At 47.9% G+C, this 50,642-nt stretch carries 40 protein-coding genes and 2 tRNA genes (1 of these 42 only partly in view); 33 read left to right on the top strand and 9 right to left on the bottom strand.

What is annotated here, in order from left to right:
* The first annotated feature begins 209 nt into the window (after positions 1-209).
* A complete protein-coding gene (locus tag NO559_RS04185) occupies positions 210-716 on the top strand; it encodes a hypothetical protein (RefSeq protein WP_258330532.1) in 507 nt (168 codons plus the stop codon).
* Positions 717-1,226: 510 nt separating this feature from the next.
* Here NO559_RS04185 and NO559_RS04180 read toward each other — a convergent pair.
* Positions 1,227-1,312, bottom strand: a tRNA-Ser gene (locus NO559_RS04180).
* 245 nt (positions 1,313-1,557) lie between these two features.
* Positions 1,558-4,347 carry a ribonuclease E gene (gene rne, locus NO559_RS04175; protein ID WP_258330531.1) on the bottom strand — a complete coding sequence of 930 codons (2,790 nt, stop codon included), beginning with the start codon at positions 4,345-4,347 and terminating at the stop codon, positions 1,558-1,560.
* Between the two features lie 688 nt (positions 4,348-5,035).
* Here rne and rluC point away from each other — a divergent pair.
* Both rluC and NO559_RS04165 read left to right on the top strand, forming a co-directional pair.
* A complete protein-coding gene (gene rluC, locus NO559_RS04170; RefSeq protein WP_258330530.1) occupies positions 5,036-6,001 on the top strand; it encodes a 23S rRNA pseudouridine(955/2504/2580) synthase RluC in 966 nt (321 codons plus the stop codon).
* The gene (locus NO559_RS04165; RefSeq protein ID WP_258330529.1) at positions 6,001-6,633 is read left to right on the top strand and encodes an HAD family hydrolase; all 633 of its coding nucleotides are present in this window, start codon (positions 6,001-6,003) and stop codon (positions 6,631-6,633) included. The genes rluC and NO559_RS04165 overlap by 1 nt, the downstream gene beginning before the upstream one ends.
* Before the next feature lie 33 nt (positions 6,634-6,666).
* On the opposite strand, the gene NO559_RS04160 is transcribed toward NO559_RS04165, so the two are convergent.
* A complete protein-coding gene (locus tag NO559_RS04160) occupies positions 6,667-7,245 on the bottom strand; it encodes a nucleoside triphosphate pyrophosphatase (RefSeq protein ID WP_258330528.1) in 579 nt (192 codons plus the stop codon).
* 213 nt (positions 7,246-7,458) lie between these two features.
* Here NO559_RS04160 and NO559_RS04155 point away from each other — a divergent pair, with 213 nt between their 5' ends.
* From NO559_RS04155 to NO559_RS04030, 26 genes are all read left to right on the top strand, one after another.
* Complete coding sequence (locus tag NO559_RS04155; RefSeq protein WP_258330527.1) at positions 7,459-7,896, top strand: YceD family protein; 438 nt, start codon at positions 7,459-7,461, stop codon at positions 7,894-7,896.
* Between the two features lie 39 nt (positions 7,897-7,935).
* Positions 7,936-8,118, top strand: coding sequence for a 50S ribosomal protein L32 (gene rpmF / locus NO559_RS04150; protein ID WP_258330526.1), 183 nt, complete (start codon positions 7,936-7,938; stop codon positions 8,116-8,118).
* 22 nt (positions 8,119-8,140) lie between these two features.
* On the top strand, positions 8,141-9,148 hold the full coding sequence (gene plsX, locus NO559_RS04145) for a phosphate acyltransferase PlsX (RefSeq protein ID WP_258330525.1): 1,008 nt from the start codon (positions 8,141-8,143) through the stop codon (positions 9,146-9,148).
* A gap of 24 nt (positions 9,149-9,172) precedes the next feature.
* Positions 9,173-10,111: an ACP S-malonyltransferase gene (fabD, locus tag NO559_RS04140; protein ID WP_258330524.1), complete on the top strand. Its 939-nt coding sequence runs from the start codon at positions 9,173-9,175 to the stop codon at positions 10,109-10,111.
* A gap of 22 nt (positions 10,112-10,133) precedes the next feature.
* Complete coding sequence (fabG, locus tag NO559_RS04135; RefSeq protein WP_258330523.1) at positions 10,134-10,871, top strand: 3-oxoacyl-ACP reductase FabG; 738 nt, start codon at positions 10,134-10,136, stop codon at positions 10,869-10,871.
* 221 nt (positions 10,872-11,092) lie between these two features.
* Positions 11,093-11,329: an acyl carrier protein gene (gene acpP / locus NO559_RS04130; RefSeq protein ID WP_019530303.1), complete on the top strand. Its 237-nt coding sequence runs from the start codon at positions 11,093-11,095 to the stop codon at positions 11,327-11,329.
* Positions 11,330-11,449: 120 nt separating this feature from the next.
* Positions 11,450-12,691 (top strand): beta-ketoacyl-ACP synthase II, encoded by a 1,242-nt coding sequence (gene fabF / locus NO559_RS04125; RefSeq protein WP_258330522.1) that lies wholly within the window; start codon positions 11,450-11,452, stop codon positions 12,689-12,691.
* A gap of 16 nt (positions 12,692-12,707) precedes the next feature.
* Complete coding sequence (gene pabC, locus NO559_RS04120) at positions 12,708-13,532, top strand: aminodeoxychorismate lyase (protein ID WP_258330521.1); 825 nt, start codon at positions 12,708-12,710, stop codon at positions 13,530-13,532.
* Positions 13,525-14,562, top strand: a complete 1,038-nt coding sequence (mltG, locus tag NO559_RS04115; protein WP_258330520.1) for an endolytic transglycosylase MltG — start codon at positions 13,525-13,527, stop codon at positions 14,560-14,562. Before pabC ends, mltG begins: the two co-directional genes overlap by 8 nt.
* Positions 14,563-14,620: 58 nt before the next feature.
* Positions 14,621-15,253, top strand: coding sequence for a dTMP kinase (gene tmk, locus NO559_RS04110; protein WP_258330519.1), 633 nt, complete (start codon positions 14,621-14,623; stop codon positions 15,251-15,253).
* A complete protein-coding gene (locus NO559_RS04105) occupies positions 15,250-16,230 on the top strand; it encodes a DNA polymerase III subunit delta' (protein WP_258330518.1) in 981 nt (326 codons plus the stop codon). The genes tmk and NO559_RS04105 overlap by 4 nt, the downstream gene beginning before the upstream one ends.
* A 144-nt stretch (positions 16,231-16,374) precedes the next feature.
* On the top strand, positions 16,375-16,731 hold the full coding sequence (locus NO559_RS04100; protein ID WP_258330517.1) for a PilZ domain-containing protein: 357 nt from the start codon (positions 16,375-16,377) through the stop codon (positions 16,729-16,731).
* 90 nt (positions 16,732-16,821) lie between these two features.
* Positions 16,822-17,604, top strand: a complete 783-nt coding sequence (locus NO559_RS04095; RefSeq protein ID WP_258330516.1) for a TatD family hydrolase — start codon at positions 16,822-16,824, stop codon at positions 17,602-17,604.
* 271 nt (positions 17,605-17,875) lie between these two features.
* Positions 17,876-20,386: an ATP-dependent helicase HrpB gene (gene hrpB, locus NO559_RS04090; protein ID WP_258330515.1), complete on the top strand. Its 2,511-nt coding sequence runs from the start codon at positions 17,876-17,878 to the stop codon at positions 20,384-20,386.
* Between the two features lie 110 nt (positions 20,387-20,496).
* Positions 20,497-21,540, top strand: a complete 1,044-nt coding sequence (locus NO559_RS04085; protein WP_258330514.1) for a protein O-GlcNAcase — start codon at positions 20,497-20,499, stop codon at positions 21,538-21,540.
* A 36-nt stretch (positions 21,541-21,576) separates the two neighbouring features.
* Positions 21,577-22,890 (top strand): hypothetical protein, encoded by a 1,314-nt coding sequence (locus tag NO559_RS04080; protein WP_258330513.1) that lies wholly within the window; start codon positions 21,577-21,579, stop codon positions 22,888-22,890.
* Positions 22,891-23,123: 233 nt separating this feature from the next.
* Positions 23,124-23,208: transfer RNA gene (locus NO559_RS04075), tRNA-Leu, on the top strand.
* A 105-nt stretch (positions 23,209-23,313) separates the two neighbouring features.
* On the top strand, positions 23,314-24,654 hold the full coding sequence (gene tig, locus NO559_RS04070) for a trigger factor (protein WP_258330512.1): 1,341 nt from the start codon (positions 23,314-23,316) through the stop codon (positions 24,652-24,654).
* Between the two features lie 172 nt (positions 24,655-24,826).
* Positions 24,827-25,450: an ATP-dependent Clp endopeptidase proteolytic subunit ClpP gene (gene clpP / locus NO559_RS04065; RefSeq protein WP_258330539.1), complete on the top strand. Its 624-nt coding sequence runs from the start codon at positions 24,827-24,829 to the stop codon at positions 25,448-25,450.
* 150 nt (positions 25,451-25,600) lie between these two features.
* Positions 25,601-26,893 (top strand): ATP-dependent Clp protease ATP-binding subunit ClpX, encoded by a 1,293-nt coding sequence (gene clpX, locus NO559_RS04060; protein WP_258330511.1) that lies wholly within the window; start codon positions 25,601-25,603, stop codon positions 26,891-26,893.
* Between the two features lie 210 nt (positions 26,894-27,103).
* On the top strand, positions 27,104-29,530 hold the full coding sequence (gene lon, locus NO559_RS04055) for an endopeptidase La (RefSeq protein WP_258330510.1): 2,427 nt from the start codon (positions 27,104-27,106) through the stop codon (positions 29,528-29,530).
* A gap of 126 nt (positions 29,531-29,656) precedes the next feature.
* Complete coding sequence (locus NO559_RS04050; RefSeq protein ID WP_258330509.1) at positions 29,657-29,929, top strand: HU family DNA-binding protein; 273 nt, start codon at positions 29,657-29,659, stop codon at positions 29,927-29,929.
* Positions 29,930-30,059: 130 nt separating this feature from the next.
* Positions 30,060-31,946: a SurA N-terminal domain-containing protein gene (locus NO559_RS04045; RefSeq protein ID WP_258330508.1), complete on the top strand. Its 1,887-nt coding sequence runs from the start codon at positions 30,060-30,062 to the stop codon at positions 31,944-31,946.
* A gap of 33 nt (positions 31,947-31,979) precedes the next feature.
* Positions 31,980-33,152 carry a phosphoglycerate dehydrogenase gene (locus NO559_RS04040; RefSeq protein WP_258330507.1) on the top strand — a complete coding sequence of 391 codons (1,173 nt, stop codon included), beginning with the start codon at positions 31,980-31,982 and terminating at the stop codon, positions 33,150-33,152.
* Positions 33,153-33,241: 89 nt separating this feature from the next.
* A complete protein-coding gene (locus NO559_RS04035; RefSeq protein WP_258330506.1) occupies positions 33,242-33,808 on the top strand; it encodes a hypothetical protein in 567 nt (188 codons plus the stop codon).
* A complete protein-coding gene (locus NO559_RS04030) occupies positions 33,798-34,337 on the top strand; it encodes a DUF1285 domain-containing protein (protein ID WP_258330505.1) in 540 nt (179 codons plus the stop codon). Before NO559_RS04035 ends, NO559_RS04030 begins: the two co-directional genes overlap by 11 nt.
* Before the next feature lie 87 nt (positions 34,338-34,424).
* Here NO559_RS04030 and lexA read toward each other — a convergent pair whose 3' ends face one another.
* Positions 34,425-35,027 carry a transcriptional repressor LexA gene (gene lexA, locus NO559_RS04025; protein WP_258330504.1) on the bottom strand — a complete coding sequence of 201 codons (603 nt, stop codon included), beginning with the start codon at positions 35,025-35,027 and terminating at the stop codon, positions 34,425-34,427.
* Between the two features lie 112 nt (positions 35,028-35,139).
* On the bottom strand, positions 35,140-35,460 hold the full coding sequence (locus NO559_RS04020; protein ID WP_258330503.1) for a DUF6763 family protein: 321 nt from the start codon (positions 35,458-35,460) through the stop codon (positions 35,140-35,142).
* A 291-nt stretch (positions 35,461-35,751) separates the two neighbouring features.
* Here NO559_RS04020 and NO559_RS04015 point away from each other — a divergent pair, with 291 nt between their 5' ends.
* Both NO559_RS04015 and NO559_RS04010 read left to right on the top strand, forming a co-directional pair.
* A complete protein-coding gene (locus NO559_RS04015; protein WP_258330502.1) occupies positions 35,752-36,873 on the top strand; it encodes a mechanosensitive ion channel family protein in 1,122 nt (373 codons plus the stop codon).
* Positions 36,874-36,882: 9 nt separating this feature from the next.
* On the top strand, positions 36,883-37,659 hold the full coding sequence (locus NO559_RS04010; RefSeq protein WP_258330501.1) for an S-methyl-5'-thioinosine phosphorylase: 777 nt from the start codon (positions 36,883-36,885) through the stop codon (positions 37,657-37,659).
* A 19-nt stretch (positions 37,660-37,678) separates the two neighbouring features.
* On the opposite strand, the gene NO559_RS04005 is transcribed toward NO559_RS04010, so the two are convergent.
* A complete protein-coding gene (locus NO559_RS04005) occupies positions 37,679-38,614 on the bottom strand; it encodes a peptidoglycan binding protein CsiV (protein ID WP_258330500.1) in 936 nt (311 codons plus the stop codon).
* An 87-nt stretch (positions 38,615-38,701) separates the two neighbouring features.
* Positions 38,702-42,166, bottom strand: coding sequence for a transcription-repair coupling factor (gene mfd, locus NO559_RS04000; RefSeq protein ID WP_258330499.1), 3,465 nt, complete (start codon positions 42,164-42,166; stop codon positions 38,702-38,704).
* Positions 42,167-42,379: 213 nt separating this feature from the next.
* On the opposite strand from mfd, the gene NO559_RS03995 reads away from it, so the two are divergent.
* Complete coding sequence (locus NO559_RS03995; RefSeq protein ID WP_258330498.1) at positions 42,380-43,846, top strand: glyceraldehyde-3-phosphate dehydrogenase; 1,467 nt, start codon at positions 42,380-42,382, stop codon at positions 43,844-43,846.
* A gap of 189 nt (positions 43,847-44,035) precedes the next feature.
* Here NO559_RS03995 and NO559_RS03990 read toward each other — a convergent pair whose 3' ends face one another.
* The gene (locus NO559_RS03990) at positions 44,036-44,764 is read right to left on the bottom strand and encodes a DNA/RNA non-specific endonuclease (protein WP_258330497.1); all 729 of its coding nucleotides are present in this window, start codon (positions 44,762-44,764) and stop codon (positions 44,036-44,038) included.
* 184 nt (positions 44,765-44,948) lie between these two features.
* The gene (locus NO559_RS03985; RefSeq protein WP_258330496.1) at positions 44,949-46,688 is read right to left on the bottom strand and encodes a dipeptidase; all 1,740 of its coding nucleotides are present in this window, start codon (positions 46,686-46,688) and stop codon (positions 44,949-44,951) included.
* 682 nt (positions 46,689-47,370) lie between these two features.
* On the opposite strand from NO559_RS03985, the gene NO559_RS03980 reads away from it, so the two are divergent.
* Positions 47,371-50,642, top strand: the 5' portion of a protein-coding gene (locus tag NO559_RS03980; protein WP_258330495.1) for a hypothetical protein. The gene runs 1,849 nt beyond the window's last position; the window shows 3,272 of its 5,121 coding nt (coding positions 1-3,272); it begins with the start codon at positions 47,371-47,373; its stop codon lies off the right edge, out of view.

Raw genomic sequence — 50,642 nt, 5'->3', positions numbered from 1 at the left:
GATCGTTTGTTTTCCATTTGTTATCAATTCGTTATTGCTTGCCAGCTATGCTGTTGCTCCTTTTTGCCACTTGCTTGGCCACGACTATAGGGTAACGGGGATATTGTTGGTACACTTGCTGAGTTATTGTGTGCTATACGAATCAATGCTGCATTAACAACTAATTATAATAAACAATTAATAGGAAGTGATTTATGGAAAAGCTTTTTATGGCTGCCTTGATCAGTGCTAGCCTGCTATCTACAGGATGTTCGACGGTGATTAATGGTAGTGACCAAGATGTATTTGTTAAGACTATGCATGACGACAATCCAAAAGGAACGGAATGTGTTGTTAGTACTAATCGCCAAGTACGCAGCGTTGATGCAAATCGCAGTGTTAACTTGCACCGTGACGAAGGCCTGCTTGTGGCTGAATGCGAGAACGAGGCCCAGCGCGGTGTCGCTGAAGTAGAGCCTGATTTTGGTGGGGTTATCTGGGGCAATTTAATCATAGGCGGTATCATAGGTGCAGTTATAGACGCCAATACCGATGCGCATTATACCTATCCCGATGTATTGGTTCGCATGAAAGATAAAGAAGGCGCAGAGGATGTACCCACTCCGTTAATTAAGCCATTACCAGTAGGCGAAGAAAAAGATCAAGATGTGGCTCCACTGGCTTCTGATCCTGCAGTGGAAGAGGTCATCGAAACCTCGCCGCTGGCTTCTAAGTAATAATGCAGCCGCTCTTTAGGGCGGCTTTTTATTATGTGTATTTTTAACTATTCACTATCACGGCCAGCTTTTTATCCGATGATCAATGCTGCGTACGTTTTTTAGAATAATGGCTTTGTGTGGGGGAAGATGGCAGGGATTAACAGGAATAGCTTGAGGCTATTCCTGTTAATCCCTGCGGGCGCCATGAAAAGCTGGCGTTCCAATTTCGCCGTGGGCAAAATTGGTCGAACCCTGTATCGGGTTCTCATCCCTGCTAATATTTGAGTAATAAAAAAGCCCGTAGGTGAGTCACCTTCGGGCTTTAAAATAATGGCGGGCTTGGGGAAAGCGGCAGGGATTAATAATTACAGCCTGTAGGCTGTAATTACCCCTACGGGGCTTCGTCGCTACGCGGCTCGTAGCAAAATGCTATTCGCATTTTGTCGAACCCTCTACGGGTTCTCATCCCTGCTAATAATTGAGTAATAAAAAAGCCCGTAGGTGAGTTACCTTCGGGCTTTGAAATAATGGCGGTGGGGCAGGGATTCGAACCCTGGGAACTCGCGTTCGCCGGTTTTCAAGACCGGTACTTTCGACCACTCAGTCACCCCACCGCATGTCACTGATGGGGATGATTTTGCACCCCTCGACAGCAGGCAGAATTATACATAGGTTTTGCTTGCAGACAAGCGCAATGCTGGAATTTAAATAGAAAAACTATAGTTTATTACTGTTTCTGGCTATGTTTTAAGCGTTATGATTTTTTGTGTTCATAAATCCACGACGTGTAACTGTGTGATTGCAGGGGATATAAAAAACCCGGCGCTGGGGCCGGGTTAGTGGTTAGTCGATGTAATGCTTAGCGACTAAGGCGCGGGTCATTGTGGCAGCGCTCTGCTTTAGCTCTGTCGGCAGAAGGGCTGGCTGCAGGTGCGTTGCTGTGGGTAATGTTTATCACATTACTTTCTATGCTCACCTCTAGCACAGGCTTGGGTGCCTCTCTAGGGTCGTTAGATGCGCGGCCCAGGCTAGCAACGTTTACCGTGCTAACACTAGCTTCAGTGCTTACTGCTGGCGTTTGCTTGTTGCTGGACTCGGAAGTTGCACTTGCAGGGGCTGCTTTAACAGGCTCTGCTGCTGTTTCGGCAGCCATTTCGGTTACAGGCTCAGCTGTTGATTCTGTAGTTTCAGCCTCAGCTTTTGATTCCTCGGCAATTTCAGACACGACTTCTGCGGTAACAGCTGTGATGCTGGCAGCGCTGTCGTCGGCTTGCTCTGGTGCTGCTGCAGCTTCTACGTTTGCGCTATCATCTGCCGGTTTCGCAGTTTCATCGCTAGTTGCGGTGACGGCGTTATCTGGAGTATCACTAGCGGCTTCGTTTGCCTCTTGTGGCTGTTCGCTAATATGCTCTACCTTGATTTCAGTTGCTGGGCTTAATGGCTCAGTAACATGTTCTTCAGGCTCGGCAATTGCTGCGGTGCGTGTTTCAGTAACAGCTGCTTCAGTGTTTGCTGTGTCAGTGTTAGTTTCCAAGCGCTCACCGCGGTGACGACGGCCAGTTCTACCGCGACGATTCGAGGGGCGACGCTGTGGCTTGTCGTTACTCTTAGTTTCCGTTTCGGCTTGTTCTGGGGCGGCTGTTTCGCTTTCAGTTTTTTCTACCGCATTGTTTGTGTTTTGCTCGTTTCTGTTGCGGTTTCTGTTTCTGTTGCGATTTCTGCCGCGGCCTTTGCTGCGATCATTATCGTTTTTGTTGCTTTCTGCTTCAGCAGTGGCGGTGTTATCCGCATTGTTAGTGTTTTCGTTATCACGGTCGCGGTTGCGGTTGTTATCGCGGTTACGATTGCGATTGCGGTTACGGTTACGGTTGTTGCTATCGCGGTTGCCATCACGTGGCGCGCGCTTGTTTGGGCTTGCTGGTGCAACTACCACTTCCTCTTCGCTGGCTTTGCCTAAGAAGATATTGACCAGTTTTCCTAGCAAACCTGTTTTAGCTGCAGGAGTCGCTGCCACCGGTTCTGGCGTAGCGGCGGGGGTAGGGGCAGGTTGCTGTTGCGAAACCGCTTTAATAGCAGCTTCCGGCTGGGTGATGGCCACATCGTTAACTGGGGCACCAGTATCCAGGTCTTGCTCGGTATGCATTTCATAGCTGAGCTCAACTTTTTTACCTACTTCGTCATCGCGTAAGCGCTGCACTTCAAAGTGTGGCGTATCAAGCTGCACAATAGGTACTATGACGACACGCACATTGGTGCGTCTTTCTATAGCGTGTATAGGTTCACGTTTTTCGTTAAGCAGGTAGGAGGCAACTTCTACGGGTACCAATGCACGTATTTCAGCGCTGCGCTCTTTGTTGGCCTCTTCTTCAACCAAGCGAAGAATCGATAGCGCTAGGGAGTTTGTGTCACGTATAGTGCCTTGGCCGGTACAGCGTGGGCAAACTGTGGCGCTAGTTTCACCCAGTGATGGGCGCAGGCGTTGACGCGACATTTCTAATAAACCAAAGCGTGAGATTCGACCTACTTGCACGCGGGCTCTGTCTATGGCCAGGGCGTCGCGCATACGGTTTTCTACGGCGCGTTGATTGCGAGCGGGGTTCATATCGATAAAATCGATAACCACTAGGCCGCCCATGTCACGTAGGCGTAATTGCCTGGCGATTTCATCGGCTGCTTCTAAGTTTGTTTGCAGTGCGGTTTCTTCTATATCACCGCCTTTGGTTGCGCGAGCTGAGTTGATATCTATAGAAACCAAGGCTTCGGTAGGGTCTATAACAATAGAGCCGCCAGAAGGTAGTTGCACTTCACGTTGGAAGGCCGTTTCAATTTGTGATTCGATTTGGTAGCGGTTAAACAGCGGTACTGGGTCGTTATATTCACGGATTTTGTGCTGGTAGTGGGGCATAACTTGGCTGACAAAGTCGTAAGCCTCTTTATGAGCCTCTGGGCTGTCTATTAGCACTTGATCTATATCGTCGCGCAAGTAGTCGCGTATGGCGCGAATAATCACGTTGCTCTCTTGCAGTACTAGGAAGGGAGCGGGGCGGTTAACGGTGGCATCTTTAATGGCCGCCCACAATTTAACCAAATAGTCTAAGTCCCATTGTAGCTCTTGGCCGCTGCGGCCTACGCCTGCTGTGCGTATGATAACGCCCATGCCATTAGGCATTTCCATTTCACTCATGGAGTCGCGTAACTGGCTGCGGTCATCACCTTCAATACGACGAGAGATGCCGCCAGCTCTGGGGTTGTTGGGCATTAAAACCAAGTAGCGACCCGCAAGGCTGATTAGGGTGGTTAGGGCTGCGCCTTTGTTGCCGCGCTCTTCCTTATCAACTTGCACGATAACTTCAGTGCCTTCTTTAACAACATCTTTAATTTTAAAGCGGCCATCAACGTCGTTGGGGGAGCGGTAAAAATATTCTCGGGCAATTTCTTTTAAGGGGAGGAAACCGTGGCGCTCGGCGCCGAAGTCTACAAAGGCAGCTTCAAGGCTGGGTTCTACGCGGGTGATAATGCCTTTGTAGATATTGGCTTTCTTTTGTATGCGGGTGCGATTTTCAATGTCTAAATCGTAAAGGCGTTGGCCATCTACTAGACCTACGCGCAACTCCTCAGGTTGAGTTGCGTTGATTAGCATTCTTTTCATAATTGGTACAAATCCATCAAGCGGGATTTGCCAAACAAGGTTGGAATAAATTTGATAGAAAGCGTCGTAGGATTGCTTTTAAGGGCTGATGTAAGTTGCTTACATCGCATTTTTCGGGCGTTATAGATCTATATTGTATATTACGCTCGTTTACGGACTTTGCTGTAGCAGGGCTGCTTTGGTAAATAGCCTCGTGCAATTGTTGTTTATTGTGTGCCGCTTTGTTGTGGACAGCTAACTTGTTGGTTGGCCGCTACATCACTTTTTAAAATGCAATCTTACTGATAAAAATTAGGCTGGCTAGGTGGAGGTATTTGACCACCGTTCGCTTTCGCCTTGTGCGTTTATCTGCGCTTTTGTTTTCAAATCTCTTACAACGATGCAGCAAATTGCCCACGTTGTTAATATAAAGCAGTTGTCTGTCGTGAATTGCGATAAAATATGTCGCGACCTTTTTAGGACAACTGCGTAAAATAGTTTTCTTTTTTGCCGCTGTATTTTCAGGATCAATTTGATCGACTGTTTTCATAGCTACAGGAGCAAAGTATTAGTTAGGGGTATTTCTTGCTTACTCATCACTGGGCTGTTTTGTGTTGGCCGAGGCTGAGTCTGAAACCTGCTCTAAACTAATGCCGGCTGACTATAGCAGTAAATATTAGCTACATCAAACACTTAGGCCCCATGTTTAATGAATGACCGCCCCGTTGAGAATAAGCCAAAAGTCCGTTTTGTAACGATTACCGATGCCCATGAAGGCCAGCGCATAGATAATTTTTTGCTGCGCGAGTTAAAAGGTGTCCCAAAATCAAGGATTTACCGTATCTTGCGCAAAGGTGAGGTGAGGGTGAATAAGGCTAGAGTTAAGCCTGAGTATAAATTAGCCGATGGCGACCTAGTGAGGGTGCCGCCAGTAACAGTGGCTGACCGCACTGCGCCGACCTCGGTGTCCGATGGTCTGACTGCGGTGCTGGAAAACGCCATACTCTACGAGGATGCCGCTTTACTGGTGGTCAACAAGCCCTCGGGCTTGGCTGTGCATGGCGGCAGCGGCATAAGCCTAGGCTTAATTGAAGCTTTGCGAGTGATTCGCCCGCAGGCCAAATTTTTGGAGTTGGTGCATAGGCTGGATAGAGATACGTCGGGCTGCATTATGGTGGCCAAGAAGCGCAGTATGTTGAAGTATTTGCAAAATTGCCTGCGCGAGCGCCAGGGTATTGTTAAGCGCTACAGGGCTTTGGTGTCTGGGCAGTGGCCTAAGCGCTGCAAGCTGGTGGTGGCTCCTTTATTAAAAATTAGTCTGCAGTCAGGCGAGCGCATGGTTAATGTTTCTCCCGAGGGAAAAAAATCCACCACCCAGTTTGATGTTATAAAGCGCTATACCGATGCCACTTTGGTTGAGGCCAGGCCTATTACTGGCAGGACCCATCAAATCCGAGTGCACGCCCTGCATGCAGGCTGCCCGCTGCTGGGAGATGAAAAGTACGGCCAGCCGGAAGCCAATCGTCTATTTAAGCAAAAAGGCCTAAAGCGTTTGTTTTTGCATGCCGCCAGCCTGACTTTTTGCCTGCCAGATAGCGAACAAAGTATCACCGTAGAGGCGCCACTGGAGCCCAGCCTTGACAGGCTGCTGCAAGGTTTGGAGGTGCAGGCTTAGTGTTATTGGTGTTTGATTGGGATGGCACCCTGATGGATTCTATGGCCAAGATTACTGGCTGTGTGCAATTGGCTGCGCAAGATCTAAAGCTGCCAGCACTAGAGTCAGGCACTATTAAAACCGTTATTGGCTTATCCTTGCCGCTGGCTATAAAAACCTTATATCCAATGCTGTCAGTTGCGGATCAAGAGCTTTTTCGCCAGCGCTATATCAGCCATTTTAATGAAGCTGATTATCAGCCCTGCTCACTGTATCCGGGTGTTACCACGGTATTGGCTGAATTGCGCCGCCGTGACCACAGCTTGGCAGTGGCTACCAGCAAAAGCCGCAGGGGCTTGATGCAGGTGCTGGCGAATCTGGGCTGGGAGGATTATTTTGATGCCACCCGCTGCGCCGATGAGACCTGCTCTAAGCCCGACCCATTAATGCTTAATGAGTTGCTGGCTGAGTTTTCATTGCCGCCTGAGCGGGCCTTAATGGTTGGCGATACCGAATATGACTTAAAGATGGCGGCCAATGCATCGGTGGCCAGTATAGGGGTAAGCTATGGTGCTCACCCCAAGTCACGCTTGCAGGCGCACAAGCCTTTGGCGTGCATCGATGAGTTTGCTCAGTTGCTAGACTGGGTTTAGTAGTCTGTGTAGCTTGCGAGGTTTGTCGGGAGGCTAAGGGATAGGTATCCCTTCGTTAGCTAGCATGCTAATAAGTTGTATCAGGGGTAGGCCTATTAAGCTGTTGGGGTCATCGCCCTGCAGTTTTTCAAATAAGCAAATGCCCAGCCCCTCCATCTTAAAGCTGCCCGCGCACTGATAGGGCTGCTCTTTAATAAGGTAGCGTTCAATCTGCGCTGCATTTAGTTCTCTAAAATAGACCGTGTAAGTTTCCACGCATTGCTGTGATTCAGCACTTTGGCTATTAAGCAGGTGTAAAGAGGTATAGAAGGTGGCAGCCTGGCCGCTGCATTGTTGCAGTTGTCTGCAGGCATTGGCGTGATTGCCGGGCTTACCTAAGATATTGCCGTTAAGTGTCGCCACCTGATCGGAGGCTATAATTAGGCCTTGATGGCCGCCATTGGCTATGGCCTGAGCCTTTTGTTGCGCCAGGCGTAAAACTAATTGCTGGGCATTTTCTTGCGGGTAGGGGGTTTCATCTATATCGGGGCTGATGCAGCTAAAGCTTAGTGCCAGCCGTTGCAGTAGCTGCTTGCGATAGGGGGAGCTGGAGGCGAGTATTAATGGGGGCATAGGGCTCAATTCACGGTTTTGGGGCTGATTATAGAGAGAAGTTACTGATTTCCCTACGAAATCGTCCATTATTTGTGTATTTTCTTTGACAGCTAGCCGCTACATCCCTATGATTGCGCGCTTATGTCGAACGACCCCTTGCCAAGTCAGATAGATGTCCGGAAATTGACCGTCAAAGGCGCTGAAATTAGCAGTAATTTTAGCCCAGCAGTCATGCCACGGTTAACATCGCTATTAGCAAATGATGAGGGGCTAGTCACCGCAGAGCTGCAATTTTATATCGATGAGGGCCGTAAGCGCCGCATAGATGGTAAAATTAACGCACATGTTAACGTGGTTTGTCAGCGTTGCTTAGATGCTGTAGCAATAGATGTAGTGTCAGAGTTTAATTTGGCAATCGTGTGGACTGATGATCAGGCCAAACAACTGCCCAAAACACTGGACCCGTTAATTGTTGGTGAAGAGTTAACAGATCTTGCAGAGATCGTGGAGGAGGAGCTAATACTCAGCCTGCCCATAGTGAGTTATCACGAGCTCGATAGCTGCAAGCAAGTAACACGCTCTTTTGGAGAGGCTGAAGCTGCCCCTGTAAAGGAAGAGCCTAAAGACAACCCGTTTAAAGTGTTAGAGCAATTACGTTCTGACAAGTAACAACGATTTTTAGATAGTAGTTTTCAGGAGTTAATAGCCATGGCTGTTCAGAAGAGTAAAGTAACCCGTTCACGTCGCGGTCAGCGCCGTTCTCACGATGCACTAACTGGTCCTACATTGTCTGTAGATGCCACTTCAGGTGAAACCCATCGTCGTCACCACGTTACAGCTGATGGCTTTTACCGCGGTAAAAAAGTCATTAATGTTGAAAACGACGATTAATCACTTTTAAAAAAGAATCAGCATGGCGTCATCAGTACGCATAGCAATTGATTCTATGGGCGGAGACCACGGTCTCCGCGCAACCCTCCCCGCAGCACTTCAAATACTTACCAAGCATCAGCAGTTAGAACTTGTTCTAGTTGGCGATGAAGCTCGCATCCGTGAAAACCTAGCCGGCACTAATCATGACAGGCTAAGCATAAAACACAGCTCACAAATACTGACTATGGGTGATAAGCCTAGCGCCATACTGCGGCAAAAAACCGACAGCTCTATGCGCGTTGCTATAGACCTGCTAGCCGCCAAAGAAGTAGATGCCGTAGTGAGTGCCGGTAACACCGGCGCGCTGATGACTGCCGGCTGCTTTGTGCTAAATACCTTGCCAGGTATAGAGCGCCCCGCGATATGCAAAGCCATGCCGGTAACCGAAGGCTGTGGTTATGTGCTGGATTTAGGTGCAAATGTGGATAGCAGTGCCAGCCAGTTACACCGCTTTGCACAAATGGCCAGCGCCCGTTGCCGGGTGTTGCATCAGGTGGATCAGCCGCGAGTGGCTTTGCTCAACATAGGCGCCGAAGCCATTAAAGGTAATGAGCAAGTAAAATTGGCCGCTGAGCTTATTGCTGCCGATGAGCATTTAAATTACATAGGCTTTATAGAGGCCAATGCGCTGTTTGACGGTGGCTTTGATGTGCTGGTGTGTGACGGTTTTGTGGGCAACGTCGCCCTTAAAGCTTGCGAAGGCACAGCCAAGCATATTGCCTCGTTAATCAAGCAAGAGCTAGGCCGTAACTGGCGTAGCAAATTATGGGCAGGTTTTGCCTTGCCGGTGCTAACAAGAATTTTCAAAAAACTAGATCCCAAACAATATAATGGTGCGAGTTTTTTGGGTTTAAAAGGCGTGGTTGTAAAAGGTCACGGCAATAGTAATGTGGAAGGTTTCGCCTGCGCAATTGAGCAGGCCTTATTCGAAGTTGAGGGTAATATGCTGGCTGCTATAGAGCAGCAGCTTGCGCTCTCTATCAATTAACAACAACAGTTAAAGGTTTGGAATATGTCTAACTCCTCTGTGGCTTTTGTTTTTCCTGGCCAGGGTTCACAAAAAGTAGGAATGCTGGCTGAAATGGCAGCGGCTTATCCCGTTATAACAGAAACATTTGCTGAGGCTTCGCAAGCCCTGGGTTACGATGTTTGGGATATGGTGCAAAACGGCGAGCAAGAGCAACTTAATTTAACCGAGCGTACCCAGCCTATTTTACTAACCGCCAGTGTTGCTTTATGGCGCTGCTGGCAGCAAAAAAGCGATCTTAAGCCAGCTTTGATGGCGGGCCATAGCCTAGGCGAATTTTCAGCCTTGGTTTGTGCCGGTAGCTTACAGTTCGCCGACGCCGTGACCTTGGTGCGCGATAGAGGCCAGTTTATGCAAACGGCGGTGCCTGTAGGCGAGGGCGCTATGGCGGCTGTGCTGGGTTTAAATGACGATGTTATTTTAGATATTTGTAACAGCTCATCGGCAGCTGGTGTGGTTGAGGCAGTAAACTTCAACTCCCCAGGCCAAGTTGTTATTGCCGGTAAGGTTGCCGCTGTTGAGGCTGCGATTGCAGCCTGTAAAGAAGCCGGTGCCAAGCGCGCTATGCCGCTACCAGTCAGTGCCCCTTTCCATACCTCTTTAATGAAGCCCGCAGGGGAAAAGCTGGCTGAAAAAATTGCAGGCTTAACCGTGCTGAGCCCAGAAATCCCTGTGGTGCACAATGTGCATGCACAAACCGAAAGTGACCCCGCCAAAATTAAAGAGTTGCTAGTGCAACAAATTTACAGCCCGGTTAAGTGGGTGAGCTGTGTTGAGACCATGGTTGCCGCTGGTATAGAGCAAACCGTAGAGTGTGGCCCCGGCAAGGTATTGGGTGGCTTAAATCGCCGTATTCAAAAATCATTGTCAGCATTTGCGCTGGAAGATGTCGCCGGTTTTGATAAAGCCTTGGCAGAACTGTAATTAATAAACGGAGTATATCAATATGTCAGCTAAAGTAGCTTTAGTAACAGGTGCCAGCCGCGGCATAGGCCAAGCCATTGCCAAGCAAGTAGGTGCTTTGGGTTATGTGGTTGTAGGTACCGCTACAACTGAAAGTGGCGCCGAAAAAATCAGCGCTTATTTAAAAGAGGCCGGTGTAGCGGGTGCGGGTATGTGCTTAAACGTTACCGATGCCGATTCTGTTGCCGCCGTGCTGGCTGCTGTTAATGAACAGTTTGGCGCCCCCACGGTGCTGGTCAACAACGCCGGCATTACCAAAGATAATATCTTGATGCGTATGAAGGATGAGGAGTGGTCAGATGTTATTGATACCAACCTCAATGCCATTTTCCGCCTCTCTAAGGCCTGCGTACGGGGTATGAGCAAGGCGCGCTGGGGACGTATTATTAATATCAGCTCAGTCGTGGGCTCCATGGGTAATGCTGGGCAGTCTAATTATGCGGCGACCAAAGCTGGGGTCGAGGGCTTTTCGCGCGCTTTGGCCAGAGAGTTGGGTTCGCGTAATATCACCGTTAACTCGGTTGCCCCGGGTTTTATTGACACGGATATGACTAAAGACCTAGGCGATGATCACAAAGCCAACTTGTTAACTCAGGTGTCTTTAGGGCGTTTGGGCAACCCTGACGAGATAGCCGCGGTAGTGGCATTTTTGGTAAGTGATGGCGCTGCCTATATTACCGGTGAAACCATACATGTTAATGGCGGCATGTATATGGCTTAAAATTGGTTGAAAATTAACCGTTTTCAGTCGAATAACGGTTAATTTTGCCAAACTAAGGTTACAAGTCGTAAAAATTCAGGGTAAAATGCCCGCCAATTATATCCAGTGGTCTTGTAGGCTGGCCTAGGCCAGATTGCACAGACGGATTAAATAGCTGTAGGCACCCAAACAATAAATTGCCTATAGTGATATTTTCATTAAATTAGGAGTCTATACAGACCATGAGCAGCATTGAAGAACGAGTCAAAAAAATTGTCGCAGAACAACTAGGTGTTAAAGAGGACGAAGTGCAAACATCTGCCTCTTTCGTTGAGGACTTGGGCGCTGATTCTTTGGATACAGTTGAGTTGGTAATGGCTTTAGAGGAAGAATTTGAAACTGAAATTCCTGATGAAGAAGCCGAGCAAATCACTACTGTTCAATTAGCTATAGACTACATCAACAAAAACTTGGACTAAGCTCTCGCTAAACCAAGGCAAAGCCGTTTCTATTTATTTAGGACGGCTTTTTTTATGCGCTATTTTTGCCTATTAATAACTAAAACAGTTGGTTAATACCTAACAATAAGGAGTTGTCACGTGTCAAAACGTAGAGTGGTTGTAACAGGCTTAGGGATGGTAACGCCCGTAGGTAATGATGTTAAAACCAGCTGGGACAATATTGTTAATGGCAAAAGCGGAATAGCCGCTATCGAGCACTTTGATGTTTCGGCCTATAACACTCGCTTTGGTGGCTCCATTAGGGATCTGGATGTGGCGGCTTATATGCCTGCCAAAGATGCCCGCAAAATGGATACTTTTATTCAGTACGGAATGGTGGCTGCAATACAAGCCATTACGGATTCCGGCCTAGAAGTCACCGAACAAAATGCTGACCGCATAGGCTGTGCCATAGGTTCCGGTATAGGCGGCGTGGGTTTTATAGAGAAGAATCATAATGCGCTACTGGCCAGTGGCCCGCGTAAAATATCTCCTTTTTTTGTGCCCGGCTGCATTATTAATATGATTGCCGGCAACCTGTCGATCAAATACGGCCTAAAAGGCCCTAATATTGCGATTACCACGGCCTGTACTACCGGCACTCACTCTATAGGCTCGGCCGCTAGAATGATTGCTTATGGCGATGCTGACGCCATGGTGGCGGGGGGCGCTGAAATGTCCTCAACACCTTTAGGTTTAGGGGGCTTCTCGGCGGCGCGTGCGCTGTCTACCCGCAATGACAGTCCGCAAACGGCCAGCCGCCCATGGGACAAAGATCGCGATGGCTTTGTGCTCAGTGACGGCGCGGGTGTGCTGGTGTTGGAAGAGTATGAGCACGCGAAAAAACGTGGCGCTACTATTTATGCAGAGCTAAGCGGCTTTGGCATGAGCGGTGATGCTCATCACATGACATCGCCACCACCCGATGGTGCCGGTGCGGCCGCCTCTATGCGCAACGCCATAAACGATGCTGGTATTAACGTTGAAGACCTGCACTATATCAATGCCCACGGCACCTCAACGCCCGCTGGCGATGTCGCCGAGAGTAAGGCAGTAGAGGCAGTCATGGGGGCTGCGGCCAAGCAGGTGGCGGTAAGCTCAACCAAGTCCATGATAGGCCATTTGTTAGGCGCTGCCGGTGCGGTAGAGGCCATTTTTAGTGTGTTGGCCATACGCGATCAAGTGGCGCCGCCTACAATAAATTTAGACAATCCCGATGAGGGCTGTCACTTAAACTATGTGCCTCACACCGCCCAAAGCATCAAGATAGACCATGCGCTATCTAACTCTTTTGGTTTTGGTGGCACCAACGGTAGTTTGCTGTTCTCTAAAATCCAATAAGGTTATGGCGATGCCTATGGCTAGCTTGATCAATGGTATCAGTGGTGATTTTGTCTCGATTGAGGATCGTGGCCTGGCTTATGGTGATGGCCTATTCGAAACCATTGCCATTGTTAACGGCCGTGCGCAATTATTGGATTTACACCTGCAGCGATTACAGCAATCCTGTTTGCGGCTGGCGATTAATGTTGATATGGCGGCGCTAAACCTCGATATCAACAACATCCTGCAATCCGCCCAGCCAGAAGCCTGCGAAGTATTAAAAATTATTGTTACTCGCCAATCTGGTCAGCGTGGCTATGGCTATGTGGCAGGCGGTGCCAATCGCCTATTGCAGCTTAGCGCTACCAGTGTTGATTATAAATCACTGCAGCAGCAAGGGGTGCGCCTACGGTTTTGCGATACTCAGTTGGCAATTAACCCGCTGCTGGCTGGTATGAAGCATCTTTGCCGCTTAGAAAATGTATTAGCCAGAGCAGAGTGGCACGACCAAAGCATATACGAAGGCTTGATGCTCGATACCCAGGGCTGCGTTACCGAAGGGGTGATGTCTAATATTTTTATTGTTAAAGACGGTATGCTTATTACCCCGCATCTGGATCGTTGCGGTGTGGCAGGGGTAATGCGGGAATATATTTTAAGTCAGCTAGCACCCAAGTTGCAGCTGGCCGCTAGTGTGGATAGGGTGCTGCCAGAGCACATACACAATGCTGATGAACTGTTTATTTGTAATAGTTTAATAGGCATAGTGCCTGTCACTACTGTGGCTGCTTTTAATAAAAAAATTGGAGCAACTACGCGTTTATTACAGCGTGCGCTGCACGATGAGCTTTATGTTTAAATTTATCCGGCGCAGCTTATTACTTTGTTTGTTATTTTTTATCTTGGCCGGTGTAGGGTTTTATCACTATCTGCGCCAGCCATTAAATATTCCTGCGCGGGGCTATAGTTATCATTTAAAACCCGGTAGCTCTTTTGCGGCTTTAGCCTACGATTTACAACGCCAGCAAATTTTATCTTTCCCAAAATTGTTGATTTTATATGCGCGGCTTACTGGCCTGGCAAGCCAAGTGCACGCAGGGGAGTATTTTATTCGCCCCGGTACCAGCGCCAAACAATTATGCCTACAATTGCGCAAGGGCGAGGTATTAAGCTATCCCATCACGTTTGTTGAGGGCTGGCGGTTTAGTGAGTTGCAGGCGGCCGTGGCAAAACATGCAAAAATTAATCGCGATTTCGATCTCGCTACCAACGCTTGGTGGCAACGGCAGGTGCAAGAGCGGGGCTATGGCTCTATAGAGGGTTTATTATTTCCCGACACCTATCGCTACTCTTTAGGGCTAAGCGAAACCCAGCTTTATCAAATCGCCTATCAACGTATGCAGCAAGTATTGGCGTCAGAGTGGCAGCAGCGCCAAGATGACTTGCCTTATGAAACCCCTTATCAAGCGCTAATCATGGCCTCTTTAATTGAAAAAGAGACTGGTGTGGTCAGCGAGCGTGAACAGATTGCTGGCGTATTTGTGCGTCGCCTGCAAAAAAATATGCGCCTGCAAACTGATCCTACTGTGATTTACGGCTTAGGGGCTGATTTTGATGGCAACCTCACTAGTAAGCATTTAAAAGATAGTAGCAACCCCTATAATACTTACCGTCATCATGGCTTGCCGCCTACGCCTATTGCGTTGGTGGGGCGAGAAGCGATACATGCGGCGCTGCATCCGGCTAGCGGCGACAGCTTATATTTTGTTGCCAAGGGTGATGGCAGTCATTACTTTTCTGCCAGCTTAGCCGAGCATAATAAGGCGGTGAAAAAATATCAGATGCATAGGCGCAGTAAAAACTATCGTTCCTCGCCGCCTGTGCAATAATGGCGATCCCATAACGCTTTAGCAGCCATTCAAAAAATAATCACAGTAGAGGTAGTCAGTGCAGGGTAAATTAATCACCGTAGAGGGCGTAGAAGGGGTGGGCAAGTCCACCAATATAGAGTTTATTGCTCAGCATTTACGCTCTGCCGGTATTAAGGTGATTTTAACTCGCGAGCCAGGCGGCACACCCTTGGCCGAGGATATGCGCCAGCTATTACTTACCCCGCGCGATGAAACCGTATGCGACACCGCTGAGTTGTTATTAATGTTCGCCGCTAGAGCGCAGCATCTCAACGAGGTGATTAAGCCTGCTTTACAGCGTGGCGACTGGGTACTGTGCGACCGCTTTACTGATGCCACTTACGCCTATCAAGGCGGCGGCAGAGAGATGGGCTTTGACACTATCGCTAAGCTAGAGCAATTAGTACAAGGTGATTTACGGCCGCACTGTACGGTGTTGCTAGACGCCCCGGTAGAAGTGGGCATGGCGCGGGCCAAAAAGCGCGGCGCGCTGGATAGATTTGAGCAAGAAAAGATGGATTTTTTTGAGCGCGTGCGGCAGGCCTATTTGCAATTAGCGCAACAGCACCACCAGCGTTTTTTGGTCATTGATGCAGCGCAACAGCTGCCAGCTGTGCAGGCCGATATTACTAAAGGCTTAGCAGCTTTATTGGCGCAGGTTAAGCTATGAGTGACGAGCCACAACCGCTGCAGCCACACTATGGCTGGCACGATAGCCAGTGGCAGCATATGGTAGACCTGCATGAGAAACAGCGCCTGCCCCATGCGGTGTTGTTTGCTGGCCCCGAGGGTGTGGGCAAGTTGCGTTTTGCTAAGGCCTTGGCCTACAGCTTGCTATGCGAGCAGGCTACGTTGGCTACCGCTTGCGGCAAGTGTAAATCCTGCCACCTCAATGAGAGTTCGCATCCCGATTTAAAATTGATAGAACCGGAAGAGGGCGCACGCCAAATTAAGGTTGATCAAGTACGTGGCGTAGTCGATTTTATCGCGCAAACCTCCCATGCGGGTGGTTATAAAATCACCATTATCGCGCCAGCAGAAGCCATGAATATCAATGCCGCCAATGCCATTTTGAAAAACTTGGAAGAGCCCACTGAAAATAGCTTGTTAATCTTAATCAGTGATGCCCCCGGCACCTTAATGCCCACTATACGTTCGCGTTGCCAGCAACTGTATTTCCCCGTACCGCAGCAGGAGCAGGTATTACCTTGGCTGACTTCTGCCACTGCTAATCCCGCCTTAGCGCAACAGTTATTAGACGAGGCTGGCGGCAAGCCTATTTTAGCCTTGGATTATTTGAATTCCGGTGCGCTGCAAAAATATCAAGATATGGAGCAGCAGCTGCTAGAGGCATTAAACCAACGTATGCAGCCTTTAACGCTGGCCGATAAGTGGAAAGATCACGCCCTGCTGGATATTTTACACTGGCTGCAAAACAAGCTGGCACAGCTGATACGCGCCGAGCAGGCAGGGGCGGAGCTTAGTGAGGCCTGGCAGCCTTGGCTGGTTACGCCTGCGGTAAATCTGTTTGGCTTGCTGGACGAGGTGCAGGCCTTAGCCGCTAAAGTGCAGCGCGGCGCTAACCCTAATCGCCAATTGGTGGTAGAGGATCTATTATTAAAATGTTGCGCCACCCTTAAGCGTTAAGCTTATTTAGGCTACAAGCCTAATAAGCCTTGACCCTAAAGAGGCTGGGCTGCAAAATTCAAACTTATGCGCCATGCTGTCTTTGAGTGTTTACGTAGTGGTGGCGCTGATAGATAACAATAACCTAAACAGAGAGAGTAGGTGATGAGTACTGCACCGGCCCCAGGGGCTAGAAACGGAATCCTTTCCCTAACCATCAAAGACAAGGCCGTACTTTATGCGGCCTATATGCCGTTTTTGTTGCACGGTGGCTTATTTATACCCACAAACAAACCATATCGTGTGGGTGACGAAGTGTTTATGCTGCTGAATCTAATGGATGAGCCAGAAAAAATCCCTGTTGCTGGCAAGGTGGTCTGGGTTACGCCTAGGGGCGCGCAGGGCAATCGCGCAGCGGGCATAGGCGTGCATTTTAATGGTCAGGATGATACCGCCAACAAGAAAATAGAAACCTATTTAGCCGGCTCACTAGAGTCCGACAGACCCACCCATACCATGTAAAATAACGGCACAGTGATTTGTTCAGCGGCCCATTAATGGGCCGTTTTTGATTCTATAGCTGGATTTGTTTTTTAAAAGTAGAGGTTTTTTATGTTAGTCGATTCCCACTGCCATCTCGATAGGCTGGATTTAAGCCCCTATGGCGGCGACTTGGCCAAGGTGATAGAGCAGGCCAATGACCGCGGTGTGGCGCGTATGCTCTGCGTGGGTATTGATATGGGCAATGCACCTGAAGTAATGCGTATTGCTAAGCAATATCCGGGCGTATACGCCGCAGTAGGTGTGCACCCTATGGATGTACAGGGCGAGCAGTTAACAGCCAGCCAGCAGGCGCAGCTAGCGCAATGGGCAGCTGAAGACTGTGTTATTGCCGTAGGTGAGACCGGCTTGGATTATTACTACAGCGCCGAGAGTGCTGAGTCCCAGCGCGCGAGCTTCAAGGCCCACTTAGCCTTAGCTAAGGCCGTGCAAAAGCCGGTTATAGTGCATACCCGCGATGCTCGCGAAGATACCATAGACATTATTCGTGAGCATGGCGACAGCTCGGTGGCGGGGGTATTACACTGCTTTACCGAAAGCTGGGAAATGGCCGAGCAGGCCTTGGACCTGAATTACTACATTTCTTTTTCTGGCATAGTCACCTTTAAAAACGCCGCCGAGCTAAGAGAGGTGGTTAAGCGCGTGCCATTAGAGCGCATACTGGTTGAGACCGATTCTCCCTATTTGGCACCTATCCCCTACAGGGGCAAAAAGAACGTGCCTCAGTATGTGGTGGAGGTGGCGCAGTGTGTGGCGGAGCTAAAAGGGGTGAGCTTTGAGCAGTTGTGCGAAATCACCACGGCCAATTTTCAGCAGTTATTTAAAGTAAAATAGTTGATTTTAGTTTTAAGAATGCTCTGTAAGATTTTGAAAAGCATAAAAAACCGGCGCTTAATAAAGCGCCGGAAGTACCATTTGAAGAGAGTGTATCAGTGAGGGCTTACAGGGCAGCCTCAGCACTCTAACAATCGCCAAACATAGGGGAGAGATGACGACTGTTTGTTAAGTATTGTTAAGATCCCTTATTTTTCCAGTGCAATATGGCCTGGCCTTAAACGAATTAGCGATAAGCTTTTGCAGCTATTAGCGGTAAAAATTCCTTGTAATGAATAACAGTCCCGAGTTACCTATAGATGCACTTTTTCCCGCTTTTAGCGAGGCATTAGTACAGCATCCGCAAATTATAATTCACGCTCCGCCAGGTGCAGGTAAGAGTACCCGCCTGCCATTGTGGCTGCTGAATATGGCTGAACTAGGCGGGGGCAAAATTTATCTCATCCAGCCACGGCGCTTGGCTGCGGCGAATGTGGCAGGCTTTTTGGCACGCCAGCTCAACCAGCCCTTAGGGCAGGCCATAGGTCTACGCACCCGCTATCAAACTGTCACCGGGCCCAAGGTCCGCATAGAGGTAATGACCGAAGGGGTGTTTATACGGCTATTACAAGCTGACCCAGAGCTGGCCGGGGTCAGCTGCGTGATTTTTGATGAATTTCACGAGCGCAGCCTATCGCTGGATTTGGGCTTGGCCTTATGTCTGCAATGCCAGCAGGGCTATAGGGATGACAGCCAGCCTTTAAGTCTGATTGCGATGTCTGCCACCTTGGCAGCCGACCAGCTATGTGCGGCACTGCCCGATGCCAAGTTGCTTAGCTCTGCCGGGCGATGCTATCCAGTGCAAACCCATTATCAAGCTGCCAGCCAAGAAGGCTTAATTGACGCAATCAAAGGTTTGATATTGCAGCTGCTGAAGGCTGAGCCGGCCAATATGTTGATTTTCTTACCCGGCATGCAAGAGATTAGAGCATTAGAGGCGAAGTTACTGGCCAGCTCACTTCCAGCAGCGCTGCGCGTTTACGCCCTGCACAGCGCCTTGCCCGAACAGCAGCAACGCGCAGCCATCGCCCCTGTTAAGGCGGGCGAGTACAAGCTGGTGCTGGCTACAAATGTGGCCGAAACCAGTATCACCATAGAGGGGATTACTGTTGTTATCGATTCAGGCTACGCCAAGGTGGCCAGTTTTGATAATCATAAGGGCATGTCACGCTTGCTTAGTCAGCGTATTTCTAAGGCATCGGCCGAGCAGCGCCTAGGGCGAGCGGGGCGCACCGCCCCCGGCCACTGTTATCGCATGTGGTCCAAGGATAGTCACCACAGCCTGTACGATTTTGATAGCCCTGCGATTATGCGCGAAGACCTCGCTCCTTTTTTATTAGAGCTAGCTTGCTGGGGCGAAACTGACCTAAACCAGCTACTGCTGCTGGATAAGCCTACCGACACCACCCTGCAGGCCGCCCGGCAATTATTATTTCAATTACAAGCCATTGATCATAACGGCCAAATAACGGCTATTGGCCAGGCCATGGCAGCCACAGGCCTGCATCCGCGCTTAGCAGCTATGTGCCTGCAGGCAGGGTCGCAATTGGCCGAGGCGGTAATATTGGCAACGTTATTAACCGAGCCACCGCTGGAGAAAAATCAGCGGCAAGCTGACTTTGCGGCTGCAGCCCAGCGCTTGCTGCTCAGCGCAGGGCGTAATAGTGGCTCCAAGCATTCAGCTGCTCAGCGGGTATTACGTCAGGCCCAGCGAGTGCTTAAGCGCATTAACCCTAAGGGGCAGTGGCAACCAGCAGCGCTGAGTATAGAGCCCTGTGCAGCCGATTTATTATTAACGGCCTATCCCGACAGGGTGGCCAAACAGCGGGCAGCGGGCTCGGATCGTTATTTATTAGCCAATGGTCATGAGCTCAAATTACACCCCGAAGATCATCTCAGCGGCACGCCCTGGTTGCTAGTGTTGGATTACGGCAGTAGCGCTAGGGCGGGGCAATTAGCCTATATACATTCAGCAATCGCTGTAGCAGATAGTCATATCAATACCTTAAGCCAGCAGCAGGGGCAGAAAAGCCTGGCCCTAGACTGGGATGAGTCGGTACAGGCCTTTGTCGCCAAAGAGCGTCACAACATAGGTGCAATCACCCTCTCTGAGCGGGTGGTCAGCCCCAACAAGCAACAGCTGGCCGAGGCTGTGCTAGCCTATGTGCGCAGCCAGGGCTTGGCTGTATTGGATGACAAGGCTTATAGGTCATTAGCTGCCAGGGTACAGTGGTTTAATCAGCATCATGCGCAGCCGCTACCCGATATAAGTGAGCCATATCTGTTAAAGCATATAGAGGATTGGCTGCCACCTTATGTCGCGGGTGTTAAAAGTAAGGCTGATTTTAAAAAAATCAAACTGGCGGATATTGTATTGGCTAGCTGGTCTTGGCCGCAGCAGCAATTGCTGGCGCAATATGCACCCAATAGCCTGCAACTGCCTACGGGCAATAATCATGTCATTGATTATATGCGTGGTGATAAGCCCATCTTGTCGGTGCGCATGCAGGAGTGTTTTGGTTTGGTGCAAACACCCACCATTGGGCCGGGGCTTAACTTGCTAATGGAGCTACTATCGCCTGCGCGGCGCCCGTTGCAACTCACTGATGACTTAGCTGGCTTTTGGGCGGGTAGTTATCACGAAGTTGCCAAAGAAATGCGCGGCCGCTACCCCAAGCATTTTTGGCCTGAGGATCCCGCCACTGCCAAGGCTACCGCGCGCACCAAAAAACATATGGGCTGAGCTAGTTATGCATTGCTGCTGAATTGTTGTCGCGGTTTTATAGTTCATTAAAAAAGCCTTTATGTGTAACATGCAGGCACTATTGGTGGTTAACTTAATGCGGGCGGCAAGTGACAGCTTTTTTTCAGGCAGTAATTGAAGGCTTTTATGGTCGAGCTTGGTCTTGGCCAGTACGCTGCGGCTATGCGAGTTTTTTGGCGGCTAATAATTACGATGCTTACATTTATGCTCCCAAATCCGATGCTTATTTACGCTCGCAATGGCGCAAGCCGCTTCCACCCGAGCATTATTTGCAGTTACAAAAGTTGGCGGCTTGTTACCAGCGGGCGGGAGTGAAATGGGGGCTTGGCTTATCGCCTGCCGAGTTGTTTCGCGATTACAGCGCTAACGATCAGGCTTTGTTGAAGGCCAAGCTTGACGCCATTAACGCATTGCAGCCTGACATACTTTGTATTTTATTTGATGATATGCCCGGTGATTTTCCCGATTTAGCGCAGCGGCAGTTAACTATAGTGGCAGATATCTTATCCCATAGTCATGCCGCTCATCATATTGTCTGCCCCAGCTATTATTCTTTTGACCCTGTGCTGGAAGAAATTTTTGGTGCCATGCCCAGCGACTATTTACAGCAACTGGGTGCATCGCTGCCCAGTGAAGTTGATGTGTTTTGGACGGGGGACAAGGTCATTAGCCCAAGCATTAGCCCTGCCTCGTTAGCTAAAATCCAGCACATACTTAAGCGTAAGCCGCTGGTTTGGGATAACGGTTTTGCTAATGATGGTAAAAAAACCGCGGACTATTTACCGCTAATGAAGGTGCAGGGGCGCGATAGCAGCTTATTAAGCAGTAGTGCCGGGGTGGTGATTAATCCCATGAATCAAGCGCATATTGCTAAGCTGGCCTTGCAGGCATACAGCTCGGTATTGCATGGCGGTACAGCCAGATTGCTTGATTACTGTGTAGCGCCAGATTTGCGCCTACTACTGCAGCGCGACCTGCATTTATTTTCACAACAGGGTTTAGCTGCACTTTCGTCACAGCAGATTCGGCAATTGCTAAATGACTATGAGAGAATTCAGCACCCCATAGCTGAGGACGTAACCGCCTGGTTGTCGGGCGCTTACCGTTTTGATCCTAACTGCTTAACCGGTTAATGGTTAGCCAAATTACTACAGAGTTTTTTATCTATTATGTTGTTTTCAGGTGAGCCCACAAAAATTATAGACGCGCAACTGGCCGCATTTAATGCTGGCGGCAAAGCGCTGATGCATTTTGCGGTGGCTTTTGACTTTGAGCAGTATTGGCTGCCCGCCAAGCCGATTAAACCCTTGTGGGGCTTATATCAGTTTGCAGCCACGACTAGCGGCATTGATATTAGCTTTACCGTGACTGAGCAAAATAAGCCTTGGGGCGAGCTGCTTGCCGCCATGCAGGGCTTTACAGATTTTTGCAATGAGCACGACCTGCCTTTGTTTCGGGCCGATCAAGCCTTACGCTTACAAACCGTAGCCATAGCCAAGCCCTGGGGGCAAGAAATTTGGTACACCGGAATAGAGCAGCGCGGTGTTGCCGAGTTGTTGGCCAGCAATCAGTTAGCCGCTCCCTTGCCCTGGGTGATGGCCGCCTTACCGCAGCAGCTGTGTGGTGATTTAGCTCGTTCGCTAATTTTATTAAAAATTTTAGACCCACTGCCACAGCCGGTAACCGGTGATTTGTACTTTGAGCTGCATGAAGAGAAGCGCGAAGTGTATGTGGTCACCGCCGTAGACAAAACCGCTTGGCCTAATGGCGTGGGTGCGATTCGTTTTGGTTTTAAAGCTGAGAAATTAGCCGAATATAAAGATGAGGCGGCTTTTAAGCAGGCCTTTTTGCAAGCGGTCAAAGCCTACGAGCAGGTGCGCCGAACGCTGGACGAGCAGCCGCAGGCCAGCGATGACCAAACGCTATGTGCCAAAGAGCAAGAGTTGCGTGCCGACATGGAAAGCTTCACTGAATTTTTACCGCTGCGAGTAGGTGACGTAGTGAAAGTGCCATGCCTAACCCCGCACTCATTACAGCACGGTGTGCGTACGGTGGAGTTTCAAACCCCGGTCTACGAGCGCTTGATTGTTTCTTTTGCCCAAAAGGTGCTAACCCAGGATCACTGGGACACTGACAAAGCGGTACAGCTGATGTCACTGGCGGCTGAGCCTGCAAGTGATTTTGAGTTACTGCCCCAAGGTTCGGCTGGGCTAGGGCGGGGGGTGAGAATAGAGCGCATAGTCGATTTTGATGACTTCGAGGTTAGGCGCTACTGCCTGCAACCCAGCCAGCAAACTCAATTACCGGCCAATGAGCAATACGCCTTATTGATGGCCATTAAGGGTGAGCTGCTGATAAATGATGAGATTTTATCTGCTGAACAAGCCGTATTTTTGCCTAAGGCTTGGGGTGGGGCGGTGATTGAAAATAATAGCAATGAGGAGCTCTGCTTCTTAATTGCACATCCCAAGGTGCTTTTTTAGTCATTTGGAGTGAAAAACACCCAGCATTGAAAATAATATAAGAAATCTTCGTAACTATGGTTGAACCGCATCAAAGCTTTTGTCATAATCGCAGCCCCTGTGATCGAGCACACTTCGATAAAAAGTTGATTTAGTAGTGTATTCAATCGCTTATCAACTTATGTTAAAGTTGATTAAAGGTTTAGCTGCCTAGCAGCGAGCTGGTTTTAATAGTATCATTCAGACCAGCTAGAGCGGACGTGGTGAAATTGGTAGACACGCTGGATTTAGGTTCCAGTGCCGCAAGGTGTGAGAGTTCGAGTCTCTCCGTCCGCACCATTTATTCATAGTTAATATGTGCAAATTTATCGATGCGCTGTCAGTGCTACTCAAGCATCAGTCGGCACGCATCTGAGCAGCAGCTCAATCGGCAGAGGAATTCCCATGCAAGTTTCGATTCAAACGACTTCAGGCTTAGAGCGTCGTTTAACTATTGGTGTGCCCGCAGATCGCATAGATAGCGAAGTGAACACCCGTCTACAAAAAGCAGCCGGTACTGTACGTATCGACGGTTTCCGCAAGGGCAAAGTGCCTATGCGTGTACTAAAGCAGCGCTTTGGTGCTGGCGTGCGCCAGGAAGTATTAGGCGAAGTCATGAATCAAACTTTCAGCGAAGCGGTAGTGCAGGAAAAGCTAAAGCCTGCTGGCATGCCTGAAATTGAAACTAAGACTGCCGAAGAAGGTAAAGACTTAGAGTACGTTGCCACCTTTGAAGTTTTCCCCGAAATAGAACTTAAGTCTTTTGCGAGCATAGAAGTTGAAAAACTAAATGCCAAAGTTGAAGACGCTGACGTAGAAAAAATGGTTAACACCCTACGTGAGCAGCAGGGCGAGTTCGTAGTGGTTGAGCGCGCAGCTGCCGATGGCGACAAGGTTAATATCGATTACGCTGGCACCAAAGATGGTGTGGCTTTTGAGGGCGGCAGTGCCGAAGGCTCTGATTTGACACTGGGCTCTAACCAAATGATTCCAGGCTTTGAGGCCGGTATCGTAGGCATGAAAGCCGGCGAAGAAAAAGTCTTAGCGTTAACCTTCCCAGAAGAATATCACTCAGAAGAGCTTAAAGGCGCTGCAGTAGAGTTCAAAGTTACGGTAAATACAGTAAGCGAAAAACAGCCTGCTGAGTTAAATGATGAGTTTTTTGCCAAGTTTGGCGTTAGCGAAGGCGGTGAAGAGAAGTTTTTAGCCGACGTGCGCGAAAACATGGAGCGCGAGCTGGAAAACGCTGCTAAGTCTAAAACCAAAAATCAGGTTATGGACTCGCTTTTAGAACTACACGCTGAAATTCAAGTGCCTAAAGCTTTGGCTAAAGAAGAGATCAAAGTTTTGCGTCAGCAAATGGTGCAGCAGTTTGGCGGCGGTGCTCAAAACCTGGATTTAGACTCATTGCTACCTGATGATATGTTCCAAGAGCAGGCCGAGCGTCGTGTCAAGTTAGGTTTGATTCTTAATGAATTAATCAACGCCAAAGAAATCAAAGCGGATGCCGCCAAGGTAAAAGAAACTATTGAAGGCTTCGCGTCTACTTACGAAGACCCACAAGAAGTTATCAATTATTACTATGGTAACCCACAGCAACTACAGCAAGTTGAGTCTATGGTAGTTGAAGATATGGTGGTTGAGCATATATTGTCAGAGTCTAAGGTGACTGAGAAAGATAGCACCTATGACGAGGTGCTGGCGCCAGCAGCGCCGCCAGAGCCTGAAGATGGTGAGGCTGAATAAGCCCACCTTATTAATGCTCAATCGTTCAAGCGACTACACTTTTTAAGTTAGTCGCTTGATTTTTATAGGCATTCCCATAATCTTAAGGGGCGACTTCACTAACCCCATTTAAAGTAATAACAAACTTTAACGATAACAAGAGAACATTATGTCGAGATACGGTCACAATGCGATGAATGAACAGCAGATCACTAACCTGGGCCTAGTACCTATGGTTGTGGAGCAAACCGCCCGCGGCGAGCGCTCATACGATATCTATTCACGCTTGCTTAAGGAAAGAGTTATTTTTATTGTTGGCCCTATTGAAGACAATATGGCTAATTTGGTGGTAGCTCAACTCCTGTTCCTAGAGTCTGAAAACCCCGATAAAGACATACATGTGTATATTAACTCTCCCGGCGGCTCAGTAACGGCAGGCTTGTCTATATACGATACCATGCAGTTTATTAAGCCTGATGTTAGCACCATGTGTATAGGCCAAGCAGCCAGCATGGGGGCATTTTTGCTTAGCGGCGGTGCCAAGGGTAAGCGCTTTATCCTGCCCAATGCCCGCACCATGATTCACCAGCCCAGCGGTGGCGCCCAAGGTCAGGCCACCGATATCGATATTCAGGCTAGAGAGATATTAATCATACGCGAGCGTTTAAACCACCTGATGGCAGAGCACACTGGTCAGGATTTTGAAACCATAGCCCGCGATACCGAGCGCGATAACTTCATGAATGCAGAGGCATCCAGGGATTATGGCTTGGTTGATCAGGTATTGAGCAGCCGCGAAATACCCACTGACAAGTAAAGCGGTTTGTTATAGCACTAAGTCGCAGATTTGCCCTTAGTGCTTGCAAAAAGAGCTAAAAAAACGCATCTTAGTCTCCAAGACAGGCTAAAATAATGCTTAAAACCCTATAGTTAGGGTGGCAAAGGTGCTCAAGAGGTATTTTTTATAATGAGTGATGATACAAAAGATAACGGCGAAGACGGCGGTAAGCTGCTTTATTGCTCTTTTTGCGGCAAAAGTCAGCATGAGGTACGCAAGCTCATTGCAGGCCCTTCTGTATTCATATGTGATGAATGTGTAGATCTCTGTAACGATATTATTCGCGAAGAGGTGCAGGAAGCAGGCTCTGACGCGCCACAAGAAAAGCTGCCAACTCCTCACGAAATTAAGGCCATACTCGACGAGTATGTAATAGGCCAAAACCAGGCTAAAAAAGTATTGTCGGTTGCGGTTTATAACCATTACAAGCGTCTGCGCTATGCCGATGGTAAAAAAGAGGCTGTAGAGCTAGGCAAGAGTAATATTTTATTAGTAGGCCCTACCGGTAGCGGTAAAACCCTACTGGCTGAAACCTTGGCCCGCTTGCTAGATGTTCCTTTTACAATCGCCGATGCGACGACCTTAACTGAGGCCGGTTATGTGGGCGAGGATGTAGAGAATATCATCCAAAAACTACTGCAAAAGTGTGATTACGATGTAGACAAGGCACAAATGGGCATAGTCTATATCGATGAAATCGATAAAGTTTCTCGCAAGTCTGACAACCCCTCTATTACTCGCGATGTGTCGGGTGAGGGCGTACAGCAAGCTCTACTTAAGCTAATCGAAGGCACTGTTGCTTCAGTTCCACCCCAGGGTGGCCGCAAGCATCCTCAGCAAGAGTTTTTACAGGTTGATACCTCTAACATCCTGTTTATCTGTGGCGGCGCATTTGCTGGCTTAGATAAGGTGATACGCGATCGCTCTGAAAAGGGTGGCATAGGCTTCTCCGCTGAAGTGAAGAGCAAAGAAGACAACAAAAACTTTGGTGAAGTACTGAGTGACCTAGAGCCAGAAGATTTGGTTCGCTACGGCTTAATCCCCGAGTTTGTGGGGCGTTTGCCGGTAATCGCTACCCTAGAAGAGCTAGATGTTGAGGCCTTGATCTCCATACTAACCGAGCCTAAAAATGCTTTAACCAAGCAATATGGCCGCTTGTTTGAAATGGAAGGCGTGGAGATAGACTTTAGAACCGATGCGCTTAGAGCGGTCGCTGAAAAAGGCATGGAGCGCAAAACCGGCGCTCGTGGCTTGCGCTCTATTTTAGAGTCAGTATTACTCGATAGCATGTATGACATCCCCTCCGAAGATACCGTTTCTAAAGTGGTTATCGACGAGTCAGTCATTAGGGGCGATTCAAAACCCTTGCTGGTTTACAAGACTGAAGCGCTAAAGGCTGCCAAAGCCGCACCTGAAGACTAAGGCGATAACTTACCGCGCAAAAAGGGCCTAACAGGCCCTTTTTTCATTTCTGGCCTTATGCAGAAAGCTTAATTCTTTTACTATGCCTTGTAATGTAACGTTATAGCCCCCATATGCTTAAGCATGTGCTAGCAGTATAGAGCTGCTACGCTATAGAATCGTGAATTAATGGCCTCAACTATGCGGTGTAAGCACCGAAAAGGTATTTAAATGAGTGAAGATAATCAGGCAACCGTCTACCCCTTGTTGCCCCTTCGTGATGTTGTTGTTTACCCGCACATGGTGGTGCCGCTGTTTGTCGGCCGCGAAAAATCTATACAAGCCTTAGAAGAGGCCATGGCCCACGATAAACAGATTATCTTGGTGGCCCAAAAAAATGCCTCTGTCGATGAGCCCGGTGCCGAAGACATCTACAGCATAGGCACGCTATCGACTATTTTGCAGTTACTAAAATTACCCGATGGCACTGTTAAAGTGTTAGTGGAAGGTGGTCAGCGTACCTTAATCGAGTCGGTCAGCGCTGAGCAGGGCTTTTTTACCGCCAGCATGCAGCCGCAGCTACCTGAAAAAATCAAAGAAACTGAAGCCAATGCGCTGGTTAAAACCACCATGGAGCAGTTTGATAAATATGTAAACCTCAGCAAAAAAGTCCCCTCTGAGGTACTGACCTCGCTGGCGGGTATCGATGATCCCGGCCGCTTGGCTGATACCATGGCTGCCCATATGGCGCTAGAGGTAGACCAAAAACAAGCCATCCTAGAAATTGTTGATGTGCGCGAGCGCCTAGATCACCTAATGGGCCTGATGGAGGCTGAGGTTGATTTATTTCAAGTTGAAAAGCGCATACGCGGCCGCGTTAAAAAACAAATGGAAAAGAGCCAGCGCGAGTACTATCTGAATGAGCAAATGAAAGCCATTCAAAAAGAGCTGGGGGATATGGATGATGCCCCCAACGAGATAGAAGACCTAGAACTAAAAATCAAAGAGTGCGGCATGAGCAAAGAGGGTGAAGAAAAAGCCCTGTCTGAGCTCAATAAGCTAAAAATGATGTCGCCCATGTCGGCCGAAGCCTCAGTAGTGCGCAGCTATATCGATTGGATGATCAGTGTCCCCTGGAAGAAACGCACCCAAGTTAAGCATGACCTAAAACGCGCCGAAAAAATCTTAGAGAAAGATCATTACGGTTTGGAAGAGGTTAAAGAGCGCATACTTGAATACCTAGCGGTACAAAAGCGAGTTAAAAAAATCAAAGGCCCAGTGCTGTGTTTGGTTGGCCCTCCGGGCGTGGGTAAAACCTCCTTGGGCGAGTCTATTGCTAGGTCTACCAACCGCAAATTTATCCGTATGGCTCTAGGTGGCGTTCGTGATGAGTCTGAGATTCGCGGTCACCGTCGTACCTATATAGGGTCTATGCCGGGTAAGATCGTGCAAAAGTTATCTAAGGTAGGCGTTAAAAACCCACTGTTCCTATTAGACGAAATCGACAAAATGGGCATGGATAATCGTGGTGACCCGGCCTCTGCTTTGTTGGAGGTGTTAGACCCCGAACAGAACAACAGCTTTAATGACCATTATCTAGAGGTGGATTACGACCTCTCTGATGTAATGTTTATCTGTACCTCCAATTCCATGAATATTCCCGGCCCCTTACTGGACCGTATGGAAGTGATACGCATACCCGGTTACACCGAAGACGAAAAAGTGAATATAGCCGAGCGTTATCTCAAGCCTAAGCAAATGAAAAACAACGGTTTAAAAGATAGCGAACTGGATATTACCGAACCAGCCCTAAGAGACCTGGTGCGCTATTACACCCGTGAAGCTGGTGTTCGCGGCCTAGAGCGCGAAGTGGCTAAGCTGTGCCGTAAAGTGGTTAAAGCCTACTCATTAAATGAGCAGAAGCCGCCCTTAACCATAGGCCCTGATCAGCTAGAGCAGTACAGCGGTGTACGTAAATTCAGCTATGGCAAGGCCGAGGAAGAAAACCAAATTGGCCAGGTGACTGGTTTGGCCTGGACCTCTGTGGGGGGCGAATTGCTCACTATAGAAGCCGCCTCGGTAGTAGGTAAGGGTCGCCAGGTTAAAACCGGCTCGCTAGGCGATGTAATGCAAGAGTCTATACAGGCCGCCATTACCGTGGTACGCAGCCGCTCGCAGTCCTTAGGTATAACCGCCGAGTATCATGACACCCACGACCTGCACATACACGTACCTGAGGGTGCTACCCCTAAAGATGGCCCCAGTGCCGGCATAGGTATGTGTACGGCCCTAGTATCGGTGCTAACCGGCATACCGGTGAAGTCATCGGTGGCCATGACAGGCGAGATTACCTTACGCGGGCAAGTACTACCCATAGGCGGCTTAAAAGAGAAGTTGTTAGCGGCTCATAGAGGTGGCATTAAGACGGTAATTATTCCCGATGAAAATAGCCGAGATTTGAAAGAAATTCCTGACAATATTAAAGCAGATCTAGAAATTAAGCCTGTTAAATGGATAGATGAGGTCTTGGATATCGCTTTGGTCAAAGCGCCAACGGCATTAACAGATGATCAATATATGAGCAAAAGCTTTGCGGCCGAGAGCTCTAGTGATGAAAAAAGCGGCAATAAAGAAAAAAATCGCCCAAAGGCGCATTAAACCTGAGATGTAGCCTTGACGGGGGCATCAGGCAATTGGTATAAATTGCCACCTTGCTAAGGCAACACAAGACGTTTCAGATACAATAATCGGAAAAGACAAAGAATACTAAGAAGGGGTATAAGTGTGAATAAATCAGAATTAATTGAAGCCATCGCAGCGTCAGCTGATCTACCTAAAGCTGCGGCAGGTCGTGCCTTAGATGCAACTGTTGAAGCAATTACCAATGCTTTAAAAGAAGACGATCAAGTAGTATTAGTGGGTTTTGGTACTTTCTCGGTAAAAGATCGTGCAGCACGCACTGGTCGCAACCCACAAACTGGTGAGCCTATCCAAATTAAAGCGGCCAAAATTCCCGGTTTCAAAGCCGGTAAAGCTCTTAAGGACGCTGTAAATTAATTAACACTGCTGTCGTTAAAGCATGCATGCTATAGCAGTGACAGTTATTGTTGGTTAGACAATATGGAAAAAGCGCATCAACATGGTGCGCTTTTTTTATTTAACTCAGGTTAAGATGGAAACGTGTTAAATGCTTCAGAATATTCGTGATAACTCACAGGGCATTATTGCCAAAATAATAGTGAGCCTCATTGTGGTCATTTTTGCAGCCGCAGGCGTTGAGAGCTTGTTGGGCAATAGCGGCAGTAATGCTGCGGCAGAAATCAATGGTGAAGAGCTATCCGTAATAGAGCTGGAACAGGCGATACGCGTACAGCAAAGACGCTTGCTGGAGTCTATGGGCGAAAACGCCGATCCTAGCTTACTTAACGATGAGCTCATTAAACAATCTGCCTTAGAGCAATTGATACAGCAAAAATTATTATTGCAAGCTGCGCTAGATCAAGGCATCAGTGCATCACCGGCCACTATAGATCAACTTATACTCAATATGCCGCAGTTTCAGCAAGACGGTAAATTTTCCCCTCAGCTTTACGAAAACGTATTGCGCAGCAACGGCTATAGCATGGGCTATTTTAAAGAGCTATTGCGTAACGATGTCATTATCCGCCAACTATCCAGTGGTATCGCCGGCTCTGATTTTGTCACCCAGCAAGAGCTGGCTTATGCCGCAAGCATCGTGGGCCAAAAGCGTAGTTTTGATTACTTAACCCTTTCTATCGCGGAAAAACTGGCGGCAGTCAGTGTTAGCGACGAAGAGCTCAACGCCTACTACCAAGATAATATAGAGCGCTTTCAGCGCGAGCCTAAACTTAAGCTAGCTTATATAGAGCTCAAGCAAAGCGACTTCGCCCAGCCGGTAGACGAAGAGGCCATCAAGGCGGCTTACGAGCTAGAAATGGCCGATTTTAGTGGTTCAGAAGAGCGTAAAGCTTCACATATATTGTTAGAGATTACCGACCAGCGCAATGAAGCCGAAACCAAGGCCCTGGCGCTAGAGCTAAAAGCCAAAATTGATGCCGGTGAAGACTTCGCCAGCCTAGCTGAACAGCACTCTGAAGACACCGGCTCAGCCTTTGTAGGCGGTGACCTGGGTTATAGCAGTGGCGATGCCTTCCCGGAAGCCTTTGACGAGGTGCTGTTTGCGGCTGAGCAAGGTGTAGTCTCTGAGCCTGTGGTGACTGAGGCGGGTGTGCATTTGATTTTGGTTACCGATATTAAAACCGTTGAGCAGCCCAGTTATGAAGACCGTCGGCTTGCGATTAAGCAGCGCTTAGAGCTAGAGCAGGCAGAAGCCACATTTGTTAGCCGAGTAGAAAACCTGCGTGATTTAGTGTTTAACTCTGCCGACCTAAAAGGACCTGCCAAAGAGCTAGACCTTACTGTGCAGCAGTCAGATTGGCTGGGCCGCAGCGATAGTGCTGGCGTATTAAGCCAAGCCAAAGTCATGAAGGCCGCCTTCAGTGATGAAGTGCTAAAAGATGGCAACAACAGTGCGGTACTGGAATTAGCTGCCGACCACTACATTGTTGTGCGCGTCTTAGAGCATAAGCCCGCAGAGCCTAAACCCTTTGCCGAGGTAAGTGAGCAAATCAGCCAGAACCTGAAAAAAACCAAGGCTGCTGAGCTGTTAAAAGGCGAAGCTGAGCAATTACTGGCCAAGCTAAATAGTGGCGAAAGCAGCTTTGCTAGCCTGCAGGATAATGAGCGCTACAGTGTTAAATCTGAGCAAGAGGTAAGCCGCGTTACCGCCAAGGCCCCTCGTGAACTCAGCGCCGCAATTTTTGCCATGGCCAAGCCCAAGTCTGGTGATGCTGCCACGTACGCTAGCCATAGCCTACGCAATGGTGACGTAGCGATAGCTGGCCTCAGCCAAGTTGTTGAGGGTAAGCTCAGCGACCTGAGCGAGGGTGAGCAGCAAGCCATAGAGGCCCAATTATACCGCGCTAATAGCACGCAAAGCCTTGAGGCTTATCAGCAGTCTATAAGAGATAGCGCCGACATTACGATGAAGTAATGTAACTGTTTTTTTGTTATTTAGGAGTACATCGTGCATAAAATCTTAACGTTAAACCAAATCTCTGTTAAAGGTTTGGAAAGACTTCCTCGCGACCACTATGAAATTGCCAGTGAGTTTACTCACCCCGAAGCCATTTTGTTGCGCAGCCATAAACTACAGCCTGAGGATATCCCTGAGTCAGTATTGGGTATAGCCAGAGCGGGTGCTGGGGTTAACAACATACCCGTTGCTGCTTGTACTGAGCGCGGTATCCCTGTTTTTAACACCCCGGGTGCCAATGCCAATGCGGTAAAAGAGCTAATTATTGCTGCACTGTGCTTGGGTTCACGCGGTATCTTACAAGGCGTGCAATACGTAGACACTTTAAAAGATATGACTGACAAGGCTGAAATGAACACCTTGTTGGAAAAAGAGAAAAAGAACTACAAGGGCAACGAATTAGCCGGTAAAACCTTAGGTGTTGTTGGCCTGGGTGCTATAGGTTCTATGGTTGCTGATGCTGCCTTAGAATTAGGCATGACTGTTAAAGGTTATGACCCAGCGCTGTCTGTTGAGTCGGCCTGGCGCTTGTCTAGCAATGTAGAGCGGGTAGAAAACCTAAACAGCCTGTTTTCTAAGTGTGACTATATTACTTTGCACCTACCGGTTTTAGATGCCACCCGTGGCTTAATTAATCGCGAATTGCTAGCCAGCTGTAAAAAAGACCTGCGTTTATTAAACTTTGCCCGTGCTGAGATTGTTGATACCGCTGCGGTTATTAGTGCATTAAACGATGGTGATTTAGGCCAGTATATTGCCGATTTCCCAGAGCCCGGCTTAATTGGCGTGCCTAACACGATTTTAACGCCACATATCGGTGCCTCTACCGATGAAGCGGAAGATAACTGTGCGGTTATGGCAGCAGATCAAATCAAAGATTTTATTGAAAACGGTAATATCAAAAACTCTGTTAACTTTCCTACTATCGCTATGGAGCGGGCTGATTGCCCACGTTTAGCCATTGCTAACCGCAACATTCCTAAAATGTTAGGTAATATCCTAAGCTTATTAGCGGATGAGGATATTAACGTAGTGGATATGATTAATAAGAGCCGCGACGATATAGCCTACAACTTAATTGATGTGGCGCAGGTGCCTTGTGACGAGGTGCTGAAAAAAATCTTAGATGTTGAAGGTGTTATCACCGTCAGAGTTTTAAACTAAGATAAAAAAGCCTTCCTTGTGAAGGCTTTTTTTTGCTCTACTATTCCTGTAAAACCTCATATTTATTAAAGAGCGATAAGGATTAAGCAATGAGTTGCTATAAGGCCGCTTTAATAGCGGCACTGTTATTGTTAATTAGCGCCTGTGAGCCTGCTTATATTAAACAAGAAGCGCAGCATTACTCACGCCAGCTAGGCATAGTGGACGATTATGATATTAGCCGTTGGCACAGCTATGTGTTTGCCCGCGAAAGCCGCTTTGTTATTGCTGCCATAGTCGATGATAAAGAGTCACAAGAATCTCTCTTACAGGCCGCACAGCGAGCTTTGGGGCATTACTTTGCGCAAGCTTTACCAATTGATGCCAGCACTACTGCCAGCGCCTTACATCAGGCTCGCCTGCAGCAAGGCGGCTTTATGATGACCATAGAACTCAACGCCCTGGATAGGTTTCAAAACTTAGACGGCAGTTACGAGAGCGCCTATAAGCAGGCCAATATCTTGCTCAGTATTTACGATATTAACTCTGGCCAAGTCGTTGATAAGGTCAGCCTTAAGGCCACTAAATCACCGCTATCCTTCACCGGTGAAGATATTGCCACCTTAATTTATAAACCTATGCTGGCTGTAGCCAAGGAGCTCAGTGGTGGAGAGTAAGGCGCTGGCGGGCATAGAGGCTTATCTTAAAGACCAACCCACGCGCCCACCCATAGAGCAGTGGCAGCCTGATTTAAGTGGTGACATCGCTATAGTGATCAAGCCCGATGGCTCTTGGTGGCACGAGGGGGGCGAAATACAACGGCAACCCTTGCTGCGCTTATTTGCCTCTATATTAAGGCGCGAAGATGATGGCGAATACTACCTGATTACCCCGGTAGAAAAATGGCGTATACAGGTTGAGGCTCAGCCCTTAATCGCAACGGATTATCAGTGTATAACCGAGCAGGGGCAGTCAGTGTTTGTGTTTACCCTCAATACCGGCTTGAAATACGCCTTATCAAAACAATATCCGCTACAGGTGCCTAGCAATGAAGAAGGTGAGCCTGTGCCGCAATTACTGCTGGATAGGGGCTTAAGCGCTAGGCTTAGCCGCAGCTGCTATTACCGCCTGGTGGATGAGGCGCAGCTAGAGGGCGATGATGCATTTATAGAGAGCAGCGGTGAACGTTTTAGCTTGGCTGGCTGATCTGTGCCAAGCCTGTGGCAAAAAACAGCCACAAAAAAAGGGCCGAATAACGGCCCTTTTAACTAATGTTATAAGGAGTTGCTAAGCTTACGATCCGCGCCTAACTATCCCTACACTTAAACCCTCAATAGCAAAATCCTGATGCCTTAAGTCTACCTCTATAGGTTGGTAGTCGGGGTTTTCGGGTAGTAGTTGCACCTGATATTTGCTGCGGGTGGTTTTATAGCGTTTTACCGTGACTTCATCGTCTATGCGGGCGATAACAATTTCGCCGTTATTGGCTTGGCTGGTGCTGTGTACAGCTAACAAATCGCCATCATAAATCCCTACATCCATCATGCTGTCACCGCGCACCCGTAAAAAGTAATCGGCATGGGGGCTGAAGAATGAGCTGGGCATTTCACAGTAATCTTCTATGTGCTCGGTAGCCAGTATGGGGTTGCCGGCGGCTACCTGACCAATAATGGGTAGGCCTTTGTTTTCAGGGATGCGTATGCCTCGTGAGGCACCGGGTATAATCTCTATGGCACCTTTGCGGGCCAAGGCCTTTAAGTGTTCTTCGGCGGCGTTGGCCGATTTAAAGCCCAGCTCTTTGGCTATATCGGCGCGGGTAGGCGGGTAGCCCGTTTCTTCTATATGGGTTTTAATTAGGGCTAATACTTCGGCCTGGCGTGCGGTTAATTTACTCATGTCCAATCCGTCTGTTTTTATGTACAGTGGCTGTGATTATATACAGCATAAATGCCACTGCAAGCTTTTTATTATTCCTTAGCACTATTCGAGCAAAAAACAGCTGCGGCAATTAAATATCGTCTAGCACGCCATTGATAATATCGGTTTCTATATAGCTCACTGGGCTGGTCCATTCCTCGGGGTGTATGGCTGCGTCAGGATCTAGTGAGTCCTCATAACTAAGCTCATAGGCATTGCGCCAATCTTCGGGCTCCTCTACCTCTAGCAGCTGCAGTTCGTGCCAGTTATCCAGATCAAACTCGCTGATTTCACCATCTACATGCTGTGTTTCTATGGTTTGGCTGACTTCGTCAACGGCAACGACCTCAAAAATGCCCCCACCTTGTAATTCTTTGTACCAGTTGCCAACGCTAGGCATGACATTTCTCATTACTTTTATCCTCATAACTCATGGCTACAACCCAAAAATAACAGTTAATTTTTTACTGTCCAGTGTTATCGAAGTCATGAGATTGCATCCAACACAGCCTTATAATAATTGCAAACATTAAAAAATTGGAGCTGATTCAAAGGCTTAGCTTTTAAGGTAGGTAAATGCTATAAATGCCACCGGATTTTAAGATAGTTATGGTATATAAAAGCCTAGTTACTGGATAAAATTGTATAAATTATTTAGGCTGGGTTTGAATTCAACACATTTAAAAAATCGATAGAGTGAATAATGGATAAAGAATTTTTACAAACAGTACTGGGTCTTTTTCAGTCAGATGACTTCCCCTGGTTATGGGAAGTTTTTGTGGTGGTGTTATTGACCTTGTTTGCCAGCTACCTTGTTCGCTTTTTATTTGCTCGACTGGAGCAGCAGTTTAAAAAAACAGCCAATAAATGGGATGATGCCATTTTTGCTGCTGGCCGCAAGCCCGCCTTTTTGATGGTTTGGTTGCTAGGTGCCAGCTTAGTGCTGGATATATTACGGGCCAAATCCGAGGCCTATATTTTTACCATAGTGGCGCCCGCCAGAGAGGTGCTGGTTATTATCCTGTTAACCTGGTTTTTGGTGCGCTTGGTTAAACGCATAGAGCAGCAGCTGATTGCCGAGGAGGGCACTGAAACACCGGTTGATGAGGCCACTATTTTTGCTTTAGGCAAATTGTTTCGTACCGCTATTATCATTACCGCCAGCTTAATGGTGCTGCAAACCATGGGCTTTAGTATCTCCGGGGTACTGGCTTTTGGTGGTGTAGGTGGTATCGCGATAGGTTTTGCGGCCAAAGATTTGCTGGCCAATTTTTTTGGCGGCTTAATGGTCTATTTGGATAGACCCTTTATCATCGGTGACTGGATACGCTCGCCTGATAAGCAAATAGAAGGCACGGTGGAGTACATAGGCTGGCGTCAAACCCGCATACGTACCTTTGACCAGCGTCCCCTGTATGTGCCCAATAGCACTTTCACCCAGATTGCCGTAGAAAACCCCTCGCGTATGTTAAACCGACGCATTAACGAAACCATAGGTTTGCGCTATGACGATGCCGATAAAGTGGGTGCCATTGTAGCTGACGTTAAAGAGTATTTATTGGCTAATGAAGACATAGACACCGAGAAAACCTTAATGGTTAACTTTAATGCTTTTGCGGCATCCTCTTTAGATTTCTTTATTTATACCTTTACCAAAACCACCAACTGGGTTGAGTACCACAAAATCAAACAACAAGTATTGTTAGATATTTTGGCTATCATAGACAAACATGGTGCCGATATAGCCTACCCAACCTCAACCCTTAAAGTGGATCCCTTGCAGATAGCTCAGCAGGCCGCCTTAAGCGACAGTCAATCTGCATAGGGTCGCACTATGGCTAAGCAAGCAGTGGTCGCCATTATTGGCGGCACAGGCCTTAATGAGTTTGCCGCTGGCAGCCAAGTGCCGGGCGGCAGATCTACCCCCTATGGTGAAACATCCAGTGCCATTATTTGCACACCCTTGTCAGCTCAGGGGGTAGGGCTCAGCTGCCTGTTCTTAGCGCGCCATGGCAACCCCCATGCCATTGCCCCCCACCAAGTCAATTACCGGGCCAATATCTGGGCGCTTAAACAGCAAGGTGTGACAGACATCATCGCCGTCAATGCTGTGGGTGGTATTAACCCGGCTATGACTGCCGCCTGCCTAGTGTTACCTGACCAGCTTATCGACTACAGCTATGGCCGCGAGCAAAGTTTTTTTGATGGCGTGGCTAATCCGCTGCAGCACATAGATTTTACCCATCCTTTTAGTGCCCAGCTTAGTGGCCAGCTGCAAAAGGCCGCCAGCGCGGTTAACATCCCTATACACAGCGGCGGGGTCTATGGGGTAACCCAAGGGCCGCGTTTAGAAACCGCCGCTGAAATCCGCCGTATGGCGCAAGATGGTTGCGATATTGTAGGGATGACCGCCATGCCCGAGGCGGCCTTGGCCAGGGAGTTAGAGATTAACTATGCCAGCTTGTGCTTGGTGGTTAACCCTGCAGCGGGCTGTAGCGAGCAATTAATAACCATGGACGATATCCATGAAGTCATTGATCAAGGTATGGGGCAGGTGAGGGCAGTGTTATCACAGGCGCTACCGGCCATTATTTCGGGCTGCCCTCAGTAGCGGCCAAAACCGGCAGCGCTTATTGGCTGTTATTTTCGCTCACCGCTTCTGGGTTGTAGGGATCTATGCGTATTAACACCCCAAACAAGGGGTGATCTATATAGTGCAGCTCGGCACTGCGCATACGGCGGTGTTGGCGCAGCACGATAGTTTTATCAACCCGGTATTGTTTATCACGCAAATGCGCCAGCTGCTTAGCCAAAAACTGATTGGCGCCCGTCAGCGGGTCGGTTAATGGTGGCAGCTCTAGCTCCGCATTCAAATCATTAAGTTCGGCAACAGACTCTGGGTTTACTGGTGCAAAAGCTAAATCCGTGGCGCTTTGTTCCGGCACGCTGCGTGGCACTGGCGGCAATAAGGGCCAGCTAAGCGGCTGCTCGCCGGCGTTGCTCACAAAGCGGTTTAGCCATAAATCAGTGTGTATGTGCAGGTAGCGCTCTAAGCTAATTTTAATGCTGCCCTCTAACTCAAAGTGGTCATCAAAAGCTTCACCGCCATTAATCGCTATGCTCAGTGATTCATCGCGTTCATTAATTGTTTGCCGCCAGGCTTGATGGAATAAGGGGCGAAAATCATATTGGCCTATAACACTGGCTACCTCTTTATTGAGTAAGCGTTGCTCACTGGGCAGTCTCACAAAGGCCTTTAATGGGGTGGGGTCAATATTCGTTGGGGCCGCCGTCTCAGCATCCAGCACTGCCGCAGGATCATCATTGAGAGTATCGGGCATTATGGCCGCTAAGGGTTCTGATAGGGTGACTATATTGGCCGGATATTTAAGCCCCAGTTCCTGTGGCCATTGCTCGTCTAAGGCGGCGTTAGGGTCATTATTAGCAAATACCAGTACTTCCACCTGATACCACTGCGCAACGGTATCGGCATTATCTTGAGCATTGGCAGTGCTGGCGTACAGGCTGATGGCGATAATTAAAAAAACAATACGGCGGTAGATCATAAAGTTACTTACAGTTATTGTTAAGGGCTATCACTCTACCGCCTTCAAACAATTAAGATCAAGCGGCATTGCGCGTTGACACGGCCGCTAGGCCGCTTTAGGGGCCAGTAATGTGATTAAGTCTTCAACAAATTGAAAACGCAGTTCGCGGTCTTCCAGATCGTCATCAAAGCGCAGGGTGGTGGCCCCAGCTAACTTAAAGGTCGCAGGCTGGCTTTGTACTAACTGCACCAGTTTTAGCGGGTCCACTTCGGTGTTTTCACAAAACTCTAGCTTACCGCCGCTGCTATGGGCTTCAATTTTAGCTATGCCCATATGGTGGGCTCGCAGTTTTAAGCTGCTGGCTCTAAACAGGCTTTTCACTGGCTCGGGCAGCAGACCAAAGCGGTCTATCATCTCTACCTGTAATTCACGCAGGGCCTCATCGGTTTCGGCGCTGGCTATACGTTTGTACAAGGTTAGACGGGTATGCACATCCGGTAGGTAGTCGTCGGGGATGAGGGCGGGCAAGCGCAGGTTAATTTCGGCACCGTGCTCTATGGGGTTTTCTAAGTCTATCTGTTTGCCCGCTTTAAGCGCTTTAACTGCGCGCTCCAGCATTTCCATATACAGGGTAAAACCTATGCTATGGATTTGGCCGCTTTGATCATCGCCCAATAACTCACCGGCACCGCGTATTTCTAAATCGTGGGTGGCCAGCATAAAGCCTGCCCCCAAGTCCTCAGCCATGCTGATGGCCTCTAGCCGTTTTTTGGCATCGCTGGTCATATTCTTTTTACCCGGCGTGAGCAGGTAGGCATAGGCTTGGTGATGAGAACGGCCAACACGGCCACGCAGTTGGTGCAATTGCGCTAAGCCAAATTTATCGGCGCGGTCGATAATAATGGTGTTGGCTGAGGGTACGTCTATACCCGTTTCTATAATGGTGGTGCATAGCAGTACGTTATAGCGCTTGTGATAAAAGTCGGACATCACTTGTTCTAATTCGCGCTCGTGCATTTGGCCGTGACCTATGCCTATGCGTAGCTCTGGCGCTAACTCTTGCAGTTCGCGGGCAACGCGGTCTATGTCTTTGACTTCGTTGTGCAGGTAATACACTTGCCCGCCGCGCAAAATCTCCCGCAGCAGTGCTTCTTTAATCATGCCTTTATCGCGTTCGCGCACAAAAGTTTTTACCGACAAACGCCGTGCCGGTGGGGTGGCGATTATGGATAAATCGCGCATGCCCGACATGGCCATATTTAAGGTGCGCGGTATGGGAGTTGCGGTGAGGGTTAAAATATCTACCTCGGAGCGCAGCGATTTTAGCTTTTCTTTTTGGCGCACCCCGAAACGATGCTCTTCATCGATAATCACTAGGCCCAGGTCGTGATACTTAACATCGTCGTTAAGCAGCTTATGGGTGCCTACTAAAATATCGATTTTACCAGCGGCAGTATCGGCAATAATTTGGCTTTGTTCTTTGGCGGTTTTAAAGCGTGAGATCACCTCTATATTGACTGGCCAATCGGCAAAACGGTCTTTGAATGATTGATGATGTTGCTGGGCCAGCAGGGTGGTGGGTACCAATACCGCCACTTGCTTGTTGTTGTGCGCGGCAATAAAGGCGGCGCGCATGGCGACCTCAGTTTTACCAAAACCTACGTCGCCACACACCAGCCTATCGGTGGCGGTTTTGGCTTGCATATCGGCAATCACCGCTTCTATAGCGCTTTGCTGGTCGGGGGTTTCCTCAAAGGGGAAGGCGGCAGCAAATTGCTGGTAATCCTGCTCGGGGTGGTTGAAGGATTGGCCGGGTCTTGCCGCGCGGCGGGCGTATATATCCAATAATTCAGCAGCGACATCGCGTATTTTCTCTGCAGCTTTGCGCTTGGCCTTAGACCATTGATCGCTACCTAAGCGGTGCAGCGGCGCCATATCCACATCGGCACCGGTGTAACGGCTAATTAAATCCAGCGAGGATACCGGCACATACAGCTTGGCACCGTCGGCGTATTCCAGGGTGATAAATTCTTCGCTAACGCCACCGGCCTCTATAGTTTGCAGGCCGTGATAGCGGCCCACACCATGATCTAAATGCACTACTGGCGCACCTAGGGTGAGTTCGGTGAGGTCTTTAACTATGTTTTCACCGCTATCGCTGGCCTTGCGGCGACGGCGTTTTTGCATCACCTGCTGGCCAAATAATTGCGCCTCGGCAATAACAAACACTTGCTTGCCCTGTACATCATTAAGCCGCAAACCGGACTCTATATTGCCCACAGTAATGGCGATGTTCTGTTCGCCAGCGATAAACTCAGCCCAGTTTTTGCAGCTGCCGGGGCGTATTTTATGCTTGCCTAATAACTCGGTTAGGGTCTCGCGGCGGCCAGCGCTTTCGGCACAAAATAGTATGCGATTATTATCGTCGGCCACTAAGTCCTGCACGGCCGCTAAAGGGCGGCTGGCTTTGTTATCTATGGCTAAAAACGGCGGTGCTGCGGCGGGGAAGTTAACACTGCCTAGTTGCTCTTCTATGGCGTCGCGAAACAGCACAATACGCTGCTGGCCCTTGAGTGCCGAAAATAACTCTTCAGTGGGGATAAACACTTTGTTGGGGGCTAGCAGTGGCCGCTGAGGGTCTATGTTTAAATCTTCATAGCGGCTGTGCAGGTCGCGCCAAAATTGCTCGGCGGCGCGGTCTAGGCCATCAAAGCTAAAAAACAGGCTGTCGTCGGGCAGGTAGTCAAACAGGGTGCTGCAGTGGTCAAAAAATAGCGGCAGGTAATATTCTATACCGGCGGGGGCTATGCCCTGGCTAATATCTTGGTAGATGGGGCAGCGGCTGTGGTCTACGTCAAAGGCCTGGTGCCAGTTGTTTCTAAAATTGGCTATGCCGTCTTTATCCAGTGGAAACTCTTTGCCGGGTAATAGGTTGATCTCTTTAACCTGTTTAACCGTACGCTGGGTCTCGGGGTCGAAGGTGCGCAGGGTATCTATTTCATCCCCCAGCAAATCGATGCGATAGGGCAGCTTGCTACCCATGGGGTAGATATCCATGATGGCCCCGCGCAGGGCAAACTCACCGTGCTCGTATACCGTGTCTACACAACGGTAGCCGCTGGCCTCAAACTTATTGCGCATGGCGGCTATGTCGAAGGTTTGCCCCAGTTGTATTTGCAGGGTGTGAGCATCCAGGTAGCTTTGCGGCAATAGCCTGTGCATCAGGGTGCTAATGGGGATAATTAGCAAGCCCTTGTGCATGTTTTTGAGCTTGTGCAGGGTGGTTAGGCGCTCGGAGATAATGTCTTCGTGAGGTGAGAAGGTATCGTAGGGTAGGGTTTCCCAGTCGGGTAGGTGTAACACCTCTAGGCCGTCACGGTAAAAGCGCAGCTCCTGCTCTAGCTGGAAGGCACTGGCGGTATCGTTGGTGATTAATACTGTTAGGCTGCCACTTTGCTGGGCCGCATTGACCACAGCCAAGCTGCTGGCGCTGCCGGCTAAGTTGCCCCAACGCAGCCTATCGCCGTGTTTTGAGTGGGTAATGGGGGCAAAAATGCTGTGATCAGTCATAAACAGGTTTCTGGCTACAGGGTTACAGGGCTAAAAAGCGGCTATTGTAGCGATAGCCCCAGCAATTTTCATTGCGAAATTGCGCTATTCATAATCTATTCACAAAAGAAATGACGAATATGTTGAGTAAAAGCCACCTAAGCGGTTGAACTTGGGGGGATGAATACAGATAATACGCGCTCATTTTATAGCCCTCATTAAAGGTAACCAGCAGTGACAGCTAACGATGCCAACCGTGAAAGACCCGATGACTATTTTGCCGATTGGAAAGAGCGTGAAGCCCTAGCCGAAGCCATGATTCCATTGGTAGGTAAACTCTATCGTAAAGACAGCGTTAAAACCTACATCTACGGCCAAAGCCTGGTTAACCAATCGGTGCTTGAGATTATGCAAGCCCATAGAGTGGTACGCCAGATTGAAGAAAACGAACTGTCTGAGTTTGAAACCTTCCCGGTAATCAAGGCGCTAGCAGAATTAGATTTGAGCATCGCCCACATAGACGCTGGCCGTATTGCAGTAATGTATGAAGAGGGCCCTAAAGCCCAAGGCGTGAGCGTAGAAGATTTTGTGCGCTCGCAAGTTGAAGACCTAATCAACGCCCCCGCACCAGCTGCCGAGCCACGCGATGTTGTGCTCTACGGTTTTGGTCGCATAGGCCGTTTAATGGCGCGCTTATTAGTAGAAAAAACAGGCGGCGGTGAAAACCTACGTCTGCGTGCGGTAGTTGTTCGCCAAGGCGGTGCCAAAAACGATTTGGTTAAACGTGTTAGCTTGTTGCGTCGCGACTCGGTACACGGCCCTTTCAAAGGCACCATACGGGTAGATGAAGAGCGCAGCTCTTTTATTGCCAATGGTAACGAAGTAAAAGTCATTTACGCTGGCAGCCCCGAAGAAGTGGACTACACAGCTTACGGCATTAACAACGCAATCATTATCGATAACACCGGTATTTTCAAAGACAAAGAAGCGCTATCGCGTCACCTGCGCCCCGGTGCCAGCAAAGTGTTATTAACAGCCCCCGCGGGCGATATTAAAAACATCGTACACGGCATTAACAATGACATCATCGAAGAAACTGACGATATTATTTGTGCTGCTAGCTGTACTACCAATGCGATTTCACCGCCATTAAAAGCGATGAACGATAAGTTTGGCATAGTGTCAGGCCATGTAGAAACCATACACGCCTACACCAACGACCAAAACCTGATAGACAACTACCACAAAGCCGACCGTCGTGGCCGCAGCGCACCGTTAAACATGGTAATCACCTCTACTGGTGCTGCCAAAGCGGTGGCCAAAGTATTGCCCATTATGGAAGGTAAGCTAACCGGTAATGCGATACGGGTACCCACACCTAACGTATCTATGGCCATTTTAAAACTGACCCTAGCCAAAGAAACCACGGTAGACGAAGTTAACGAATACATGCGTCACATCGCCTTGCATTCACCACTGCGCAAGCAAGTGGATTACTCTAACTCGCCTGAAGTAGTATCTACCGATTTAGTAGGTTCACGCCACGCATGCATCTTCGATAGTGAAGCCACTATCGTAAACGGCAACCAGGTTATTATGTACTGCTGGTACGACAATGAGTTTGGTTACAGCTGCCAGGTACACCGTGTGCTAGAGCAATTGGCCGGTGTTGATTACCGGGTATATCCTAAGGAAGATTAATCTTCTTTTTTCGTAAAGGGGCCAGACCTGCACAGCAGCCTTGGCCCCATTGCTCGTCACTCTGAACTTGATTCAGAATCAAAAAAAACCGTACTAGTTGCGGTTTTTTTATGTCTGTTTTATAAGTTTTATAAAGTGCAGTCTGGCTGCTGTTGAAAGAATCAAGCAGCGCGCGCTCAATTAAGCAGCTTAGCGCCACATAGCCCGAACTTTATTTTTTTCTTTATCAATAAACTGACCTAACAAATTATCCCATAAGGTAATGCCAGCGCGTTGCTCTATATGTGCAGTAGATACGCGATAGTTGCCAATTGAGCCAGTCAGTTTTTTATTAGGCATTTCAAAGGCCCACATTTTAAGCCTGCCACTATTTTCTTCTGTAAGTACGCACTTAAAAAAATGACTAGGTATAGGCACTTTTATGCCATTTTTATCATTCTCACCGATAAATTGTATTGAGTGTGTGAAATCAAAAATCGGCCCGCATATGACATAAGTTTCTAGCACGGATGACTTAGCATCTAGCTTGCGCACAGCTGATTCCAGTTCGCGCCATATTTGGCGGTTAAGTTCCTTTTTTTGGGGCGACATATTAGACAGCAAAAAGGTTTCACTGTTTTGTATATGTGTATCATTTTGGTTTGCACTAGCCACTAAATGACCTCTATCGTAGCCACTGCCAGTGTAATCACTAAGATCAGCTCTAAAACGTTTAGGGATGCGGTAATCTGGCCTAAAATTATTTAAACGCTCGATTGTACTCATGACTTTTTTATCTGGGTCTACAATCTCCAGCGCCCACTTAGCCTGTCTAAAATAATAAGAATAACCCACCACATAGTTGCGGTTAATGATAATTTGGTCAGCAGCGGGGCAGCCGTAGCGTGTTTCGGCTTTTAAAGAATATAGATCCAGCATAATTAACACTCCTTTTAATTATTATGGTCAGGCTTGCGAGGTGGTTATATAAAGCCGTTCATCAGTATAGGCTATGGTAAGTAATTAGAAAGATTCTGGCACAGTCATCCCGGACTTGATCCGGGATCTATAGCAACATGGGCCAGAACCGCTACGCAGATCTAACCCCGCAAGCATGCAAAGCTTACAGCTGCTCCATGCTGCCCAGCCTCACCATCATCTCCGTCACTATGCGCAAGTCCAGCATAAACTGCTCCACCCGCTTAAACTCATTGGCATTGTGGCCAGTGTATTTTTCGTCATCACGAGCTAAGCCAAACTGCACCCCATTGGGTAAGTCGTGTATAGAGGTGGCGCCGCCAGAGGTGCCAAACTTGCGTTCCAGTCCCAGGTTTTCGGTGGCGATATCCAGCAGGGCGTTTACCCATTTGCCTTCGGGGCTGCGATACATGGGTTTACGCTGGCTGTGGCTGTAACTCATATTAATACCGCTGTTGGCCAGCCAGGCATCCAGCTTGGTTTTAACTTCCTGCTTCAGCTGCTCGGTGGGCTTACCCTTTGGTGCGCGCAGGTTAACCGCCAGCTGTAACTGCTTGTCGTCCAGGCTAATAAAAGTCAGCGCCATGGTGAGCGGCCCCATAAAGTCATCGGCAAAATCTACCCCTAAGCGTTTGCCGTAAAAATCTAGCCCGAAGTTTTCAGCGGCGTATTGCGCGGCGTCGGTAATATGATTTTCAGCCAGCCCCAATGCTTGTTTATGGTTGTGTATAAACAACAACATGCGCGATACCGGATTAACCCCAGAGGCGGGGTCGGAAGAGTGTGCAGAAACACCGGTAAGCACTAGTTGTAGTTGCTCGCCTTGTAAGCTGCTGGCCATGGCGAAATTAGAGCCATTGTCGGCAACAAATTTTTTGGCTAAGGCATCAACTTTCGCTTTAAATTGCGAATTGGCATTGGTGAGCATAACTACTGATTTAGCGGGTATTTGATTGGTTGCTAAGCCGCCGGTAATGCTGTTAACCACTACACCTTGGCCGCGAGCTTTACGCACAGGAAAGCTGGCCATTAACGTGCCATAACCTTTTTCGGCTATCACCACCGGGTAGCCGCCGTCTAAGGCCAGGTTGTATTCAGGGGTAGGGTAGCGCTGTAAATAGTAGGGGATGGCGGTGCCGTCTGACTCCTCGGTAGTGTCTACTAGCAAGCGCATAGTGTTAGCCAAAGTAATGCTTTCCTCTTTAATAACACGCATGGCGTAAAGCGTGGCGACTATACCGTTTTTATCATCCTCGGCACCGCGGCCGTATAAGCGGCCATTAATTTCGGTGAGCTTAAAGGGGTCTAGCTGAGTGCCGTCTTCTAGCACCCAATCTGCCGGGTTAACCGGCACTACATCGGCATGGGCGTGCAGGGCAATATTTTTACCACCATTATTGTCGGGCAATGTAATTTCAAAAGCGCGGTCATCCACATTGTTAAATTGCAGGCCAAAGCTAGTTGCAATGCTTTCTAACTTCGTGCCCAGCTCTTTCATGGCGGGGCTTTGGTGTGAGGGTATGCCCTCAGTTTTAAAGGTGGGTATGGCCACCAGCTCGCGCAGGGAGGTTATGGCCTCGTGGCCGTATTTGAGTTGGGCGTAAATGCCTAGTAGCCTAAATAGCTGTTGCTGCTGAGTAGGTTTGAGCGGCGTGCTATTTAAATAATGTTTGATTGCCGGTTTGAGGTGTTTGTATTTACCGCCATCATGCACTAACTGCAAAAATTGGCTAAAGCTAGCCAACGCAGCTTGATGCTCACTAGTGGCATAACGCGCCACGATATCATTGGCTGTTTTGGTATTGATATTAACGGTGGTGGCTTGGCTGTAAGCGGCGCTGAGGCATAGTAGGCCGCTGATTAGCAGGGTGTTGATATATTTCATGCAGTTTCCCATTGAACTTGTTGGCTGTGATCCATTGCGCAAGTGTTGCAAGTGCATAATATAGACGAGCTTAAGTTGAAAGTCCGTAATTGTAATCCATCGTTAGGGGCCTTGTGTTCAAAAACCTAGATTTTGGGGGGAGGCGATATGAGTAAGGTGTGCGTTGTGCGGCCATATGTAGTAGGGATTAATACTGCGGGGCGGGAGGGGGGGGGATGTTTACTAAGCCCTCCTATGTTGTGCGTAAGATGTTGTCAGCAATGAGTGCATAGGGGGTCTAAAAAGAATAGTCTAGGGGAATTGATGTGGTCAATGCTTAATTAGTATTAAGTTTCAGAAATGATACCATTACTTTTGTGAATTAATTACGTTTTTTTATGTATCACTGCGTAATATTCTGTTGTAGCCTTTATCTAGTTGCCATTGCATTTGATTGAATAATAATTTTAAGGTTGCTCAAATTGTTTTATAAGGATCAAGGAATGATCAGCTTTTTTATCTCGTCAAAAAATATCATCACATTATTTGTATTCTTAATTTTAACCACTTGATGCTATAGCTAATAACGCTTAAAGCCGGGCGATTAATATTTACATAAGGCTCGGCTTTCAAATTCATGATTTTATTGAAGTTTGATAGCACTAGTTATTAAGATTTTTAAGAAATCCAGGGAGAGGCTTTAGTGGATATTAAATTGTCAAAACTACTTACTATCATAGGTATATTAGCTTCTATATGTCCAGCTATGGCTCAGCAAGACATACCCAATGCAGAGTATCTGGAAAGGGTGGAGGTTAATTATGAACTTTCTCCACATGGTTCTGCTTTGTTGGGCGATAGTGTTGATTTGGCTAGTGGTAGCTTGGCCTTTTCACACATGGATGTTCAGGTGCCGGGTAATTTCCCTTTAGAGGTCGCTATTAGGCGCACCTTTGGAAAAACACACTTTGCCAGCAAAAATTATATGGCATTTGGCGATTGGTCGTTGGATGTGCCGCATATCCGTAGCCAGGCTATGCATGCTAGCTACGTATATGACAAATCTTACGGCATAGTTGGGCCCTGGACTGGGACAACAGAATGCTCTAACGATGATAATTTTATAGAAGATAATCATTATTCAGATGGTTTCCCAGGTCCCAGAAAATACTGGAATGGTTTAACCCTAAATATACCGGGTGTGACGCAGGGTGAAATGTTGCAGCAAACCTTTCTTTCTGGCGCTAATGGTTATAAAACTCGCTCTAACTGGAAAGTTGATTGTTTTGACCGCACCAATGCTGCTGCTAATAAAATCGGTGAAGGCTTTATTGCGACTTCACCAGAAGGCGTCAAATATACATTTAATAAGAAAGCCTTTTATCAAACTCGAATTATACCTATGGGAACTCATTCTATTCATAAGCAGGCTGGCTACCAGGTTTATATGTACGCTAGTAAGGTTGAGGATAGGTTTGGTAATTGGGTTAAGTATGACTATGAAACCTATGATGTAGGCTTGGAATTTTCTAGGCCATTTGCCATTGATGGTAGACGGCTGACAAGAATTACGTCTAGTGATGGCCGAACAATTATTGTGAGCTATCTCCATGCTGCTGATTCTGCTTTACGGGGTCAAACTCAACTAGTTGATTATATTGCCGTGAATGGAAAAAAGTGGCAGTACAAGTATGAGTTCAATCATAGTGGTACCATTGCTAAGCTTGTAGAGGTAACTAGGCCAGACAATACGAGCTGGAAAATTGATTTGAGTGCGCTTGACCTTTCAGCGTCGCTAGAGCATCGAGGGATAGAAGGCTGCGACTTTGATCCATCTACAGCGGCTACTAAAACTATATCGATTACCCATCCTGATGGGGTTGTAGGCACGTTCGAGTTAAAAGAAACCCTGCATGGGCGCACCAATGTCGAATATATACCTATTTATGGGCTTGTTGATGGTCCTAATGGAGGGGGGCATCAGGGAGATATTCAAGATACTATGCTTAAACGCTGTTTTATTGCGACCTCACTGGTTAATAAAAGCTTATCAGGGCCAGGCGTTGCCACTCAAACCTGGAATTATAATTATTCACAAAATAAAGGTGCCTACAAAGGTAATACTAAACCGACAATTTCAGGGCTGGTGCCACCTGCAGGCTATGATGCAGGTGATTTAAAGAGCACAACTGTTACAGCACCTGATGGTGGTAAAACTAAATATTATTACAGCCGTAAGTGGAACTTTTTAGAAAACCAGGAAGTAATGGTCCGTTATTATGATAAAAATGGTTTTACCAAATTACGTCAAGTTGAAAATTTTTATAGCAAAGGAGAGCGGGTAGGTTATGTAATTGCAGTTTGGGATAATGATGATTCTGATAATTTTTACATTAATAAAACAAAAACAATTATAAGGGACTACAAGGAAGGTGGTGAAGATATTTTTACGACTAGATATTCTGACTTCAATACATATGGAGTTCCGAAACTTATAGAAGAGTTAAATAACTTTTCTACAGAGAAAAAGTACACTCAAACTTCTTATATTCATGACACTGCCAATTGGCTAATAAATTTACCAAACCAAACGAAAGTAAGTGACAACAGCAGTACGGGCTATATCACAGTTAAGGATCTAAACTATAAAACAATTAGTTCATCTGGATTATATTCTAATCAAAAAGTTATCAGTGCGGAGTATGTTTACAGTCGACTGGTCAAGACATTTACTTCTTATCATGCTGATGGTAACCCTAAACGTATAGACTTCAATACAGCCAATAGTTGGGTGCAGTTAGATAGTTATAAGCGTGGCAGACCTCAGCTGATTATCCAGCCAGATCGTTATGATAGTGGTACGACTACTAGCGCAAGTCAGGTTGTAGATTATTTTGGTAATGTTACTAACCGTACGGACTGGCGAGGTAATAACACTAGTTATAGCTATGATGATCTGAATCGTTTACAAGTTGTTAATATTGCCGATGTAACCTTTGATGATACAAATATTGTATACCGTGGCAAACAATCCTCAGATCCTTCTGGCTTCAATGGTTCCCTGGTACAAGAAATCACTCGAGGTAGCTTTAAAGAAGTCCGTTATTACGATGCCTTACTACGCATGGTGTTAACAAAAGCAGAAGATGTCACAAATATAGCGGATACTGCTTTTTATCAAAATTTTAAATATGACTACGAAGGTCGTCCTACCTTTCAGTCAAATCCATCGATCTCTTCTATCGAGGGTGACGGTTTTTCGATTGTTTATGATGGGATAGGGAGAGTAAAAAAAGAAGAAGAGGTCGCTACTCAGCTGAGCACTTATTATATCTACAAGCTAGGTAATAAAATCGAAGCAACTAATCCACGAGGCAACGCTACCACAACCAGCTATTTGGCTTATGGCCAGCCTGAGCAGAAAATGGCAAAGATGATTAGCTCGCCGGAGTCTGTGACAACGGAGATTAGTTATAATATTTTGGGGAATAAAACCTCCGTAAAACAAGGTGGGTTTGAAAATAAGTATATTTACGATAGTAACCAGCGGCTATGTAAATTATTTAGGCCAGAGGTGAACTGGACTTATTACAGCTACAGCGCTGACAATATGCTGTCTTGGCGGGCTGAAGGTATAGCTTCTTCAGCTGACACCTGTGATCGCTCGGTGGTACCCGCAACTGCTAAAACATCTTTTACTTATGATTACCAATTGGGTTTGATGGCAACAACCTACCCTGATTTAGTAGTCACTCAGATTTTGGATGGCAATGGTAACCTAAAAGAAATTGATAACAACCTTGTCAAGTTAAACTACGACTATGACAGTCAAAATAACGTTGAAATGGAGTTGATGACACTGGATAACCGGGTTTATCCGCTTCAGCGTGAATATGATAGTCTGGGTTATCAGGAGCGCTTGCAGTACCCATCGGGCAGAACGGTAATTTATACCAATAATGCTCTAGGTCAAGT

The sequence above is a fragment of the Dasania sp. GY-MA-18 genome, assembly GCF_024734385.1.
Classification (GTDB): domain Bacteria; phylum Pseudomonadota; class Gammaproteobacteria; order Pseudomonadales; family Dasaniaceae; genus Dasania; species Dasania phycosphaerae.
This window is presented reverse-complemented; position numbering and strand designations above follow the sequence as displayed.

What these genes read in the sequence shown, in the direction of transcription:
- NO559_RS04160 (WP_258330528.1), bottom strand. Translation starts at nt 7,245, where the DNA reads ATGCCCCCATTAATACTCGCCTCCAGCTCCCCCTATCGCAAGCAGCTA.
- NO559_RS04015 (WP_258330502.1), top strand. Translation starts at nt 35,752, where the DNA reads ATGGATAAAGAATTTTTACAAACAGTACTGGGTCTTTTTCAGTCAGAT.
- NO559_RS04080 (WP_258330513.1), top strand. Translation starts at nt 21,577, where the DNA reads ATGTTGTTTTCAGGTGAGCCCACAAAAATTATAGACGCGCAACTGGCC.
- NO559_RS04020 (WP_258330503.1), bottom strand. Translation starts at nt 35,460, where the DNA reads ATGAGAAATGTCATGCCTAGCGTTGGCAACTGGTACAAAGAATTACAA.
- NO559_RS04095 (WP_258330516.1), top strand. Translation starts at nt 16,822, where the DNA reads ATGTTAGTCGATTCCCACTGCCATCTCGATAGGCTGGATTTAAGCCCC.
- pabC (WP_258330521.1), top strand. Translation starts at nt 12,708, where the DNA reads ATGGCTAGCTTGATCAATGGTATCAGTGGTGATTTTGTCTCGATTGAG.
- NO559_RS03985 (WP_258330496.1), bottom strand. Translation starts at nt 46,688, where the DNA reads ATGAAATATATCAACACCCTGCTAATCAGCGGCCTACTATGCCTCAGC.
- NO559_RS03990 (WP_258330497.1), bottom strand. Translation starts at nt 44,764, where the DNA reads ATGCTGGATCTATATTCTTTAAAAGCCGAAACACGCTACGGCTGCCCC.
- NO559_RS04100 (WP_258330517.1), top strand. Translation starts at nt 16,375, where the DNA reads ATGAGTACTGCACCGGCCCCAGGGGCTAGAAACGGAATCCTTTCCCTA.
- acpP (WP_019530303.1), top strand. Translation starts at nt 11,093, where the DNA reads ATGAGCAGCATTGAAGAACGAGTCAAAAAAATTGTCGCAGAACAACTA.
- plsX (WP_258330525.1), top strand. Translation starts at nt 8,141, where the DNA reads ATGGCGTCATCAGTACGCATAGCAATTGATTCTATGGGCGGAGACCAC.
- mltG (WP_258330520.1), top strand. Translation starts at nt 13,525, where the DNA reads ATGTTTAAATTTATCCGGCGCAGCTTATTACTTTGTTTGTTATTTTTT.
- clpX (WP_258330511.1), top strand. Translation starts at nt 25,601, where the DNA reads ATGAGTGATGATACAAAAGATAACGGCGAAGACGGCGGTAAGCTGCTT.
- rne (WP_258330531.1), bottom strand. Translation starts at nt 4,347, where the DNA reads ATGAAAAGAATGCTAATCAACGCAACTCAACCTGAGGAGTTGCGCGTA.
- tig (WP_258330512.1), top strand. Translation starts at nt 23,314, where the DNA reads ATGCAAGTTTCGATTCAAACGACTTCAGGCTTAGAGCGTCGTTTAACT.
- fabG (WP_258330523.1), top strand. Translation starts at nt 10,134, where the DNA reads ATGTCAGCTAAAGTAGCTTTAGTAACAGGTGCCAGCCGCGGCATAGGC.
- rpmF (WP_258330526.1), top strand. Translation starts at nt 7,936, where the DNA reads ATGGCTGTTCAGAAGAGTAAAGTAACCCGTTCACGTCGCGGTCAGCGC.
- hrpB (WP_258330515.1), top strand. Translation starts at nt 17,876, where the DNA reads ATGAATAACAGTCCCGAGTTACCTATAGATGCACTTTTTCCCGCTTTT.
- NO559_RS04005 (WP_258330500.1), bottom strand. Translation starts at nt 38,614, where the DNA reads ATGATCTACCGCCGTATTGTTTTTTTAATTATCGCCATCAGCCTGTAC.
- lexA (WP_258330504.1), bottom strand. Translation starts at nt 35,027, where the DNA reads ATGAGTAAATTAACCGCACGCCAGGCCGAAGTATTAGCCCTAATTAAA.
- lon (WP_258330510.1), top strand. Translation starts at nt 27,104, where the DNA reads ATGAGTGAAGATAATCAGGCAACCGTCTACCCCTTGTTGCCCCTTCGT.
- clpP (WP_258330539.1), top strand. Translation starts at nt 24,827, where the DNA reads ATGAATGAACAGCAGATCACTAACCTGGGCCTAGTACCTATGGTTGTG.
- fabD (WP_258330524.1), top strand. Translation starts at nt 9,173, where the DNA reads ATGTCTAACTCCTCTGTGGCTTTTGTTTTTCCTGGCCAGGGTTCACAA.
- NO559_RS04185 (WP_258330532.1), top strand. Translation starts at nt 210, where the DNA reads ATGGCTGCCTTGATCAGTGCTAGCCTGCTATCTACAGGATGTTCGACG.
- mfd (WP_258330499.1), bottom strand. Translation starts at nt 42,166, where the DNA reads ATGACTGATCACAGCATTTTTGCCCCCATTACCCACTCAAAACACGGC.
- NO559_RS04155 (WP_258330527.1), top strand. Translation starts at nt 7,459, where the DNA reads ATGCCACGGTTAACATCGCTATTAGCAAATGATGAGGGGCTAGTCACC.
- rluC (WP_258330530.1), top strand. Translation starts at nt 5,036, where the DNA reads ATGAATGACCGCCCCGTTGAGAATAAGCCAAAAGTCCGTTTTGTAACG.
- NO559_RS04035 (WP_258330506.1), top strand. Translation starts at nt 33,242, where the DNA reads ATGAGTTGCTATAAGGCCGCTTTAATAGCGGCACTGTTATTGTTAATT.
- NO559_RS04105 (WP_258330518.1), top strand. Translation starts at nt 15,250, where the DNA reads ATGAGTGACGAGCCACAACCGCTGCAGCCACACTATGGCTGGCACGAT.
- NO559_RS04045 (WP_258330508.1), top strand. Translation starts at nt 30,060, where the DNA reads ATGCTTCAGAATATTCGTGATAACTCACAGGGCATTATTGCCAAAATA.
- NO559_RS04010 (WP_258330501.1), top strand. Translation starts at nt 36,883, where the DNA reads ATGGCTAAGCAAGCAGTGGTCGCCATTATTGGCGGCACAGGCCTTAAT.